Here is a 57,671-nt window from a genome sequence, read left to right as displayed (position 1 = left end):
GTTCCCGATTTTTTTGTCGAAAAATAGGGCTCAAAGAGCCGGGCTTTGACGGGATCGGGGATGCCGGTTCCAGAGTCGGCCACCTCCAGGGTGACCACCTGTTTGAGGCTGTTGTACGAAAGGGACAGGGCGATTCGCCCTCGGCCCCGAACAGCCGCAACGGCGTTTTCGATCAGGTTGATGAGGGCCTGCTTGATCAACTGACGGTCGAGATTCAAAAGGGGAATATCATTTACAAACTGAACTGTAAACTCAATATCCGGAAGGCCTTCCCGGTAGAGGACCAGGCAGTCCTCCACGATGGGAGGAAGCTCGCAGGGCTCCGGATTGGCGGTGGGAAACCGGGCAAAGGAGGCAAAGGAGTTCACCAGGTTACGGATGAGGTCCACGTGTTCGATGATGGTTCGGGTGCACTCGTCGAAGACCGGCTCGGCCACCACCTTGGAGTACCGGCGCTTGAGGCGCTCGGCGGACAGGGCAATGGGGGTCAGGGGGTTTTTGACCTCGTGGGCGATGCGTCGTGCCACCTCCCGCCAGGCGGCGAGGCGCTGAATTTTCTCAAGTTCCGTCATGTCGTCAAAGACGATGACCAGGCCCATGGGGTTGCCGTTGTCGTCCCTTAAGGTGGTGGAGTGGACATTGAAACTGCGGGGCTTTCCATTGACCGCAAGGGAGACGGGGAAGTTGATGCCGTTTCCGGAGTTTTCGAGTTTTTCCGAGATCTCTTTGGCCGTCTGGTTTTCCTGGCCCCCCAGGAGCTCGGTGTAGTGATGGCGGATCACATGCTTGCTCTTGACCTGGAGCATGCGCTCGGCAGACTTGTTGATGGTGGCCACATGGCCCGAGGGGTCCAGGGAGATGACCCCGGCGGAAACGCTCTGCAGGACAATTTCCATGTACTGCCGCTGCTCTTCGATCTCCAGGTTCTGTTCCTTGAGCATGCGGGCGGAGAGGGCCAGCTGTTCCCGGCTGATCCCAAGGTCCCGGGTCATCTTGTTGAAGTCCACCACCAGGCTGCCGATTTCGTCGTTTGAGACCACGTCGATGTGAAAGGAGAGGTCCCCTTCGGCCACGCGCCGCGTGCCCTTGGCAAGCTCCATGATGGGGATGGTGATGGACCGGGCCAGGTAAAAGGCGAACCAGATGGCGCAGAAGAGAACCAGCAGGGCCACGATGGACAGGGCGATAAAGTAGGTGGTGCGGATGGGTTTTTTCATCAGCTTGATCTGCTGATACTCTTCAAAGCCCCGGGTGACCGAGGAGATGTTTTCCACCAGCTCCCTGGAGACCCGGATGGTGATGACCACGTAGGCCCGGGCGTCCTGGCGCTCGGCCCCGAAGGGCACTGTGGCGATGCTTCGGATCAGCTCGCGGCCCCCGCTCTCTTCGATGACGGTGTGGACGCCCTTGGACTGGGCCGATTTCTGAAGCTCGCCTGCGGCGATGGGGTTCAAGGTGGCCGGGGCGGTGTCCGAGGAGATGGAGAAGGTGAGGCGCTCGGTGTTTTTTCCGTACACCTCGATGGCGTCTATGTTGAAGGCGCGCTGGCTCACCACGATGTAATTGGACAGGGAGCCTTTTTTGGTTGCGGCCAGGTACTTTTTGTCCAGCTGGTAAGTGATGCGTTCAAGAAAGAAGGTGTTGTTTTTTTCGATGTGGTTGTACAGCTCCCGTCCGATGGACAGGGAGTTCTCAAGGGCCTGCTCCACAGGGGCGTTGAACCAGTAGGCGATGCTGGTGGAGATGAACTGCATGGAAAAATAGAAAAGCACCACCGACGGCACCAGGGTCAGGGTGATGAAGGCGATGACGAGCTTGACCCGGAGCTTGGAGCCCATGGCCTTTTTCCGGCGGTCAAAGTAGAGCTTGGTCAGGTTGCGGAAGACAAGGATGATAAGGGTCAGGAGCAACATCATGTTGATGTTGATCAGAATGAACATCATCAGGGTGTTGGAGATGGGGAAGTTCGCGCCGTAGTTAGAGGTCTTGCTGATGGCGTAGGAGATGAGGCCCACTGTGACGATGAGCAGGGCAATGAAGAGAAATTCCCGCTTCTGGCGCTTCTTTTCCGCCTCGGCCGAGGGCCGTTCCATGTCCAGGTCCATGGTCATGCGGCCCGCGCCATAGCGACGGCGGGCCTTTTTGGGGGATTCGGTGGGGGGCGTGTCGGCAGGAGGGGTCATGGCACCTCCTAATACACGAATGCGGCGCGTCGCCAGTCGGTTTCAAAGGCGTCCAAGTCGGCAAAGAGCCCTATGAATTTCAGGTAGACGGGCAGGGTAAACTCCTCCAGTCGGGCCCTGGCCCTGATCTGGTAGGCCTCCCCGCGGGTCAGGTCGGTGAGGGCCGCTGCGCGTAGCCCCTCCAGGCGGCTCATGACCTGCTTGGCCTCCTCGTAACTTTCGGTGGTGAGGCTCTCGGGCTCAGCCCAGGACCGGGTGATGGTATACACCTTTTTCATGGCATCGAATTTTACCCGGTGTTCGGCCCGGATGGAGGCGATGCGCTTGTCAAACCAGAACCTTTTTTGTTCAAAGATGTCGATGTAGTAGGAGACCGTGGTCTCCACCCCGCTCTGAACGGCGGTTTCCACCTTTTCCACAAAGGCGCCCTCCAGCTCGGTGTAGAGAAGGAGGTGGTCCCGGGTGTTGGTGATGGTCAGGCTGGCAAGCCGGGGATCCTGTGACGCGGCCCCGGCAGCGGTGGAGAGAAGAAGGAGCAGGGTCACCACGAGGACAGCAAGAGTCGTGCGGCGGCTTCTCATAGGGCGTCGGCTTCCACCGTGCGGGTTTCCCAGGAGTCCTTGTGTTCGAACAGGGTTTCCAGGAAGGCGTGGTTAAAGGCATGGCCGGATTTGCTGGTGGTAATCTCCGCAAGGATGGGCATGCCGAGGAGGGAAAAGTCCCCCAGGCAGTCCAGGAGCTTGTGGCGTGCGAACTCATCGGGAAACCGGAGCCCCCCTTCGTTCATGATGCCGTCGTCGGTGAGGGCGATGCCCGTGTCCAGCTCCGCACCCCGGCCCAGGCCGTAGAGCTTGAGCATCTTGATGTCCCGGTAGAACCCGAAGGTGCGGGCCGGGCTGATCTCTGTGAGAAAGGTGTTGTCCCGGGAGTCCAGGGTAACGCTCTGCTCGTTGATCATGGGGTGATTGAAGGCGATGCCGCAGGTGATGGCGAAGTGATCGCTCGGCACGGCGGTGACCCGCTTGTCCCCGTCGCACAGCTCGATTTTTTTCGTGATGGCAAGGACACTCCGGGGTTTGTCAAGCTCCACGATGCCCGTCTCCGTGATTCCCTGGGCAAACACCCGGGCGCTGCCGTCCATGATGGGCATCTCGTACCCGTCGATGGTCACCAGGGCGTTGTCGATGGCAAGGCCTGCAAAGGTTGCCATGAGGTGCTCGATGGTGGAGACGATGGCACCCTCCTGACCGATGACCGTGGCAAGGCTGGTGTCCACGACGTTGCGGAACAGGGCCCGGATGGTGGGGCTGTCCGGCAGGTCGCTTCGCTGGAATCGGATGCCGTGGTTGGCGGGGGCCGGATGGACGGTCAGGTTAACCTGAACACCGGAGTGGACGCCGGTTCCCGAGCATGAAAAAGGTTTTGCTAAGGTGCGTTGATTCATGTAAATTGTCATCACCGTATCGTCTGCGGGGAGCCCGTAAGGCCCGCCCGGTATCGTCGTTTTGATCGTGTCTGATCGTTTCTTAATCCCTTGAGAGTCTTTCCCGACGTATCCATATCGTTTGTGCATGGTGGTGTGATGGGTTTGTCTGATAAACGCATCAGGCGTGTCGACATCCTAAACCCTTGCCGGGCCGTCTGTCTGTGCGTGGTATCACTGTTTTGACTTGTTAAGGTCGACACACGCGGGTGGATGTGGGTGCCATGGAAGATGGCCCCTGATTATTCGGAAAAATCTCAACTTAGTGGGTTTATATCTTAAATACCATGAAATATCAAAGTCATTGTCACCCCGGAGCCTTCCAGGGGCCCATGGGGTGAAAAGGAGGGGGCGTGCTGGCCAGGGTTTTCTGCAGTGCACTGGTGGGGGTGGAGGCCAGGGTGGTGGACGTGGAAGTGGATATCGCCAGGGGACTTCCCGCCTTTACCACCGTTGGGCTTGCCGAGGCCGCCGTTCGGGAGAGCCGGGAGCGGGTGAAGGCGGCGGTGACCAACTCGGGCTTTCAGTTTCCCAAGGATCGCATCACCGTGAACCTGGCCCCGGCCGATATGCGCAAGGAGGGCACCGGGTTTGACCTGCCCGTGGCCTTGGGGGTCCTCACGGCCACGGGCATGGTGCCGGAAGGGGCGGTTTCGGGGTTTCTCATCTGCGGAGAGCTGGCCCTGGACGGACGGGTCAAGCCGGTGCGGGGCGTCCTGGCCATGGCCATGGAGGCCAGGCGCTGCGGGATGAACGCCGTCATGGTCCCCCATGCAAACCGTACCGAAGCCTCTGTGGTTCGGGGCATCCGGGTCTATGCCGTGGGCAGCCTCTCGGAAGCCGTCGGTTTTTTTAAGGGCATCCGGCCCCTGGCGCCTGAGCCGCCCTTTGCAGGGCTTGAATCCGAGGCCAAAGGCTGCCCCGTGGATTTTTCCGATATCGTGGGGCAGAACCACGCCAAGCGGGCCCTGGAGATCGCCGCCGCAGGTCGCCATAACCTCTTGATGAACGGACCGCCGGGCTCAGGCAAGACCATGCTGGCCCGGGCCCTGCCCTCTATTTTGCCTCCCCTCTCCTTTGAAGAGGCCTTAGAGACCACGCGGGTTCACTCCGCAGCCGGCCTGCTGGGCAGTGAGACCCCCCTGATCACCTCCCGCCCTGTGCGATCACCCCACCACACCATCTCCGATGCCGGTCTCATCGGCGGAGGCCAGAACCCCATGCCCGGGGAGGTGAGCCTATCCCACAACGGGGTGCTCTTTTTAGATGAACTGCCTGAATTCAAAAAACGGGTCCTGGATGTCCTGAGACAACCCCTGGAAGATGGGCTCGTCCACATCGCCCGGGCCCGCACCAAGATTACCTACCCCAGCGACACCCTCCTCGTCTGTGCCATGAACCCCTGCCCCTGCGGGTACGCCACCCACCCCGGCCGGGAGTGCCGCTGCTCTTCCGTGCAGGTGGAGCGCTACCAGGGACGGGTCTCGGGGCCCCTTCTGGATCGCATCGACCTCCATGTGGAGGTCCCGGCCGTCTCCTTCGACGATCTTTCCGGACGGAAAAAGACCACGGAAGAGCCCTCGGCAGATGTCCGGGCAAGGGTGGTTGCCGCCGTGGCCCGGCAGGCAACACGGTTTGAGGCCCTTCCCATCCGGTTCAACGGCCAGATGGGAAGCCGTGAGGTGCGGTCTTTCTGCGCCGTGGGACAAGACTCCCGGGACCTGCTGGAAGCCGCTGTCAAGCGCCTGGGCCTTTCGGCCCGCGCCTGGATGCGCTGCCTTAAAATGGCCCGCACCATCGCCGACCTTGAAGGCTGCGAAGCCATCGACACCCCCCACGTCGCCGAAGCCATTCAGTACCGGGAGATCTTCTCCCAGGCCGAAGAACGGGAACCCTGGGAAACCATCTGCCCCAGTTAAAAGCGTGCCTCCGGCGGCGAGGTGAGCCACCTCGAAAGCATATTGTCATTGCGATTTGCCCTTCGTCCCTCAGGGCAAATCGCAATGGCCTTCGGCTCGGGCGTCGCCCGACATGAACGTTGATGGTTTATGCGAGCGGCTTCACAAGCTTCGAAGCCACAGGATACGCTGCCTAATTTTATTCTTCTGGAAACACGATGAAGGGCATATGGGATTCGCTTGACCGTAACCGGAATAACTCCGGCAACGAGGGGGGGGGGGGAGCCACCCAGGCAAAACACCTTGGAAAGCAGCTTACGGATGCGCTTCGCCTCCATGCAACGGCGTAGCTGCAGTCAAAGAGAGTGCGCTTGTCGTACCGTAGCTCATTTACATGGACTTAAGCAGGGCCCTGGGATTAAATCCCACCCGCATTCAAAACGGCATTCATTCAAGGAGGTTTTTTTTAACCTGTTTATCAAACTTTTCAAAAGTTTGGCCCCCGGCAGGGCCGCCGGAGGCATCATTGAAACAATGACGATTTGTCGAATAGTGGGCTTAACATCCGTTCCTCCGGCACCTAAGGGCCTTAGCCCTTAAACGCCGGAGGCGTTTTTTTAAGATGCCGCCACAAGGTCGCGGTGCCGATGCCGAGGATGTGGGCGGTCTCTTTTTTGTTGCCTCCGGTGTGGGTCAGGACCTTGTCGATGTAGCGGTGGGTGAGGGCTTCCAGGCTGGGAAGGTCCCCGTCGATGCTGTCTGCGGGCGTTGTGGTCTGGTGGGTTTCGGGGAGATGGGGGGCGTCAATAAGGCCGTCTCCGGCGAGGATCAGGCCGTGCTCCACCCAGTTTTCAAGCTCGCGGACGTTTCCGGGCCAGGGGTGGTTTAAAAGGGCGTTTTCTGCAGTGGCTGAAAACCCCGGGTGGTCGGGGGCGCGTTTTTTTAAGGCGGCGTGGGCCAGGGGGAGGATGTCTTCTTTGCGCTCTGCAAGGGAGGGCAGGGAGATGGGGAAGACCGACAGCCGGTAGTAGAGGTCCTGGCGAAAGGAACCCTCCCGGGCCATGGCGGCAAGGTCGCGGTTGGTGGCTGCGACAATCCTGGCCTTGACTGGGATGTCCTCCAGGCCGCCCACCGGGCGCACTTCTCTTTCCTGAAGGGCCCTGAGGAGCTTGCCCTGGACGGGCAGGGGCATGTCGCCGATCTCGTCCAAAAAGATCGTGCCCTCCCCGGCGGAGACAAAAAGCCCCTTTTTGGTCTTCTCCGCACCGGTAAAGGCCCCGCGCACGTGGCCGAAGAGCTCGGATTCCAGAAGTTCCGGGGGAAGGGCCGCGCAGTTGATGGCGAGGAAAGGGGCCCTGTTTCGCCGGGACCCGGCGTGGATGCGTCGGGCCACCACCTCTTTGCCCGAACCGCTCTCTCCCAGGATCAGGACCGTGGCGTCCGTGGGGGCGACCTTGTCCGTGCGGTCCAGGACGGCTCGAAAGTTGGGGGCCTTGCACACCGGCGCGGTGGGGGTGAAAAAGGGAGGAGCCGGGGCGCGGTTTTTTTCAAGGCCCAGGATCTCTCTGAGTTTGGTGATATTGCTCTCTAAGGCGTGATCGCTTTCATCGTCCATGTACGGCGGGGCCTCCCCGTGGGCCCATGCCGTTGCCGGTTTCCCTTCAAAATGACAGTTCGTCGTTCCCATGGCCTGGCAGGCCGTTTCCCTCACGACAATTTTTTCACCAAACACCGCCGAGGCATAGCCGCTCAGGATGGCGCACAGGGAGAGGCACACCGGTCGTTTGGCGTAGCCCTTGTTCTTGCGGCTGTTGGCCTTCAGGTAGACGGCGGTTTCAAAGGACTCTGTCCAGAGGCCGGTGAACCGCACCAACTTCCCCTCGGGCGTGATGTCCAGGGAGGTGATGTGTTCGTGGCAATAGCCGGTGAAGCTTCGAAGCCTGCTCCCGGCGTGGAGGTGCTCCGAGGGCGATGAAAAAGCATAGAGCCCGGAAAGGGTGGTGGCCTGGCCCAGGCCAACCTCGTAGCCCAGGTTTTTGGCAATGCGGTTGCGGGTTTTTTTGTCCACCATCTCCGTAAAGTCCCTGTAAAACCGCTCGAGGGTGGCGATGCTGACGCCCAGGATGCGGCTGGGGCCGAAGAGGGGGAACCCGTAACGGGGGTCCTTGGTGATGAGTTCCGATGGAGAGAATGGTTTTGATGGCATGCCGGTCACCTTCGATGAAAATGAATTGTAGGCCAAGATTTGTATCATTGTGAAATGCGGATTTCAATATGAAATGAATTCGGCGGCAATGTATATATTCCATGATTCTGTGAATGTGGTGGAATGATTACTCAATGACCATTGTTTACATAATGGCACGATGGTTGCACAATTGACTTCCGATAGAAGGGTTGTACGGTGCTATGCGCGGCTTGTGTGAACGATGGTCGCACTTGCGGGGCGCGTCCTTGCTTTTTGAACTCCGCTCTAGTATGCACCTGCTGTCTATTGTTCCGTACGGTCGGTTTTTGGCCCTGAGATCGGTGTACGGGGTTTTGAATTACCTGAAGATTCGCCGGGAAATGTCTGGGAAGGCTTTTTATGTTTTTCGGCGGGACGATGTTTATTGATGAGGCATCGGTATGTACAGGCGATTCGGGCTCCGAGTTTCGGGCGTCGCTGCTATGTTGACATGCTATGTGTAAGGAGGAAACAATGGTGAAACGTTTTGCTTGTGCGGCGGTCTGTGTGCTTGCCGCCACCACGATGGCTTATGGGGGTTCTGTGGATACGTATGGTATCGGGGCAAGGGCCACCGCCCTTGGCGGGGCCTATGCCGCCACCGCCGATGATCCCTTTGCCGCGTACTATAACCCGGCGGGTCTCTCCCAGATTGAAGGCAAGGTGTTCTCTGTGGGCGCCCTCGCGGTGGATCCCACCATTGAGATGTCGCAGTTTACGGTAACCAATCGTTCCAATATGTCGGAAAATCTTATTGAACCAACCGATTTCAGTGATGACTCCGATCTTCTCGTGGCGCCCCACATGGGTTACGCTCAGAAGATCAGCGAGCATTTTGCCTTGGGCGTTGCCGCTTACGCGCCTTGGGGCATGGAATTGGACTGGGAGAAGGACCCCAATAAAAATCCTGGCTCCTATAGCGCGTACCATTCGTATTACAAGCGCTACGGTGTGACCCCTTCCCTTTCGTACAAGGTGAACGACAAGCTCTCCTTTGGCGTGGGGGTTACCATCGGTAAGTCCGAGGCTGGTGCGGATACGAGTAAGTACCTGATTCCCAATACCACGGAGTTTGTGGGGAAACTGATCGACAACGCCGATACGATCAGCAAAAAAATGGGGGGGGGCGCGATATCAAATGTGGCGGGTGCTGCTGTGGTGTACGCAGGTGCAGCGGCTTCAGATCCTGAAAAGTATGGGGAAGCGGCAGCCTACACTGCCCAGCTGAATGCTGCAGGAATTGTCGATGGAAGCGAGTTTGGTAATCTCCCTTCTCCCGATCATCAAGCTGCAATTGGCATGGAGTTGGAAGATGATGTGAACTACTCGTACAATATCGGTGTGATGTATAAGCCCAAAGAAACGATTACCCTTGGCTTGACTTATCGAAGCGAGTGCGATGCTGATTTTGAGGGCGATGTCTTCAAGGATGGGGTTAAAGTCGCAACAGCGACCATGGATTACAATCATCCCCAACAAGTTCAAGCTGGGGTGCGCTATCAGCCCCATGACAAGTTTTCTATTGAGTGCGACCTCGTCTGGACTGACTGGAGCGTTAATAAAGACCAAGTGTCAAAGTTGTCCAACCAGATTGGTATCGGCGTTTTTCCGGGTGCTCCAGAAACGCTGAGTGGTTGGGAAGAGTCTTATGAGAGAGATTGGGAGGACACCAAGCAGCTTCGTTTCGGCATGGAGTACATCGTCAACGACCTTCTCACCGTGCGCGGCGGGTATTTCTACGACCCCACGCCCATTCCCGATAACACCCTGGATATGCAGTGGCCCGATGCGGACAAGAAGACCTACTCTTTAGGTGCCGGACTTAACTTCGGCCGTTACACCATTGACGCGGTGTTCCAGTATACCGACATCGAGCAGGCGCGCGTTGTCGGTGGCGAGAGCAATAACCTGAACGAAAGTTTTCAGGGGAATGTGGTCTCGGCCAGCGCAGACGGCTACATCGTGGGCGGGGGCGTGACCCTGACTGCCCGCTTCTAATCGTATGATCTCCCGGGTCCAGGCGACCGCCTGGGCCCTCGGGTGAAGGGGCACCCCGCCATTGGTCCTTTCCCCGGCATTGCAGCGATGGGCCCGGGCCCTTCCGGGTTCGGGTCGTCACTGCAGGATGGTTGCTTCATGTGTTTGGCCCCGGAGGTAACGATGGACAGACTCGTTACAAAAAAAGGCCACCTTGGGATCCAAGGTGGCCTTTTTTTATTGTTTTAAGCGGAGGTGGCAGGCCCGTGGGGCCTTAGGGCATCAGTGTTTGCCGCCGGGCGCGATGTGCAGGTTCACGTCGCCGCGTTTGATGATCTCTAAAAAGGAGGCCGGTGGGGTGCGGTCGGTAAACAGGGCGTCCACCTCTTCCAGGTTGCCGATGCGCACCATGGCGCTTCGGTTGAACTTGGAGTGGTCGGCCACCAGGAAGACCTGGCGGGAGTTGCTGATGATGGCTCGGGCGATGCGCACTTCGTTGTAATCGAAGTCGATGAGGGTGCCGTCGGGGTCGATGCCTGCAACGGAGATGATGCCGAAGTCCACCTTGAACTGGCTGATAAAATCGATGGCTGCTTCCCCGGTGATGCCGAGGTCGTGGTTACGGACCACCCCGCCTGACACCAGGATCTCAAAGCCCCGGTTCTGACCCAGGATGGAGGCCACGTTCAGGTTGTTGGTGATGACGCGAAGGCCGGTTTTGTCCACCAGGGCCCGGGCCACCTCTTCGGTGGAGGTTCCGATGTCGAGAAACAGGGAGGCGTTGTTGGGGATGAACTGGGCCACGTGCTGGGCCACACGGATTTTCTCTTCCGAACACAGCGACTTTCGGGTGGAGTAGGTGAAGTTCTCCACGCTGTTCAGGAGCCCGGCCCCACCGTGGTATCTCTGGAGCAGCTTGGCGCTGCACAGGTTGTTGATATCCCGCCGGATGGTCTGGGGCGTCACGGAGAAGTGCTGGGAGAGCCCTTCGATGGAGACAAAGCCCTTTTCAAGGACCATGTCATAGATCGCCTTCTGACGTCTCGGCAGGGTTCGGATGACATCCGCTGCATTGTATTCCCGATCCCCTGTGTTCACCTCTACTCTCCTTATTTTCGTTTTTGATGAGAACGAACGTATAAAGTTTAGTGTGTGATAGCATCGTAATTCCTTTTTCTCAAGAGATATTATCCCGATTTGGCAGGGTTGAAACAGCAGTTTTGGGTTTTCAAATCCGAAAATTTATGTTGTATTGTGAACAATCTGCTGGGTGTGAAAGGTCAAAGGGTCGATTCCGAACCTTGGGCGGGAACCGGGCATGTTGGGCGTGCTGTGATTTTTTTATTTGAAAACCAAGGGGTTTAACCCTGTGTGCCCGCCGGATATCCTGAGTGCGTGTCGGTTTTGGAAAACGAACATCCTGAGCTAAGGGGGATCTTTTGACCTGCGGTCTCGGTCCATTTGTGGGACGCGGGGGCGTTGGGAACTCTTGAGCAGGTCCTTATCGGATTCTTAAGACGGAGCATCATGGGATGATGAAGCGAATAAAAGCGGATGTAACGGTGATCGGAGCCGGAGCGACCGGGTGCGGTGTGGCACGGGACCTGGCGTTGCGGGGATTGAAGGTTTTGCTTGTGGAGCGCGGGGACATCAACTCCGGGGCCTCTGGGGGCAACCACGGCCTTCTCCACAGCGGGGCGAGGTATCTCTATTCCGACCGGCACTCTGCCGAAGAGTGCCGCGATGAGAATGCCCTTCTGCGCGCCATGGCCCCCCAGTGCATTGAAGCCACCGGCGGTCTGTTTGTGGGGGTGGAAGGGGACGATGAAAATTACATGGCGGACTTCGAAGGGCTTCTGAGCCAGAGCGACATGCCCCATCGGCAGATCGATGCGGATGAGGCGCGCGCCCTTGAGCCGAACCTGACCGGTCCCATTGTCGCGGCCTACGAGGTCAATGACGCCACGGTGGATCCCTTTCGTCTCTCCTTGGACAACGTCTCCGATGCCCTGAGTCATGGAGCGGAATTGCTTTGCGGCACCGAGCTGGCGGGCGTGACTCGCAAAGGTTCTCAGGTGACCCATGCCCTCTTGAAGCGTCGGGCAACGGGAGAGACCGTGGAGGTGGAGACCTCCTGCGTGGTCAACGCCGCCGGGGCCTGGGCAGGGCAGGTGGCGGCCATCGCCGGGGCCACTACCCATGTGCGGTGTTCTAAAGGGAGCCTTCTGGTCACTGACCATCGTCTCACCACCCGGGTGGTGAACCGGCTGCGCCGCCCGTCGGATGCAGATATTGTGGTACCCGGAGGCACCGTCTCCATTGTGGGGACCACCTCCTCCCATGTGGACAACCCGGATGCGGCCTGGCCAACCACCGACGAAGTGGACCGCATGGTGGACGAAGCCACAGCCCTGCTGCCCATCCTTGCCACGACCCGAATGATTCGCGCCTACAGCGGGGTCCGCCCCCTGTTCGGAGACCCTTCCGGGGGCGACGATCGAAACGTCAGCCGTGGCTTTGTGCTCATGGACCACCGGGACGAAGGGGTGGAAAACCTGTTTACCATCACCGGCGGGAAGCTGACCACATACCGGCTTATGGCGGAACGGGCGGCCGACGCGGTCTGCCACTACCTCGGCATGGGCGGGCCCTGCGTCACCCGGACTCAGCCCCTTCCGGCAAGCGGGGACGCCATGTGGACCGAACCCGGTGCGGCCCCGAAAAAATGGATGGCCGGCCACCAGAAAGGGGACGGTATGATCTGCGAATGCGAAATGGTGTCTGAATCAGTCATCGGTTCCCTTGTGGCCTCCCTGGAAAGCCAGGGCCTTGCACGGGGCCTTGTGGAAGTGGGCTTGCGAAGCCGCGTGGGCAAGGGTCCCTGTCAGGGGAGCTTCTGCGGACTGAGGCTGGCCGCCTGGATGTACGGCCAGGGACACGTGACCGGTGACGAGGGACTCTCCGGGCTGGCCCAATTTTATAAGGAGCGCTGGAAGGGGATGCGATCCGTCTCCTGGGGAGAGAACCTCGCCCGGGCGGAGCTTCATGAGGCCCTGCAGTGCGGACTCTTTGGAATGGAGGTGGGGCATGAATAATCTAGTAGACACAGCCCGGAATCCCTGGGACGGCAGCTGGGATGTGGTGGTGGTTGGCAATGGTCTTGCCGGAAGCGCGGCCGCCCTTTTTGCGGCGAAGCGAGGACTTAAAGTCGCTGTGGTGGGCACGGGCAGCCAGCTGCCCCTGTCAAGCGGCCTGTTTGACCTGGCGGGCATGGTACCCGGAGACAAGGCCTACTCCACGGATCCCTGGCAGACGGTTGAGACCCTGGTCGCTTCCGAGCCGGATCACCCCTACGGTAAGATTGGGCGTGAAGCCATCGGGCAGTCGTTCCAAGAGTTTCTGGGATTGCTCGAAGCCGAAGGGCTGGGCTATCAGCTCTGCGAGTCCAACGCCCGGGTGGTGACCAGCGTGGGCACCATCAAGGCAAGCTATGCCCTCCCCGAAACCATGGCGGCAGGGGCAACGGCCTTTGAAAAGAGAGACAAAACCCTCATCGTAGGCATCCGGGGGCTCAAAGGGTTTCAGGCAAATCAGGTGGCCCAGTCGGCCGCCCCGGCCTGGCCCGGGATCTCTTCCGTTGAGATTGCCCCCGAAGGCCTGGGACGTCCCGGAGACATCTATCCCGAGGCCCTGGCGCGGGAGCTTGATCTCCCCGCGGGACGTGATCGCCTGGTCCAGGCCATCCGTCCCCACCTGGACGGCCACAAGGCCGTGGGCCTGCCCCCCATCTTCGGGATGGAGAGGAGCCGTGAGACCCTGGTCCACCTTGAAGACGCCCTTGGCGTTCCCTGTTTTGAAATCCCGGGCATGCCCCCCACGGCAGCCGGCGTCCGGCTGCGAGAAGCCTTGGACCGAGCCTTCTCAAGGTATGGTGTTGCCACCTTCGTGGGCGGGCGGGTCACCACGGTCTCCGAAGGGGAGGACGGTTTTTCCGTCACCGCCACCCTGAGGGGCGAGGCACGCACCGTGTTTGCCCGCAGGATGATCCTGGCCACCGGTCGTTTCATGGGTGGAGGCCTGGCCGGAGACCGGCACCGCGTGACCGAACCCCTCCTGGATCTCTACGTGACCCAGCCCGCGAGCCGGGACCTGTGGCATCGGTGCGACCTTTTCCATTCCGATGGACATGCCGTCAACCGGGCCGGAGTGACCGCTGATTCGGCCATGCGCCCCCTGGACAAAGAGGGCAACCCCGTCAGCCAGAATCTCTTCGTTGCCGGCAGCATCCTGGCCCACCAGGACTGGAAACGGGAAAAAAGCGGAGCCGGGATCTCCATCGCCACCGCCTTCAGGGCCGCAGAATCGTGCGGTGTGTGACAACATGCAAAAGCATGCCTCCGACGGCCCTGCCGGGGGCTAAACGTTTAAAAAGTTTAATAAACAGGTCTTGAAAAAATGAATGAATTTTCATTTAAAGGCGGATGTTCTTTTCCCCGAGGAACGAGGGGGAAAGCGCATTCGCAACCTGCTTTCAAGGTGGCACACCTTGCCGCCGGAGGCATGTTTTTGGCTTTTTGTTGATCCCTCTGTGATTAACCATAGAAGGCAGCTTTTCGGAGCTGAATAGTCACATATGTTGTCATTGATCAGCGCCTAAGAACAAAAAAAGCCCCCTTGCATTGCAAGGGGGCTTTTTGCGTATGGTGCCAGGCGCTTTATAAGGGCCTAGAAGGGGATGTCGTCGTCGGGCGGGTTGGTGAAACCGGGATCGCCGCCGCCGAAGCTTCCGCCCTGGTCAAAGCCGTTGCTCTGGGGCTGTGCCGCAGGCTGCTGGGGGGGCTGCTGCTGTGCAGGCTGCTGGGGAGTGCTGTTGTAGCTTCCGGGGTACCCGCCAGCGCTGCCGTAGCCACCGCCCTGGCTTTGATTCTGGTTCTGGTTGTATCCGCCACCCTGGTAGTTGTTGTTCTGGCCACCGCCGCCGAAGCCGCCGCCCTGCTGGCCACCGCCTCCGCCTTCAGCGTTGCGGCCGCCCAGGAAGGTGACCTGGTTGGCGATGATGTCGGTGGAGTACCGGGTGATGCCGTCCTTTTCGTAGGAGCTGGTCTGGAGGCGTCCTTCGACATAAACCTGCCTGCCCTTGGCGAGGAATCGGCCGCAGTTTTCTGCGGTTTTTCCGAACACGGTGATGCGGTGCCACTCTGTTCGCTCCGTGCGCTCTCCGCTGTTTCGATCCACACGAACGTCGGTGGTGGCGATACTGAATTTACAAATGGCAAGACCGCTGGGGGTGTAGCTCACCTCAGGGTCCCTGCCCAGGTTTCCGATAATCATCACCTTGTTTAAACTGGCCATGGATGCCTCCTTGGAAGGTCAAATCGAATGGGCCGAAGCCCTTTATTTACAGATCAAATGGTTAATGACAGCTTCGCAAAAAGTCGAACAAGCCATTATGATGGATTAGATACAAGATATGGAAAGGGTTGTCAATCTGCTCTCCACCCCATGCCGGTGCGGATTCCGGGTGGGCAGGCGGGGTTAACGCCCTTGGCGGGGCGCCTGGGGCGGGCTTAAATCCTGTTGACGGCTGCCAAGTGCCTTCACTAAGATGATGGGCATCCCCTGGCCGAACCGGAGGCAGGCGCCCATGGCGGCTTTTTTGAAAAATCAGCAACGACGAGGTCACCGGTGCTCCGGAAGATTCGCACCGGTTGCATGGCGGTTTTTTTGAGCGGGGTATGACCTGTAGGGCGTGGACGACGGGTGCCGGGAGCAATGGCGGAGCCCTCGCCGGGCGATGTAATGACTACTCTTGAGATGGGCAGGTGTTGGATGAGGTCGAAACAGAGCGGATGGGCCTGGCTTGTGGGCGCAGGCATCACCTTTTGCGCAGCGGATGCCTGGGCTGACGGTCTTTCGGAGATTCACTGGGGATTTCAGCTCATGGGGCTGATGGGGGGGCTCGCTTTTTTCCTCTTCGGCATGGAGCTCATGAGCGACGGCATGCAGCGGGCCGCAGGGGACCGGCTCCGGACCATCCTGGCCAATCTGACCAAGAACAAATACCGGGGGATGCTGCTGGGCATCGTGGTCACCATGCTGGTGCAGTCGGGCAGCGCCACCTCGGTGATGCTGGTGGGCTTTGTCCAGGCAGGGCTCATGCAGTTCATGCAGACCATCGGGGTGCTCATCGGCTCGGGCATCGGCATGACCATCACGGCCCAGCTCATTGCCTTCAAGGTGACCGACTATGCCCTGTTGATGATTGTGGCCGGTTTTCTTATCCGGCTCCTTGCCAAGCGTGATACCGTAAAATCCTTTGGGGATGTGCTCCTGGGCTTCGGTGTCCTGTTTTACGGCCTCAAGCTCATGGGGGACTCCATGCGGCCCCTGCGCAGCAGCCAGGAGGTGATCACCCTGCTCTCGGGCCTTGAGAACCGATTCCTCGGCCTTCTCATCGGGGTGGTGCTGACCACGCTTATCCAGAGCTCCACCGCTTTTATCGGTATCTTGATTGTCCTGGGCCTTGAGGGGCTCATCTCCCTGGAGGCGTCCATCCCCATGGTCTTGGGGGCCAACATCGGCACCTGTGTCACTGCGGGCTTTGCCAGCATCGGTGCCAACCGGGATGCCAAGCGGGTGGCCCTGGCCAACGTGATGATTCGTGTCATCGGGGTGATGCTTTTTATCGGGTTTATCCCGGAGTTCACCTGGTGTATTTCCTGGCTCGGGGACGAGTTCAATTCGGACATCGCCCGCCAGATTGCCAACGCCCACTCCGTGTTTAATATTGCCATCGGGATCATCGTGCTGCCCTTCAGCGACGCCTTTGCCCGGCTCATCGTGCGGATGCTGCCGGAGACCGCCTGCCCCATTCCCCGGTACACCACCACCTTTCTGGATGAGAGCAAGATCTTTTCTCCGGCCCTGGCCGTGGATCTTGCCCGATCCGAGATTTCACGCATGGCCTCGGCGCTGGAGTATCTGCTCAAGGCCGTGGCCGTCCCCTTTGTGACCCAGAGCCCCAAGCGGGACAAGGTCTACCCGGAGCTGACCCTCATGGAGGGGATCGACATGCGCGAAGAGGAGATCGATTTCCTGGAGGAGAAGATCACCGATTACCTGCTCAAGGTGGCCCGCAGCGGGGCGTCGGATGCCCAGTTGCGCGTGGTCTACGCCATGGTCTCCATTGTCCGGGACATGGAGAGCATAGGGGATATCATCCACCGCAACGTGCTGCCCCTGATCCGCAAAAAGCATGAACTGGCCCATGATTTCTCAGAAGAGGGCAGGGAAGAGCTCACCATCTACCACCAGAAGGTGTGCAAGCAGATCCGGCTCTTGAAAGAGGCCTTCGCCGAGCAGGATCTGGAAAAGGCCCAGCGCATCATGGTGAAAGAGCGAAAGTACCTCGACCTGGAGCTTCAGTACCGGGTGCACCACCTCGATCGCCTGGTGGGAAAACAGGCGGCGTCCGTGGAGACCCACGAGGTCCACACCGAGCTGATGAACCTCATGGTTCAAATCATTGTTTATTCATCCAACATCGCAAAAACCTTCCTGGAGACCGAAACCCGGGAGAAGGCGCTGCTTATTTGATGGGCTCTTGCTGTTGGGAAGAAAGCCTCCGGCGGCCAGGTGGGGGCACCTGGAAACCCTGTGGCGAATGCATGAAGGTAGACATCATGCACATGTTTACGGGGCATTTGCTTGGGGTGTGACATGTGGCAACCGGTTTTGCAGGAGAGGCCCATTTTATCCTTTTTGGGTAACTATTCAGCTTATATCTCCGGTGGCTAAACTTTTGCCTGATATCATTAAGATGGGTTTAACAAACAGGCCTTAATCGTTCTTTTTGGATAAAGTTTGGGCCCTGGTTTTCGTTTGTCCGCGACCTTTGAAAAACTGAGAAAAATCGACCGAAACGGAGTGCGGCGCTCCAGGGGACAAGGGGGTTCGGGGGGAGGGGATGCAAACAGGCCAATGGTCAAAACGATGATCAAGGCCGACGTTTGTTTGAAAGGCGGATGTGATGTGACCCGAGGAACGAGGGGCAAAGCACATTCGCATTCTGCTTTCAAGGTGGCACACCTTGCCGCCGGAGGCAGCCAGGTTAAAGATGCCTCCGGCGGCCCTGCCGGGAGCTAAACTTTTAAAAAGTTTAATAAACAGGTTTTAAAAACAGATTCGGCTTAATCTGAATCAATAGCGAATGTGATTTTCCCTGAGGAACGAAGGGGAAAGCGCATTCGTAACTGCTTTCGAGGTGGCACACCTCGCCGCCGGAGGCATTGGTTTTGTTTTTTTCTGAGCCCTCTTGACCCTGTGATTCATCCGAACTTTAACCATAGAAGGCATTTTGAGCTGAGTATTTACGTTTTTTATTTATGCTTTTGAGATCTGGAGGACCGAAGACTGGAAACACCGCAGGAGAATAAAAAAGGCGACGCCGCCTTTGAGAAGAGGGTGCGCCGCCGCGTGGCGGGCCGTGATCACACCTTTTATGTGAGCGCCACCCCGGGCCTTGGCGGGCTGCTGGCCCAGGAGGCCGAGGCCTGTCTGGGCCTTGAGGTCACGCGGGTCACCGGCGGGGTGGAGTTCACCGCCCGCCTGGAGTCCCTGTGGCAGGCGGCCCTCTCCTTGCGTCTTGCCAACCGCATCCTGGTGCGCCTGGCAAGCTTCAAGGCGGAAAACTTTGATAAGCTGGAGCGGCGTATCGCTGAGATTCCCTGGGAGCTCTGGTTGCCGACCGATGCCGACCCCGAGGTGGTGGTGACAACCCACCACTGTCGTCTTTACCACACCGACGCCGTGGCCCAGCGGGTCAAGGGGGTGGTGGATCAGGCCCTGCCCGGGGGGGAAGGGCGGGTGCCCCAGAAGATTTACCTTCGGGGGGAAGACGATCGTTTTACCCTCTCCCTGGATGCCGCGGGCGAGCCCCTGTACAAGCGCGGGGTCAAGACCCACGGCGGCAGGGCGCCCATCCGCGAGACCCTGGCCTCTGCCATCCTGACCATGGCCGGGTACACCGGGGATGCGCCCCTGGCAGACCCCATGTGCGGGGCCGGGACCTTCAGCCTGGAGGCGGCCATGCGGGCAACCCGCACGCCCCCGGGGCTGTTTCGGCGCTTTGCCTTTGAGCAGTGGCCCTCGTTCCGGGAAAAGGGCTTTGCCCACATGAAGCGGGAAGCGGAAAAGGCGATCAGCGACGTGTCAGCCCCCGTGATTTTTGCCTCGGACCTGGACCAGGGGGCCGTGGATCGTCTCGGGGCGACCCTGGCTGAGCTGCCCTTCGGAAAGGCCGTGGGTCTCCGCGCGAGTGACTTTTTCTCCCTGGACCCGGCCTCCGTTTCCTCTGTTCCCGGCGTGGTTGTCTTCAATCCCCCGTACGGCAAGCGGATCAAGGGGGGCAACGACGCCTTTGTCCAGCGCCTGCTGGATCATCTTGCCGCCCACTGGGGCGGCTGGACGGCGGCCCTGGCCGTTCCGAAACAGCAGGTTCCCCGCCCCATGCCCCGTGGGTTCCACGGGCACCCCATGTCCCATGGGGGCCTGGATCTTACCGTGATCATCGGCCGGCTTCCCTGATCCCCTTTCTACCTCCCCCTCCTGTCTTCCAGGGCAAGGGCGCATTACCTTGCCGCCGGAGGCAGCCATGTTAAAGATGCCTCCGGCGGCCCTGCCGGGGGCTAAACTTTTAAAAAGTTTAACAAACAGATCATAAAAAACCGCTTGCATGAATGGCGTTTTAAAGGCGGATGTGATGTGACCCGAGGTACGAGGGGCAAAACGCATTCGCAGCCTGCTTTCAAGGTGGCGCACCTTGCCGCCGGAGGCGCGCTTTTCCCCTCATTTTTTTGCACCCGCCTTGTTTTTATGGCCGTAGAATCGCCATATTTTTCATGCGTTGGTGCCCATTATTAGAGGCGGTTCAGGGGCGGAGGGGACCCTATCTCGGGTGAACGCTGTTTTGGGTTTGGGACTCTATTTTTCTTGCCGGTGTCCGATTTTTCGGATGGGAGGGGGGAAGGGGGATGCGCCGCGTAAGGGATTGTTAAAAAATCAATGGGATTATTGACCGGACCTATTCTCCGGCCTGTGGCTGGTTTGGGGGTTCCCTGGGAAATCCTGAATGAAAAAGATGAAGGGAATCATCCCGTTAGCGGCTTTCCGATTGACAAAACTTTCGTCGTCATATATCTGCATTCTAATTGCTCGAAAAGAACTTTTTATTTGGTTTGGGAAGGCCAGTAAGTGATTTTTGGCAAGTAATTGCAAGTGGAACAAACGCCCTGCTGGAGCAAAAGGGACGAAACCATGCTTCAAGTGAAGGCGTTTGTTGTTTTATGAACAACCGGCAGGGTTTGTGCAACATCCCCTCGCGGTTCAGCTACCGGATATAAAAGGACAGGGAAGTTCCTTTTACGAATAGGAAGAAGAGGTTTATGTACTTAATTTTTTGATTTTCAGGGGGAAGTATCGTTATGTTGACCAAAGTGTTTCCATTTCTGCTCTGGTTCAAGGACTACGACACAGGAAAGTTCAGAACCGACGTGGTGGCCGGGATTACCGTGGCCATGGTTCTGATTCCACAATCGATGGCGTACGCCCAGCTGGCCGGGTTACCGGCTTACTACGGCTTGTACGCTGCCTTTCTGCCGCCCATGGTGGCGGCTCTCTTCGGATCCAGTCGCCAACTGGCCACCGGACCGGTGGCGGTGGTGTCGCTGATGTCGGCGGCGTCGCTGGAACCGCTGGCAACCGCAGGGAGTACGGAATTTATCGCCTACTCGGTGCTGCTGGCCCTTACCGTGGGGACCTTTCAGTTCCTGCTCGGGGTTCTGCGCCTCGGCCTGGTGGTGAACCTTCTCTCCCACCCGGTGGTGAACGGGTTTACCAACGCGGCGGCCATCATCATCGCCTCAAGCCAGTTCTCAAAACTCTTCGGGGTTTACGTAGACAAGGCGCCCCATCACTACGAGACGATATTGCACGTCTGCCGCTCGGCCCTTCATTACACCCACCTCCCGACCCTTGCCATGGGGACGTTTTCCATCGCCATCATGGTGTTTTTGAAACGGGTCAACCCCAAGATCCCCAACGTGCTGGTGGCCGTTGCCGTCACCACGGTGATCTCCTTTGCCTTTAAGTTCAATCATGACGTATCGGTGCCCGCGACCAGCATCAAGGCCCCGTCCGTCACCGCCATGATCGATGCGTTTAACCGCGACGTGGCCGAGATTGCAACGCTGGGGGCAGAGCGTGCATCCCTTAATACCCGGCTCAAGGCCGCTCAGGAGCATACCAAGGGTTCCATTCCCTCCTCGCAGGAGATGGAGCTTGAGTACGATCTGGCCCGTATCAACGCCCGGATCAACAGCCTGAAGGCCTCCTCCGGGGAGACCCGGGAGACCCTGCGTCTGGTTCATTTTGCCGCCACCGAAGACACCGGGGAGAGCCCTGTCTTTTATGTGCGCGGCAAAGAGCCTGAAGGCATGCAGACCGACGGGCGCAAGTGGCGTATCAAGGTGGGGAACAAACCCCTGGCCCTGGACGGCTTGAGAATGATCGGCGCCGGTGCTGTGGTGGGAGACATTCCCAAGGGCCTCAAGGTGGGGATCCCCACCCTGCCCGACAACACCACCTTTCTGGGGGCCTTTCTTCAGCTGCTCCCCTTTGCCGTGATCATCTCCCTGCTGGGTTTCATGGAGGCCATCGCCATCGCCAAGGCCATGGCGGCCAAGACCGGTCAGAAGCTGGACCCCAACCAGGAACTCATCGGCCAGGGTTTGGCCAACATCATCGGTTCCTTCGGTCAGAGTTACGCGGTGTCGGGCTCCTTTTCACGGTCCGCGGTGAACCTGCAGGCCAACGCTGTCAGCGGGATCTCTTCGGTGGTGACCAGCCTCATGGTGGCCCTGACCCTGCTCTTTTTCACCCCCCTTCTCTACCACCTGCCCCAGGCGGTCCTGGCATCGGTCATCATGATGGCCGTGATCGGGCTGGTGAACGTGAAAGGGTTTGTGCACGCCTGGAAAGCCAAGCGTGCCGACGGTGCCATCAGCGTCATCACCTTCATCTGCACCCTCTACTTTGCACCGCATCTGGAAGAGGGGATCATGGTGGGTGTGGCCCTGACCTTTATCGTCTTCATCTACAAGAACCTCCGGCCCCGTGTGGCCCTGCTTTCAAGGTCCGAAGACCAGACCTTCCGAAGCTCTGTGAAGTTCGGGCTGCGGGAGTGCCAGCACATTGCCGTTGTTCGGTTTGACGGGCCCCTGATCTTCACCAACGCCTCCTACCTCGAAGACAAGGTGCTTGAGTTCATCACCGAAAAGCCCGATCTTCGCCATATCCTCATCGAATCCAGCGGCATCAACGACGTGGATGCTTCCGGTGAAGAGGCCCTGGCGATTCTCATCGAGACGGTGCGCGAAAGCGGTCGAGGCATCTCCTTCAGCTCCATGAAGGAAGAGGTGGTCGCCGTTCTGGAACGCACCCACCTTCTGGAGACCATCGGGAAAGAGAACATCTATCCCAACGGGGAGAAGGCCCTGACCGTTATTTATCAGCAGATCCATGAAGAGGGCGCCTGTGGCGGGTGTCCCCTGTCCAAGTACCTGCCTGCGGAAGAGGCAGTCAGCGCCTGATCCAAGGGGCGTACAGGAGAAGACGAGGGGGGAGCGGGCCGGTTTGTTTCGGGTCTGCTCCCCTGCACCGAAGATGTCATTGCCGAACAGGACGGTCCATGGACCGTTTGAAGCCCGGACGACCATGCCGCTGCTTTTTAAGCGCGGCATGGGGGCAAAACCCCCCTTCCCTGTGGCGGCAATAGAAAAAGGAGGTACCAGACATGAAACAGTTGGAAAAACTCATTGACCGGGTGGTTGCCCGGGTCAACGTGAACCTTAGAAACTTCTCTTTTGATGCGGAGCCCTTTGCCAAGGATGTGGTTCCCTTTAAGCAGATGCTTCGCTTCAACGCCTTTTATGGCGTCACCAGCCATCATCCTCTCCACGTAAATTTCAAAAACTCCAGCCTGGCGGGCAGCTATTTTCTCGGCAAGTGTTTCACCGACAACGCCGTGCTCTACAAGACCGATGTGCGCGGGGACGAGCTCAAGCGCAAAGGGGACACCATGCATTTCCAAGGCATGGAGGTACCCGTGGAAAAAGATGAGGAGATCCATATCAAGGACAGCTACCTCATAAAAACCCTGATTCACAACTACTCCCACGACCCGGAAGCACCGGAAGAGTTCCTGATTCGAAACACCCTTGCGAGTTTCTATTCCAACATCCACGGGGCCCTGGTGGAGGGCTGCTACATCGCTCCTTTTGCCACCGTGGACTTAACCTCTCTGCACGGCTGCAAGGTGGGGACCTTCGCCTTTGTCCAGAGCGCCTCGGACCTGTACCATGAGGAGATTCCCGACGGCACCATCTGGATGAACGGGGAGACCTTCGAGTTCAAGTACACTTACGACCCCGAGGTGCTGGCGCGCTATATCAAGAATGTCCCCGGGGGGAAACCCGAAGGGGTGCTCTGGGACTTCATGGAAGACCGCAAGGATGACTATAGCGATATCTACAGCTCTGCCGTCAGCACCACCCCGGTGACCGTCTCCAGCAAGTCCGCCCTCAACCGCTATGCCTATGTGGCCGGAGACACCCATATCCATGAGAACGTCCTGGTCTCTCAGCGGGCCTATCTGGACAATGCCTGGATGGGACCGGGCACCAACGCCCAGGAGCACTCCTACGTCATCAACTCCATGCTGGAGAAAAACGACATCACCGCCCACGGCGCCAAGATCATCAACGCCAACCTGGGCGAGCGCGTGTTTGTCGGGTTCAACTCCTTTATCAACGGCAAGCCCGGCATGCCCGTTTCCATCGGTGCCGGTTCCATGGTGATGCCCCATACCATCATCGACGTGGAAGAGCCCCTGACCATTCCGGAGCGCCATGCGGTCTGGGGATATGTTCGTAACGAGGAGGACCTGAAAAACCACAGCATCTCCCTGGACGATCTCTCCAAGGTCACCGGTGAGGTGACCCTGGGGAACCTGACGTTTTCCGGGAGCGGCTATGACCTGGTGCACGGCTTCGAGCACCGCATCGATCACATCCTGGAGGCCAACGGCGCCTATTTCGGGGATGTCAGCAAGGTGAGGGGGCACGCCCAGGCCGGGCACATGATCTCCTACAACACCCTGCAACCCTACCTGACCGGCAAGAACAAGGGGATCTTCCCCACCATCGATATACAACCCTAATGCGTTCGGGCCATGGACCCGAGGTGAAGGCCCCCCGTTTCGGGGGGCCTGTTCCATGGGGCTGGTGTGGCCCATTCCCCTTGAAATGAGCCCTCGCCTTGGGTATCCTTTAGCCATGCATCTCCCACCACAATTTAGGGGAAAGGGGCAGCCATGAAGATACGAGAGTGCCTTGACGTAAACCATATCTACGTGGGGATTCACCTGCCCGGCAAGGACGACGTACTGGCGTTCCTGGCTGAGAAAGCCGCGGCTTCGGGGCTTGCCATGGATTCAGGGGCCCTTCTTTCCGGTTTTCGGGAGCGGGAAGACAGCTTCACCACCGGCATCGGCCTGGGCATTGCCCTGCCCCACACCACCTCCGCCCAATGCACCAAAACCACCTTATTTCTCCTGCGCCTCTCCCGTCCCGTTGACTTTGAGTCCATCGACGACCAGCCCGTGGACGTGGTCCTGGCTCTGATTATTCCCACCACCAACCCGTCGGAGCACCTTCAGATCCTGGCCCGCACGGCACGCCTGTGCAAGCAGCAGGCCTTTCCCGAGGCCCTGCGTCAATCCCCGGATGCCGGAACCCTCTGGGAGACCATCCGGCGATTTGAAAAGGATGCGGAGATCGCCTGGTACGGCGGGGAGGTGTAGCCATGTACCTGATGATGGTTGTGGTGCAGAGTGAAGAGACCGCTGATGAGCTCATCACCGGTTTCATGGACCTGGGCGTCACCATGAGCACGGTGGTGGATGCCACCGATGCCCTGGAGATTATCAGCCACCATGTCCCCCTGTTTGCAGGCTTCCGCCTCATGGCGGGCGGTGGGATCACCCGCAGCCGTGCCATCTTCTCCATCGTGGAATCCGATGCCCTTCTTACCCGCCTGAAAAAATTCATCGGCCGCACCATCTCCGGAGGACGGGAAGAGCGCGGTTTTTATACCGTCACCCCCATGACCGAAGGCGGTCCCCTCTCCAGCCTGATTTAATCCCCTCTTAAAAAAGATGCCTCCGGCGGCCCTGCCGGGGGTTAAACTTTTGCTCGATTTTATGAGTTGGGTTTAACAAACAGATCTTAATAGCTCATTCTTGAATGACGTTTTGGCCTTGGTTTTCGTTTGGGCCGCGACCGTCAAAAAAACGAGGAAAATCGACCGAAATGGAGCGCCGCACTCCGGTGCGGCTTTTTTGTCCGTCGTTACCCGTGCCGCACAGGAGTGCGGCGCTCCAGGGGACAAGGGGGTTCGGGGGAGTGATGCAAATAGGCAGATGACCCAAACGATGATCAAGGCCGACGTTTGTTTGAAAGGCGAATGTGATTTCCCCTGAGGAACGAAGGGGAAAGCGCATTCGCAACCCGCTTTCAAGGTGGCACACCTTGCCGCCGGAGGCATTTTTTTGGTTTATTGATCCCTCTTGCCCCTGTGATTCATCCGACTTTAACCATAGAAGACATGTTGTTGGGCAGACATGCTTTACCGCCGGTCCTTTCCCTCTTCTCCGGTCAACACCAGGGCGCGTTTAAAGGCCACGGGTCCGATGAACTGGTTGATGGTGATGACGGCCAGGGTGAGGGTGGTGAGGTAGCCGGCGGTGACCGGGTCTTTGCGTGCAATGATCTGGGTGAGCCCGATGGCCACCCCGGCCTGGGTGAGGTGGGCCATCCAGGCGAGGCGTCGTTCCGGTGCGGGGAGGTTTGCCATGCGCCCTGCAAGGCGGGTGGAAAGGGCAAGGCCTGCGGCACGGGAGACGGCAAGGACCAGGGCCAGGGGCCAGCAGACGGCCAGGGCGGAGAGGTCCAGGGAGGCGCCGGCAACAGAGAAGAAGAGCACGTAGATGGGCAGGGAGAGACGCATGAGGTCCCCTTCGAGTTCTTCACCGAAGGGGGTGGCATTGCGCACCACAAATCCTGCGGCGATGCAGATGAGAAGGGGCTCCAGGCTGACGTGAAGGGCGGTGAAGGCGCTGAGCTGGTGGCCCGTCAACTCGGAGAGGCGGGTCACGGTAAAGGCGATGAACAGCAGAAACAGGGCGTGGTCCTTGCCCACCCGTTTGTAAAAAGCGTGGATGCCCAACCCCAGCAGGCCCCCGATGGCAAGGGATCCGGTGAGCTCAAGGCCGAGGACTCCGGCCTGGTGCCACCCCTTGGCGTGGCTTCCGTCCAAAAGGGGAGACAAGACGGCCAGGGCGGCGGTGAAGACAATGATCACAAGCACGTCCATGGCCACGGTGATGCCCAGGGCGGTCTCGGTAAAGGGGCCCCTGGCACGGCATTCGGTGATGATGGCCATGGCCGACGAAGGGGACCTTGCAATGGCGATGATCCCCGACAAAAGGGCCAGGGCCAGGAGCTGGGTCTGGGTGACCTGGGCGGTGAAGGCAAAAAGAGGGGCGGTGGCCATGATGGCACCGAAGACGATGAGGGGCACCAGCAGGCATTGAAGGGCCAGGTTGAGGCCCAGGGCCAGGCTGCGCCCGGAGAGCAGGGCCCGGTCCAGGGCGGCCCCGGCGTGCAGGGCGATGAAGCTCAGGGCGATTTCGTTGATGAGCTGGAGTTTTTCCACGGTGTCCACATCGAGAAACCCGGTGACGTGGGGGCCTGCCACCACGCCTGCCAGGATGTAGCCGGTGATCTTCGGGATGCCGATGTGTGCCAGGAGTTCGGCCGTGAGAAAGCCGCAGAGCAGGGTGGCTGCCAGGGTGATGTTGATGCTTCCGCCCACCTGCCAGCTGCTTTCGATGGGGATCTCCATGGACCAGGCGCACAGGGCCACGGCCATGGCAAGGGTGGCGGCGTTGCGGACGACGCGGTGCAGGGGATGAGGGGTCATGGCATGTTTTCCCTTTTGGGGATCAGCTCGCCCCAGGTAAGCCGCCCGGTGAGATCGCTGGCCAGGGTGGCCAGGAGAATGGCGGTGACGAGGTTGTGGGTGATGGGGTCGGCAAAGGCGTGCTGGGCGTCAAAACAGAGGGCCAGGGCCAGGCCGCCCTGTTCCATGAGGCCGGTTCCCGCATTCCTCGGCATGGTGACATCGGTGTGGAACAGGGAGATAAGGCAGCCTCCGCCGAGCTTTGCCATGGTTCGGAGGAGAAGGTAAAGGGCCGCCGTCAACAGAAGCCCCTGGGAAAAGGGAATGGCCCGCGCCCCCAGCAAAATGAGCAGGAGCAGGTAAAGGGGCTTTTCAAGGATGATCACCATGGATAGAATACGGTCCCTGTAGCGGGTGGTGTTGCCCAGGAAAAATCCGGTGATGCCGTTGGCCAGCAGGGGGGAAAAGTGATGGGTGGCCGCCAGGCCGCTGGTGAGGACCACCATGCCGGTGACGATGAGGATCAGCTCTTCCCTGGAGCGGCGCTCCGAGAAGAAAAGGGTGTAAAGCACCACCAAGACCGCGGTGCTCATAAGAACCATGGGCAGATCGGTCTGGATCGTCATGGAGAGCCGGTCCGAGGAGGGGTTCGGGGCACTGAAGAAAAAGGCCGCGGCAAACACGCCCAGGCTTAAAAGGCTTCCCGCCGTTGCGATGCGCATCAGGGCCGTGACGGCCCGGGTGGGTTTGAGCCCCGGGCTGGCCATGACAAGGGCGGCCTGGGAGCTGCAGGCTGCCGTGGCCGCCGTGACCAGGGCCAACGAGAGGCTGTAGCCCGACCCCAGGAGGGGGAAAAGGGCCAGGGACATGGCAAAAAAGAGGAGAAGGGTCATGCCGGTGTCCAGGAAGACCGCAAGCATAAAGGGCGGGGTCAGCCGCTTCATAAAGGGCAGGTCGAGCTGCAGGCCGTACATCAGCCCCACCCAGCCGGTGACCAGGCCGCTCAGCGGGTAGAGTTCCGTGGCGGTTTTTTCATCGAGGATCCCAAGCAGGTCCGGGCCCAGCAGGTACCCCACCAGGAGAAAGGCCGCCCCGGAGAGATGGAAGCGTCCGCCCGGGCTGCCGTAGACCAGGTGGTACCCGATGAGGGCGAGAAAAAGGACGGTGGAAAGGGTAATAAATAGTGACATGTCTCATCCTGTGCAGGGTGAATGGCATGGTCCTGTTTCGGCAATTATATAGAAGGATGGAAGGAAAAGTAAACATGAGTCGCGTGATGATCAGTGCCTGCCTGGCGGGAGAGAACGTACGGTACAACGGGAAACCCCTGGATGCCGTGGACGAAAGGATCAAAAAGTGGCTTGGGGATGGCCGGGCCCTCCTCTTCTGCTCCGAGGTGGAGGGCGGACTGCCCACACCCCGGGACCCGGCGGAGATCGTCGGACAGGGAGGCGGCAAGGCCGTGCTGGAAGGGACGGCCCGGGTGGCGACGGAACAGGGCGAAGACCTCACCGATGTCTTTCTGGACGGGGCCCGAAAGGCCCTGGCCTTCTGCCGGGAAAAGGGCATCTGCCTTGCCCTGCTCCAGGAACGCAGCCCCTCCTGCGGGAGCCACCTTATCTACGACGGCCGCTTTCAAGGCACCCGCATCCCGGGCCGCGGCGTCACCGCAGCCCTTCTTGAGCAGCACGGCATCCGGGTGTTCAGCGAGGCGGAGATCGATACCCTGGAAGAGGTGATGGGCTGAGAAAAAAGCCTCCGGCGGCCCTGCCGGGGGCCAAACTTTTAAAAAGTTTAACAAACAGGTTTAGAACAGCCGGTATTCAAGGTGTGTCAGGGCCTGCTGAGCTTTTTCTGCGAAAGATGCCGCGGTGATTTGACCCGAGGAACGAGGGTTAAAGCGCTGCGGCCGGAGGCTTCGTTTTTTGTCTGTGTTGTTGCCCTTACAGGTTTTCCTTGAAAATCTCGTCGCGGTCCGCCTCCCGGGTCAGGGTCTGTGACTGTTCGGTGGGGACGGTGCCCTCTTTGAAGCATTCAAAGAGGGTTTTTTTGGTGTCCGGTCCCGGGAGGAGCCCTGTTTCGGTGTCGATTTTGGCAAAGACCACGCCTTCGGGTACTTCAAAGACCTTCACCGGCCTGTTGGCCAGGATCCCTTTCATGAAGTTCAGCCAGATGGGGCTGGCGGCCCGGGAGCCGGTTTCGCTTTTGCCCAAGGGGGCCTTTTTGTCGTTGCCCACCCAGACCCCGGTGACGTAGGTGGGGGTGTAACCCATGAACCAGGCGTCGTAGAGGTTGTTGGTGGTGCCGGTTTTTCCGGCGGCGGGGCGGCCCAGTTTGCGCACCCGACGGCCCGTGCCTTCTTCCACCACGCTTTTAAGCAGGCTCGTCATGAGGTAGGCGGTGGAGGGTTCGATGGCCTGGTTTTTGATGGGAATGGCCTCTTCGAGGACGTTTCCGTCCCGGTCCTCGATGCGGGTGATAAAGGTGGGTTCTACCAGGTAGCCCAGGTTGGTGAAGACCGAGTAGGCCCGTACCAGCTCCAGCAGGGAGACACCCGATGAGCCCAGGGCGATGGAGAGGTCCTTGTTGATGGGGGAGGTGATGCCCAGGCGGTTGGCGTAATCGATGGCGTAGTTCACCCCGATCTCTTTCAAGATCTTGATGGTGATGATGTTCATGGACTTGGTCAGGGCTTCCCGGAGCAGGGTGGCCCCGTGGAAGGTGCGCTCGTAGTTGTTGGGTTTCCAGGTGAAGTCGCGGTCTTCGTCCAGATAGACCACCGGGGAGTCGATGATCACCGTGGCCGGGGTGTACCCCTTGTCGATGGCGGCGGCGTAGACAATGGGCTTGAAGGCGGAGCCGGGCTGACGCCGGGATTGGATGGCCCGGTTGAACTGGCTGTTCTGAAAATCGCGTCCGCCGATCATGGCCTTCACATAGCCGGTGTCCGCCTCGATGGAGAGAAGGGCCGCTTCCGATGCCGGGTCCTGGTGCAGGGCCAGGGACCAGAGTTCGGACTTGCTGAGGAGTTCCTGGGTGTCGGCACCTGGGCCTGCCGCACCCCACTCTCCTTTGCCTTCGTACGTGCCGGTGATCTTCACAAGGATGAGGTCGCCCTGGGTGAGGGCCTCGCTGGGTTTTTTGATGCGGACTTCCCAGTAGCCTTTATGGATGTCGGGCTTTCTCGCCCAGGTCATCTTGGACAAGGGCAGCACCCCGCGGCGGTTGCCGCACCGCACCAGCACCTCTCCGCTCTTGTCGTCCACCTTCTCCACCACCCCTTTAAGGATCGTGCCCTCGGTGATGTTTTTCCCCTCCATGTCCAGGGCGAGGTCGGCGGCGGTCTGTTCCGCCTCGGCAGGTGACAGGTGCCCCAGGGGCCCCCGGTAGCCCTGGCGTCGGTCCAGGGCTTCAAGGCCCTGGGTGACGGCTTTTCGGGCTATTTTCTGCATTTCGATGTTGACGGCGGTCTGGATTTTAAGCCCCCCTTCGTAGAGGGCGTCCGCACCGTATTTTTTTTCAACATAGCGGCGGACGTATTCGGTGTAGCAGGGCACCTTTTCGATGTACCAGTTGCGCCTGGGCTTGATGTCCAGGGGGGTGGCCATGGCTTCGGTGGCCTCGATGTTGGTGATGTAGCCCTCCTCCACCATGCGGTTGAGGACGTAGATCTGTCGCTGCTTCGCCCTTTCCTTGTACCGGAACGGGGAGTAGCGGCTGGGGGCCTGGGGCAGCCCGGCCAGGATGGCGCACTCGGCCAGGTTCAGCTCTTTGGCGGGTTTCCCAAAGTAGTTTTCGGCGGCGGCCTCTACCCCGTAGGCGCCGTGGCCCAGGTAGATCTGGTTCAGGTAGAGGTAGAGCACTTCGTTTTTGGAGAAGCTCCTGTCCAGGCGATAGGCAAGGATCGCCTCTTTGATTTTTCGCCTGTAGTTCCGTTCGGGGGTGAGAAAAAAGGATTTGGTGACCTGCTGGGTGATGGTGCTCCCCCCCTGGACGATGGCACCGGCCTTCAAGTTTTTGGTGAAGGCCCGGACGATGCTGAACAGGTCGATGCCCCGGTGTTTGTAAAAGCGCGCGTCTTCGGCGGAGACAAAGGCCTGGAGGAGCTGGGGCGGCATGTCGGAAAGGGGGATGACGATGCGGCGTTCCCTGAAGAACTCCCCGATTTTGCGGCCGTCGTCGGAGGTGACCACGGTGACTGTGGGGGGGCGGTAGTCCTTCAACTGGGTGATTTTGGGGAGATCGGCGCTGAAGTAAAGGTAGACGGAGATACCGCCAGCCAGGGCGACGAAGAATCCCAGGAGCACCACTCTGGCAAAAAGGCGCCTGAGGCGCCGTCCTTTTTTGACGGGTGCGGGTGTGTTTTCGGTGGTGTCGTTCGGGTCGCTGTGATTGGGGGTATCGGTCATGAGAATCTCTTCGTTAGCTATATATAAGGGGCCTTGGCATCATGAGATCGTGGCTGCACCGTGGTGCGATGAGTTCATGACATGCCCCCAGCCGGATACAGCCCCTCGACTCTACGGGAGAGGAGGGCATGGGATCGTTGTCGGATGTCTTAGTACAATCGAAAAAAACTATCAAGGATTGGACCCCGATGCAAGGGGCGGGAATGAAAAAGCAATTGACAAGGGCGAAGGCAGCGTTTAGGCAAGGTAGCATGCCTGCCCGGCCGTGGGGGAGCCCATAAAAAACGAGCCCGTGGGTGCCCGGGGCGGGGCCCGGTCGGTGACGGCGCGTGCCAGCGGGTCGTTGTCCGGCCCTTTAATGCGCGTAACAGCCATGAATCATGGATGTATGCGCTGTTTTTACGGCCCATGCGTGCAAACGATACCTGTGAAGGAGATGTGATGGTAGAACTGGATTACACAAAATTTGACGGACTTCTCCCGGCCGTGGTGCAGGACTGGGAGAGCGGGGACGTGCTCATGGTGGCCTTTATGAACGAAGAGGCCTTTAAACTGACGGTGGAGACGAAAAAGGCCACCTATTTCAGCCGGTCCAGGGGCAAGCTCTGGGTCAAGGGCGAGAGCTCGGGAAACGAGCAGCTGGTCAAGGAGATCCGCATTGACTGCGACGCCGACACCGTCCTGCTCAAGGTGGTCCAGAAAGGCGGCGCCGCCTGTCACCTGGGCTACAAGAGCTGCTTTTTCAGGAAGGTGGACGGAGAGGACCTCGTGGTGACCGGGGAGCCCCTCTTTGACCCGGATGAGGTGTACAAAAAGTAATATCTCCGGCAGGAGCGCCGGAGGCTTTTTTTGTTCTGATGCACTGAATAACGACGATGAAACCGTACGGAAAAGCAGGGTCGCTTGTTTGTACTCTATGGGGATAGAAAGGGGCGGCCTGACATGGTGATAAACGCCCGGACGAACCGGGGCTCTCTGGGTTTCAGGGGGTTCGGGGCAACGTGCCGGGCACAGACCGAAGTCTTCGGTGGTTTGACGAAGCCTTCATGCATGGAGTGTGTATGAACGAGCAGTTGAAACTTGGACTTCCCAAAGGCAGCCTCCAGGAGGCCACCCTTGCCCTCTTCAAAAAAGCGGGTTGGAACGTGTCGGTGAGCGGGCGAAGCTATTTCCCCGGCATCGACGACGACACCATCACCTGCGCCCTCTGCCGGGCCCAGGAGATGGCCATCAACGTGGAAAACGGCACCCTGGACGTGGGCCTTACCGGACGGGACTGGATCGGTGAGTACCAGTCCGACGTTCATGTGGTGACGGACCTGGTTTACTCCAAGGTGAGCGCCAAGCCGGCCAGGTGGGTGGTGGCCGTGGCCTACGACTCCCCGGTGAAGACCCTTGAGGACCTCCAGGGCAAGACCGTCTCCACGGAGCTGGTGGGGGTGACCAAACGTTTTTTTGCCGAGCGGGGCATCGACGTCAAGGTAAAATTTTCCTGGGGGGCCACCGAAGCCAAGGTGGTCTCGGGACTGGCCGATGCCATCGTCGAGATCACGGAGACGGAGAGCACCATCAAGGCCCACGGCCTTCGCGTCATCCATGAGCTTATGCAGACCAACACCCAGCTCATTGCCAACAGAGACGCCTGGGCGGATCCTGCCAAGCGGGAAAAGATCGAAGAGATGGCCATGCTCCTGAAAGGGGCCCTGGTGGCAGGGCAACTGGTGGGGCTCAAGCTGAACGTCTCCAAGGCCAACGTGGAGAAGGTGGTGGGCTTGCTGCCCAGCCTCCATGCGCCCACCGTGGCCCACCTGTACCAGTCGGACTGGTTGTCCGTGGAAACGGTGGTGGATTCGGGCGCCGTGCGGGACCTGATTCCCTGTCTCCTCAAGGAGGGGGCCGAAGGGATTATCGAGTACCCCTTGAACAAGGTGATCAACAAATAATCATCTTCCCGGTGAGGGAGGCGTCTTTTTTGTGGCAGGAGCCCTTCGGGTTGTGGTAAGGGTATGAAACCATTCGGAAGAAAGAGACGTTTCCCGTCCTCCGAACCTGATTGACATATACGCCCGGAGCCGTATGGCCCGGGCTTTTCGTTGTATACCACAAACTGTGGCGCCTTGACGCTCTGCGGTTTATGACGCCGCGGCATGATGCATCTTCGCAGGGGCCGCCGGGAAAGAAACAGACCATGAAAATCCTTTCAGCCGAGTTTGTCACCAGTGCGGTGAAGGTGGACCAGTACCCCGAGCTCCGGCTTCCGGAGATCGCCTTTGCCGGGCGCTCCAATGTGGGGAAATCCTCCCTGATCAACGTGCTGGTGAACCGCAAGCGCCTGGTGAAGACCAGTTCCACCCCCGGGCGGACCCAGCTGGTGAACTTTTTTGACATCAACGATGAGATCACCTTTGTGGACCTGCCCGGCTACGGGTACGCCAAGGCGCCCAAGCGCGTGGTGCGGGAGTGGGGCCCCATGGTGGAACGCTATCTGGCCGAGCGTCGCTCCCTTAAAGGGGCGCTGCTTCTCATCGATATCCGGCGGTCCCCCCGGGAGGATGAGTTCAACCTTATCGAGTGGTTCCGGGCCCACGGCATCCCCTTTCGGGTGGTGCTGACCAAGGCGGATAAATTCTCCAACAACAAGCGGCAGAGCAATGTGTCGCGCATCGCCAAAGAACTGGGGCTGAAGAGCAGCGAGATGATCGTTTTTTCCGCCCTTTCGCGGAGCGGCCGCGAAGAGGTCTGGCAGGCCATTACAGAGTTAATCGGATCGCCGGCCGTCCCTTCGGCCCAGGAGTAAGGTACTATGGAAAACACACACGACTTTAACGGATTTAAAAGCGGCTTCGTGGCCCTGGTGGGTGCGCCCAACGCAGGCAAATCGACGCTGATGAACAAGCTGCTGGGGGAAAAACTCTCCATCACTTCGCGAAAACCCCAGACCACCCGGCACCGCATCCTCGGCGTGGTGCACCGGGAGGATATGCAGCTGGTGTTTGTGGACACCCCCGGGGTGCACAAGTCCAACCGCGCCCTGAACGTGCGTATGGTGGACGTGGCCCTCACCGCCCTGGGCGATGTGGACGTGGTGGTCTTCATGACCGATGTCCATGAGTCCGACGACGAGTCCGACGCCTACCTGATGGGGCAGCTTAAAAAGGTGAACCGACCGGTGATCCTGGCCCTTAACAAGGTGGATCGCATCAAGAAACCCGAGGTGCTGGCCCATATCGAAAAGTGGCGGGGCATCCATGATTTTCACTCCATCATTCCCCTCTCCGCCAAGCACGGGGACCAGGTGGACTCCCTGCTTTCGGAGATTTCAAAGATCATGCCCGAGGGCCCTCCCTTCTACCCCGAGGACGTCATCACCGACCTGCCCGAGCGTTTCTTTGTGGCGGAGATGGTCCGTGAGAAGATCTTTCGTCTCACCGGCCAGGAGATCCCCTACTCCACCGCGGTCACCGTGGACACCTTTACCCGCGAGAAAAAGCTGGTGCACGTGGAGGCCACCATTCATGTGGAACGGGATTCCCAGAAGGGGATCATCATCGGCAAGAAGGGCACCAAGCTCAAGGCCATCGGCGAAGAGGCGAGAAAAGCCATGGAAGAGATGGTGGGAAAAAAGGTCTTTCTCAAGCTCTTTGTCCGCGTGGAGAAGAACTGGAGCACAGACACCAAAGCCATCCGTCGCCTGGGAATTTAGAGATGGACTGGTATTTTGGCGCCGACGAAGAGGCGATTAAAAAGGAGCGGCGAAAGGCGCGGGAGATGCGCCAGAGCCAGTGGTGGAAGCGTCGCTGTGCCAAGGGGGTGTGCCACTGGTGCGGGGAGCCGGTGAAACCGGCCGAACTCACCATGGACCATGTGGTGCCCCTGGCCCGGGGCGGCAAAAGCACCAAGGGCAATGTGGTGCCCTGCTGCAAGGCGTGCAACACCAAGAAGAAGCAGCTTTTGCCCATGGAGTGGGACGCCTGGGTGGAGGGCGTTAAAAAAGGCGGCGTATAGCTTCGAAAGGGGGCTGCTGTTCGCCCGGCGTCAGCCCCATTTACAGTGCGCGAAATAAAAAAAAGGCCGACTCCCTGAAGCGTCAGGGGGTCGGCCTTTGTGTTTGGGGGCGGAGGCCTTTAGGCGTCCTGCTGGCAGAGCCGGTGAATGGTCTGGGCGTGCCATTTGCCGCGGCCTGAGAAGGTGGGGAGGCCCAGCTCGGTCAGGTGGGCGGCCACTTCGTTGTAAGTGGATCCCTGGGCGCGCATTTTGTGGATCATGCCGACGATCTCGTCTTTGGACAGCTCCGCTGCGGGGGGCTCCTCCTGGTCGAGTCCTTCTGCCATGACCTCGTCGTCGTCCAGGTCCATCTCGTCTTCAAACTCACGGGCCACGGCGTCAATGCCGGAGACCACCTTGTCAATGGCGGGGAATTCGGCGCCGGCAAGGGAGCTGATGATGCTTGCAATTTCTTCGATGGCTCTGCGCTCGTGGATTTCCATGGCCTGGCCCTGCTGGGTCACCATGGTCTCCAGGAGCTCTTTGATGAGGCCGAGGTTTTCATCCTTCTGTGCAAAGTCGTTGCGGGGGCGCTGGTGGTAACGGCGGTTGTCGTTGTTGTTGCGGTGGTAATTGTTGTTCTGGTTGTCGTTGTTGCGGTGGTGATGGTAGTTGTTCTGGCTGTTCTGGTACTGCTGCTGCTGCTGGTTGCTGTGGTGATTCTGCTGGTTGTTATGGTGGTTGGAATGGCCGCCGTTGCCGCTGTTGTCATAGGGACGGCGTGACTGGTTGTTGTGCTGGTATCGCTTGTCCTTGGACTGGTTGCGAATGGATTGGAGAAAATCGCTCATGAAAAATACTCCTGTGCCTGGTGATGGTTCGCAACTCTTATGGCAAAAGATGTTGCTCGGCGTCATCTGCTCCGGCGAAATGTGTGTTTCCGCTTTGGGGGCGTCCGGCTCACAACCTGTGTAGGAATCCGGATGACCTCGGGGTGGCGCCATCATAAAAATTGCTGTGATAAATCATTCCTTTATCGGCAAACTCACCATGGGATGGGCATGTCGTCCGGGAACGTTTGTCGTCCCTGTGGGGGCGACAGTTCTCTTTTTATGCGGATTTTTTTTGGTAACAGATATTTCTCATGGTGTCAAATGGAATCGTTTTTTAGGCGATTATTAGGAAGTGATGAGTATTCGCCGAGGTGTTCTGCGGCATAAGGCATATTAGAAAAAACAGAGGGGAGACGAGCTGGTTTTATTGCGGGCAGCCCCGTTAAACGGGGCTGTTGCTATTCAAAGAGGCCGGAGGCCATCACTTTATCATGCATCTCGCCGTGGCAGAGTTTCTCTTTATAGGAACGGATGAGAAAGAGCCCTTCCTCACGGGTTGACAGGGTTACGGCCCTTTGCCTGAATTCGCTGCAGCCCGGAAGGCCCTTGACGAACCACCCCAGGCGGCTTCTCATGGTCTTGCAGGCGATGAATTCATCGGTAAAGTAGTCGAGGCTGTCGGTGAAGTAGCGCTCCATCATGGCAAAGTGGTCAACCAGCGACGGCTTTACGATTTCTCCTGATAACAGGGCGTTGATGCGTTTGAACAGGGCCGGGTCGCCGATGGCCGCCCGCCCGATCATCACCGCGTCGCAGTCGGTTGTCTCAAACATGCGAAGGGCGTCTTCCGGGGTGAGGATGTCGCCGTTGCCGATGACGGGGATGGACAGGGCGTCTTTGACTCGCTTGATGACGGACCAGTCCGAGTGTCCGCGAAACGCCTGCTTTGCCGTGCGCGGGTGAACCGCCACCGCGTCGACCCCCACCTCTTCGGCATACCGGGCCAGGAGCAGGGCGTCATCCCCCGAGGCGTCCCAGCCGGACCGCATCTTCACTGTCAGGGGAATGGAGATCGCTCCTTTGACGGCCCTGAAGATCTCCCGTGCCAGGGTCGGGTCCCCCATGAGGGCCGAGCCCGAGCCGGTTTTCAGGACTTTTTTCACGGAACAGCCGCAGTTGATGTCGATCATCTCCGCCCCGGTGGCCTCCACCTGTCTGGCCGCCTCGGCCATGGTGGCCGGATCCGACCCGAAGAGCTGGATGGACAGGGGTTTTTCCTCCGGGCGGCTCTCCATCAGGCGACAGGTTTTGTCCGAGTCGTACTTGAGGCCGTTGGCGCTCACCATCTCCGAGACCACGAGGCCTGCCCCCATCTCCTTTGCCATGAGGCGGAAGGGCAGGTTGGTGACCCCTGCAAGGGGAGCCATCACCGTGGGGCTGTCCATCTCGATGTCTGCAATACTAAAACGTTTCATCTCTCGTCTCTGTGGCTCGGGCGCGCGGCGTCCGGGCGTTTATTCTATGGTGGAATTGGCGTAGCAGTACAGGCAGCCCGTGGGGCAGGGGTGCCTGGTGTAGGAGCCGATGTCCCTGCTTTTGGTGCACCCGCACCCGGCCTCTTTTCTCTGGCCCTGGTCCCGTGCAAGGGAGAGGTCGCCTCCGTAGAGTCCGGCCAGGAGCGGTCCGGGGATGCATGCCGACGGGGTGATCCCGCTGCCGAAGGGCAGGGCCGCCTGCAGCGCGTTTTCGCAGCAGGTAAACAGATCGATGTCGAGGGCTTGCAGCTCCCGGTTCAGGCGCAGAGCGACGGCTACTTTCTCATGGATGGGCGGATCCGTCAACTCGATTCCCGCAGCCCGGCAACGGCGCATCACCTTGGGGTAGAGGTCTGCGAAGCTGGTGATGCAGCGGCGGATTCCGGCGTCGCGGGCCGCTTCGGCGATGCGGGAAAAATCGTGGAGGTTGTCGCGGGGGTGGCCGTCGTGGTCCAGGTAGTGGCAGATGGGGTCAAAACGCCAGGCTACGGCCCGGGGACCCACGCGGCGGCAGAGCTCAGCCATGGCCTCTAAACGGTCGCCCAGGGGCGGCACGCGGGGCTCTAATACGGGGGACGCGCTGTTGACGGTGAGGTTGAAATAGAGGTGGAATCCCATGTCCCGGAGGATGCGGTCGCATCCCCGTTTCAGGAACGGGGCGATGTCTTTGGTCCAGAAAACGAGGGTATGCACGGTTTCCGGGGTGAGGGGGACGCTCCGGGTGTCACGGGTATAGGGGTGGTCGACGAGGGCCTCTCCCGTTGCCACGGAGGCCATAAACCAGTCCAGGTAGTGGGCCGGGATATCGCTGCGCCGGGAAACGGAGAGGACGTGTCGTTTGGGACTTCCTGCTGCCATGCACCTTTCCGAAGGGCTACTTGTTCCCGAAGGGGAACTGGATCACCTTGGCATCGGGTTGCTGCGGGGAGGGTTCGGCGTCGTTGACGGCGAGGTGTTCCTCCATCGCGGGCATTTCAGGCATGTCGCCGAGGGGCTCTTCGTCCCAGTCCTCCCCCTGGTCTTCTTCGGGGCAGACAACTTTTTCGAGGCGCATGCGCTTGCCGCCCATGGTGAACTCATCCCCATCGATGTACGCCCCTTTCAGGATCCATGTCGCCGAGTGAACCGGCAGCTGCAGAAAGAGCAGCTTGACGTGGAACCAGTCGGGTTTGTCATCTTCCCAGATCTCCTCGATGCGAGCGAACGCCAGGGGGGTGTCTTCGTAATAGATCAGTACGATGTCCTTTTCGAACGTCATGCTACCGGACATGTCACGCTCCTTGCTTCCAACCGGGTGTTTTACAATGAAAAAAAGGCACGAGCCCCTTTTTTGCGAAATTGCATTATGCACCTTTTTCGTCAAATTGGAAATCGAAAAGATGCCCTTTGGTATTCATGGGATACCGAGCCGGTAACAACGCCCTTCGCGGGGGCGAAGCCATGGGCCCGGGATCCCTTTGCAGCCGTCCTTTTCAGTCTCCCTGGCGGGGAAAAAAAAGAGATCGTACCCATCCGAGCACGGAGTTCCCCCGAAGCTGATCCCGGTCGATGATCTCAAATTCCCGGGCCAGTTTACCGGGGTTTGAGAGCCACTCTCCCCGGGTGCGGAACTTGGTGTCCGCATCAAGGTATTTGATGACACGGGCCGGGTTACCCACGGCGATGGCGTTTTCCGGGATGTCCGAAGCCACCACGGCCCCGGCGCCGATGATGCTGTTTTTGCCGATACGCACCCCTTTGCAGATGATGGCGCTGTCCCCCACCCAGACGTTCTCCTCCAGGATCACGGGGCAGGTCTTGCCGATGGGCAGGCTGCGGTCGTAGATGCCGTGCCAGTCCGAGTCGGTGATGTAGGCGCCGCTGGCGATCATGCAGCTTTCGCCGATGGTGATCTCCGAGGCGGCCAGGATGCGGACCCCCGGGCAGACGAGGCAGTAGTCGCCGATGGTGATGCCCTTGACGTCGGGATCGGCCGACCAGACGGTGAGGCGCACCTTGCGGTCCGGCGCGGCGATGACCGTGGGGTAGGAGCCGATGCGGATGGGGCCGCCGAAGAGCTCCAGGTGCCAGGGCTTCATGTAAGCCCCGCCGCGTCCCATGGCGTCGAACTGGGGGCGGACATAGCGGTTTGTGTAGTACTTCTGGAACAGGATGTAGAGGCGTTTCAGCCAATAGGGTCTGTGGTCTTTTTTCACGTCAAACGTCCCGGCGCATTGGGGTTGATTCTACGGCTACAAACATGCGGACAGGCTCTCTGCTTCAAAGGCTTCGTGGGTGGCCCAGAAGTCGTGGCGGAACAGCCGCCCGGCCGGGGTCAGGTCAAAAAGGGCATCGGCTGCCATGAGCATCACGCCGTTTGTCCACGACAGCTTCTCTTCGGGCCAGATCACCATGTCCGGGAAGGTGTAGCCGCACCAGTAGGACCCGTCGTCAAAGCGGGAGTCCTTGATCCAGTCAAAGATGATTTCAGCCTTTTCCGTGTGCCCCATGGCGGACAGGGCAAGGATGAACTCGGCGGTTTCCGCAACGGTGACCCAGGGCTCGTCGGAGACGCACCGGACCCCCTGGCCCTCCACAACGAATTTCTTCCAGTACTTGTCCAGCCGTTTCTGGGCCTCGGCCCCGGTGAGGGCGCCGGAGAGGATGGGGTAAAACCAGTCCATGGAGAAGCGGGATTTGGTGACGTTGAATGAGTGGGGCCGGGTGCGGATGGCCTCCCGGACCCGGTAGAGCCCCTCCACCCAGTGTGGCATGGTGTGCCCCAGCTCATGGGCAATGGCCAGGCCGCACTTGAGGCTCATGAAGATGGAGCTGGAACCGGTGAGCAGGGCCATGGGGTCCACGACGCCGTCAGGGCTTGTGGCCCAGTGGATTTCACCCCCCGGGGCCTGCAGGGAGAGGGCAAAGTCGAGCCCCTTTTTTAAGGTGGGCCAGTAGGTGGCAAGGAATTCTCGGTCCCCGGTGATGAGGAAATGGTGGTAGACGCCCACGGCCACATAGCTGCTCATGTTGCTGTCGTGGGTCCGGTCTTCGGGGACACCATTTTTATAGGAGGCGTGCCAGCTTCCGTCGTCCAGCTGCATGGCGGCGAGCCAGGCAAAGGCGCGCCGGGCCTCGGTGATGCGCCCTCCCACGGAAAGGCCCATGGCCGACTCCACATGGTCCCAGGGATCGGTCTTGTCGCCGTCGCTCCAGGGAATTTCTCCTGAAGGGTGTTGGGTCCGGACGATGGAGCTCACCACCGATTCCAGATCCAGGGTTGCCACCCTGTCCTTGTCCAATCTTTTAAACTCCATGAACGACACCTCACTTTCCCAGCTCATCTGTCCTGCAAGGCGTTGCCGATGGGGCCCGGTCACTCGCAGGTCAGGGTGTTATACCGATTGGTAAAATATACCGATGATGTTTAGCAGAAGGGGGGTGGGGAATCAAGGGGGAACTTGGATATTCGGATTGAAGTGAGTGGGTTACCCGGGGTCTCCGCGCTCGGGAGGACGCCGTTGAATGATGTTTCATTCAATTGGTATCATTGACTTAAATTGTATGTATACAAAGTATGTGCCGAAGCGTTTAAAAGCGAGAAAAAAACTTGTAAAGCACCATATATTAAGGCCAATGCATGCCTTGAAATGAGGCAATAGAAAGAGACTTGTTTTCTCTTGACATACAAATAATCGGTCTGGTACAACATTCACTGTCAATATATAAATTGAACGATCATTCATTTCATGGCGTGATTGTAATTTATTATGCACAGGAGGGAATTATGAGTAGAAAAATCAGAAAAGCTGCAGTGATCGGGTCCGGGATCATGGGCGGCGGCATCGCGGCTCTCTTGGCCGCTGCAGGCGTGAAGGTGCTCCTTTTGGACATCGTCCCCTTTGACCTCACTGACGAGGAAAAGAACGATCCTGCGGCACGTAACCGCATGGTAGACAACGGCATGAAAGCCACTCTGGCTGCCAAGCCTTCGTTGTTCATGACCAAGAAGGATGCTGCTCTCATCGAGACCGGCAACCTGACCGACGATTTCGACAAGCTGGCCGATTGCGACTGGATCTGCGAAGTGGTTGTAGAGAACCTGAAGATCAAGCAGGAACTCTTCGCCCGCATCGACAAGGTGAGAAAAGCAGATGCCATCATCAGCTCCAACACCTCCGGTATTCCCCTTGCCAAGATCTCCGACGGCCTCTCCGCAGGTTTCAAAGAGCACTTCCTCGGCACCCACTTCTTCAACCCCGTCCGCTACATGCACCTTCTGGAGCTCATTCCCGGAGCGGAGACCAAGCAGGAAGTCCTCGACTTCATCGCCAACTTCGGCGAAGTCTACCTTGGTAAAGGGATTGTCTGGGCGAAAGACACCCCCAACTTCATCGGTAACCGTATCGGTATCCAGGGGATCGGTCGCGTACTCCAGGCCGTTGTTGAAGACGACATCACCATGGCCGAAGCGGATGCCCTTCTCGGTCCCGCCATGGGTCGTCCCCGTACCGCCATCTTCGGCACCGCCGACATGGTAGGTCTCGACACCATGGTTCACGTTGCAGACAACTCCTATGAGCTCTGCCCCGAAGACGAAATGCGCGACACCGTAGTGGTTCCCGACTTCGTCAAGAAGATGCTCGCAGACAACAAGCTGGGCAACAAGACCAAGGAAGGCTTCTACAAGAAGGGCAAAGACGCCAACGGCAAGCGCTTCAAGAAGCAGCTCGATCCCGCCACCGGCGAGTACATCGACATCGAGAAGCCCTCTTTCCCCTGCCTGGACGCTGCCAAGAAAGCTGCCACTCCTGCTGAGAAGATGCAGGCCATCGTCTACGGCGATGACAAAGGCGCCAAGTTTGTCTGGAAGTGTACCGCCAACGCCATGACTTACTGTGGCAACCGCATTCCTGAAATTGCCGACTCCCTGGTTGAGATCGACAACGCCATGAAGTGGGGCTACGGCTGGGATGTAGGTCCCTTCGAAGCCTGGGATGCCATCGGCGTTCGCAAGTCCGTTGAGAAGATGGAAGCCGAAGGGCTCCCCGTCTCCGCCAAAGTAAAAGCCATGCTCGACGCCGGCGTTGAGAGCTTCTACCGCGTAGAAAAAGGTGTTCCCCAGTTCTACGATTTCGACAAGACTGCTTACGTTGACGTACCCCTGTCAGCTTCCGCCCTGTCCCTGGCAGCTGCCAAGGCCGACGGCAAAGTGGCTCTCTCTTGCCCCTCTGCTTCCCTCGTTGACATCGGTGACGGTGTTTACTGCCTCGAGTTCACCACCAAGATGAACGCCCTGAACGGCGAAATCATCGACTTCATGGGCGGCGCCCTTGATTATGTGGATGAGCACGGTGTGGGTCTTGTCATCGGCAACCAGGCCGGTGGTATGCCCGGTGCGTTCTCTGCCGGTGCTGACCTTGCCTTCGTACTGAAAAAGGCTGAGGACAAGGCTTACGACGAGCTTGACGCTTTCCTTGAAAAAGGTCAGATGGGCATGCTCCGCGGCCTGTACTCTTCCTTCCCCGTTGTGGCTGCCCCCTACGGCATGACCCTCGGCGGCGGTTGCGAAGTGTGCCTCTCCGCTGACAAGATTGTTGCTCACTCCGAGCTCTACATGGGTCTCGTTGAGATCGGTGTTGGCCTCCTGCCCGCAGGCGGCGGTTGCCTCAACCTCTGGAAGAAGTACATCACGTCTCTTCCCGCAGGCACCGACAAAGACACCGACCTTGCCAAGCTCTTTATCCCCACCTTCATGAAGATCGCCATGGCTGCTGTCTCCATGAGTGCTGCAGGCGCCGTTGCAAACGGTCACCTCTCCCCCACCAAGGACCGCATCGTCATGAACCGCGATCTCCTCATCGGCGAAGCCAAGAAAGAGGTCCTGCGCATGGTGGAAGACGGATACGCACCCCCCATGAAGAAGAAAGTCCGCGTCATCGGCCGCGAAGGTTACGGCATGGTAAACGCAGAGATCTTCAACATGCTCAACGGTGGGTTCCTGTCAGAGCATGACGCTATGCTGGCCAAGCGTATCGCCTACGTTATCGCAGGCGGCGACGTGAAGTCCGGTACCGAAGTGAGCGAAGAAGCCATTCTCAAGCTCGAGCGTGAAGCCTTCATTGACTTCCTCAAGGAAGAGAAGAGCGTTGCCCGTATCGCGCACATGCTGAAAACCGGCAAACCTCTCCGTAACTAATTGCCGGGTTGGCCAAAAGCCTTACGTTCAATTTCGATGCCTGTGAAGAATACATGCATCACGCCGTGACGCACAGGGTGGTCAAACACCCTGTGCATCACTCCGGCGGGTGCAGGAAAAGAGGCATCAGGAAAATGGAGGAATAGAACATGAGAGATGCATACATCGTCCAGTCAGTGAGAACGCCTGGTTGTAAGAATAAGAGGGGTCAGTTCAAGGAGACCCGTCCTGAGGACCTCCTCTCCTTTATCATGAAGTCTTGTGTCGAAAAAGCAGGGGTTGATCCCCTCGAGATCGACGACGTCATGTGCGGTTGCGCCTTCCCCGAAGGTGAGCAGGGCCTCAACGTTGCCCGTGTTGCCGCTCAGATGGCCGGCTTCCCCGACGAAGTGTCCGGTGCCACCGTGAACCGCTTCTGTGCCTCCGGCATCGAAGCCATCGCCCTGGCTTCCCTTCGTATTCAGGCCGGTTGGTCTGACGTGACCATGGGTGCAGGTCTTGAGTCCATGACCTACGTTCCCATGGGCGGTCACACTCCCCGTCCTCACCCTGAATTCTCCGCCGTAAAGCCCGAAGCTTACATCTCCATGGGTGTTACCGCTGAGAACGTGGCCGATCGTTACGGCATCACCCGTCAGGAGTGCGATGAGTTCGCAGTTCGCTCCGTAAACAAGGCGGTTGAAGCTCAGGAGAAAGGGTACTTCACCGAGATCGTTCCCATGCCCGCTTACAAATTCGTTGAGCAGGCCGACGGAACCTTCAAGAAAGAGACCTTCATGGTCGAGAAAGACGACGGCGTTCGTCCCGGCACCACCGTTGAAGGGATTGCTCGACTGAACTCCCCCTTCAAGGCCGGTGGTGTGGCTACCGCTGCCAACTCTTCCCAGACCACTGACGGCGCTGCCGCTACCCTCCTTGCCAGCAAGGAAGCATGCGAGCGCATGGGCCTCAAGCCCCTGGCCAAGATCGTGACTTACGCCGTAGCCGGTTGCAAGTCCGACGAAATGGGTGTTGGTCCCAAGTATGCCATTCCCAAGGCTCTGAAAAAAGCTGGCCTCAAGGTCGAAGACATTGACGTCATCGAGCTCAACGAAGCCTTCGCTACTCAGTCCCTGCATTGTATCAAGGAGCTGGGTCTCGACGAGTCCAAGATCAACCTGAACGGCGGCGCCATTGCCCTGGGTCACCCCCTGGGTTGTACCGGTGCCAAGCTCACCGCTACCCTCATTGCCAACCTGCAGCGTACCGGTGGCAAGTACGGTATCGTCTCCATGTGTATCGGCGGCGGTATGGGCGCATGCGCCATTTTCGAAAGGGTTGAAGACTTCTAAGTGAAGTTTTTTCCTTCGGGAATCCGTTCTTCGTAAGATATAAGGGCCGCTTCACCCAGGTGAAGCGGCCCTTTTGCGTTGTATCGGCGGGCATCGCCGGCAAGGGCCCCCGCAACCATGCCGCTGAGACCTAAATCCCAGCGGCAAACTGCTTTCGAGGTGGCACACCTCGCAGCCGGAGGCATGTTTTTGGTTTTTGCCAGTCCTTACAGGTCGGCGTGGGGGCAGTGGGACTTTTTCGATTTCTCTTCGATGATGTTGGCCAGCATCTTGATGATATCGCGCCAGCTGATGATGCCCACGGGGCGGTTCTCGTTGTCCACCACGGGGATGCAGGTGATGGTCTCGGTGTTGAAAAGATCAATGGCATCCCGGACCCCGGCCTCTTCGGTGAGGGTGATGGGCTCCCGGCTCATGATCTGGTGCACCTTCTTGTTGAGGGTGGCCCGGTCTTCCCGGGTCTCGGCCGCGGTGCCCAGGTTGGGGCTCAGGGCTTTGAGAAGGTCCCGGTCGGAGAGGATCCCGTAGAGCCGTTTGTTGTCCACCACCAGCAGGTTGTGAAAGGCCACGTTGGTAAAAATGTCCCTGACAACCCGCAGAGTGTCGTCCAGCTCCACGGTGACGATTCGTTTGGACATGATCTTTGTAATGTTCATGGGGCGCCCTTTTTCGGAAATCAACTTTTGCTTGCTTGTTTTTTACTTATTTTAGGCTTGGGATCCGGCATCTGTCAATGACCTGTAAGGGCGCCTGTGTATAGGTTTACCGGGTTGTGGTGCAGAAGGTTACATCCCGGGAGCGATTGGCGTCGCTGTCCGGCAAGAGACCGTCATGGCAGCTGATGTTCCGAAACCCCTGTGCCGACAGCAGGCGGCGCATCCCTTCGTGGGAGAAGGTATGGGCCCAGAAACGGTAGGACTCCACCGTGTCGGCTTCATCTAACACGAGGTGCTGGTTGAGCAAGACCCCCTGGGCTTCGTAGCAAAAGGCCTGGGACAGGGCGAGGTAAGGACTGTCCCTCCAGAATCCCTTGTCCGCCACCTCCCATTGTGGGCCGGGAAGGGTGGTGAGATATCCTTTGTTCATCACGTCGAAGACAAAGCGTCCGCCCGGCACCAGGGCCCGATGGACGTTTTTAAGCAGGCGGTTTTGCTGAGGAGGCGTCAGGACGCCGAAATCGCAGAAGATCATGACGATCAGGTCGTATCTGTTTTCGTGGTCCAGCTCCAGGTAGTTCCGGTTCAGGTAGGTGATGTCCAGCCCGTTGTTCCGGGCGGTTTTTTTAGCATACCGGATGGAGGTGGCGGAGATGTCCATGCCGGTGAGCCTGTGGCCGAGCCGGGCCAGTTTGTCGCAGTAGAGGCCGGGGCCGCACCCCAGGTCCAGAATTCGCAAGGTCTTGCCGGGGACCTGGCCCAGGATCCACTCCACCGTGGCCGCGATGGTGCCCTCTTTTCGGCTGGCAAGATCTGTGGCCTGGTTCAGGTGGGTTTCAAGGAGCCGGGTTCCGATGTACGGGTCGTCCCACATGGTCGCTGTTGCCGGGGCGTAGAGTTCGGGTTTTTTGGACGCGTCGATGAGTTGCTTGATGTTCATGAAAACCTCATGGTCCGGATCGGGTCTCACCGGTGGGCGCTCTGGCCGTCCTTGTATGAGATGGTGCCGGATTTGTCTGGTGTTGAAGGTGACATACGGTGCAGGAGGGCGGCGCGTAAAAAAAAAAGGGTGGGGGTGCTGTGTCGCAAGGGCGCACCTCACCGGTCCGGGGCCTTGGCCGCCGCGCTCCTGAAAATGGAGAAAAGGGGATATGTCTTAAGAGGTTTTCATGATCCACCGACCATAAATGTATTGGATCGCCCTGTCAATCTCTTGTATGTTTGGTGCGGTTATCTGCCCCATATTCTGTTTTATCCAGATCAAAGACAGGGCGCGGCTTTGCGTAAGCAGGCAGCCCCGCAAGGAGAGAGCGTTGATGAAGGCGAACATGGACGTGAACCGGCAGCCGGAAGCGGCTATGGACAACGAAGAGATGAGTTCCTGCTGCCTGGGGAACCTGGTGGTGATCACCAACACCAGGGGGGCGGTTCCAACGGCCAAGGGGGCCTACCCGGCGCGGTTCGGCCTCTACGGAGAGATCCGGACCAGAGAGTTTACCTTTCACTTCAACCCCACCGGAGAGATCCGCTACATGCGCGGGCTCACCCAGGCCTGGCCCCATCCCTGGGAATGGCTGAAGCGCAGCTGGGGAAACGACTGGATCTATTACTCCGTGGGTCTCGACAGGGGGCAGGGCCGGGTGAAGGACTGGGTGGGGGAGGATTACCTGCCCTGCCTCTCCTATGAGAGCAACGCCATCCGGGAGGTGACCCCCTACACGGAGCCCGGCATCGCCAGGGCCTTTTCCGCCTGGTCCCAGGTGTACGGGACCCTCTGCACCACCTCCCTTGAGGGCCTGAAGCCAGACATGAGAGCCTTTGTGGAGTGTGTCATCAAAGCCAACGACGACACGGCGCTCATGGCGCGTGCCGAGGAGCTGCACCGCATCATCGGCGGGCGTGTGAGCGTTTTACCCCCGGACACCCGCCATGTGGACTACGAGGTGATTCCGCTGAACATCGCCGACGGTTGCCTCTACAAGTGCCGGTTCTGCACGGTGAAATCCAGGGCGGCCTTTGCCCCCAAGAGCAAAGCGGAGATTGCCGCCCAGATCGACGCCTTGAAGGCGTATTACGGGGCGAGCCTTGGGAACCTCAACGCCCTGTTTGTGGGGGACCATGACGCCCTTGCCGCCGGGGGCGAACTGGTTGCCCATGCCGCAGAGACCGCCTATGGGGCCTTTGGCTTCGGCGCGCCCAAAGGCGGGACCCCCTCCTTGTTTCTCTTCGGGAGCTGCGCCTCGTTTTCCAAAGCCGATGACGAGACCTTCAAGGCCCTTGAGGCCCTCCCCTACACCGTGTACATCAACCTGGGCCTGGAATCCGCGGACGACGACACCTTGAAGATGCTCGGCAAGCCCATCACCTCCGCCATGGTCACCGACACCCTTCACAAGATGATCGCGGTGAACGCCCGGTACCCGTCGGTGACCGTCACCGCCAACTTTCTTCTGGGCACCACTTTTTCCGCAGCCCACCACACAGCCATCATGGAGCTCCTTGGGTCTGTTTCCCGGGAAGACGGAGCCAAGGGCTGCATCTACCTCTCTCCTTTGGTGGAGACCCAGCGCCGCGAAGAGGTGCTGCCCATGTTCCACGAGATCAAAGAGGCAAGCGGCCTTTCCGCCTATGTCTACCTGATCCAGCGGCTCTAAATAAGGCATCGCATCTTTTCATGTTTCTTCAGGAATGCTATATAATGCGCCATCGCAGACAATGATTTCAGCCACACAACCCGTGATTCATCACACCTTTCGGAGTCCAGCATGCACGAATTGATCATGATTCATATCTACGGCCAGGATAAGCCCGGCCTTGCCGCACAAATGACAGGGATTTTGGCCGAATACGACGTGGAGATCCTGGACATGGGCCAGACCGTGATCCACGACAACCTCTCCCTGGGAATCCTGATCCGCATCCCCCTTGAGCATGAAGCGGCCCCCATCGTCAAGGAGGTGCTTTTTGCGGCCCATGATCTGGAGATCAACGTAAAGTTTCGTCCCATCACCGACGCCCGCTACCGGGACTGGGTGGCGGCCTCCGGGAAGAAGCGGTACATCGTGACCTTGCTGGGCCGCAAGGTCACCGCCATGCACATGGCCGAGGTGACCCGGGTCCTGGCCGAGAGCGGGCTCAACATCAACGGAGTGACCCGTCTGTCCGGCCGCATGCCCTTAACCGACGTGGAGAAGACCGAAAAGCCCGTCTGCATCGAGCTCTCCCTGCGCGGTACCCCCGACGAGCTGGAGGGCATCCGCAAAAAATTTCTGGAGATCACCGCTCGCCTGGGCATCGACATCGCCCTGCAGGAGGAGACCCCCTACAGACGAAACCGCCGCATGGTAGCCTTCGACATGGATTCCACTCTTATCCAGGCCGAGGTCATTGACGAACTGGCCGCCGAAGCCGGGGTCGGGGAGAAGGTGGCCGCCATCACCGAATCGGCCATGCGCGGCGAGATCGATTTCAAAGAGAGCTTACGGCGCAGGCTCGGGCTCCTTGAAGGGCTCTCCGAGGCCAGCATGCAGAAGGTGGCCGAGCGAATCCCCATGACCGACGGGGCCGAGCGCCTCATCGCCAACCTGCGGCAGTTCGGCTACAAGACCGCCATCCTCTCCGGGGGATTTACCTACTTCGGCCGGATTCTCCAGAAAAAACTCGGAGTGGACTACGTCTACGCCAACGAACTGGAGATCAAGGACGGCAAACTCACCGGCAAGGTGGTGGGAGACATCGTGGACGCCGCCAAAAAAGCCGAACTCCTCCAGATGCTCGCCAAAAAAGAGGAGATCAACCTCCAGCAGGTCATCGCCGTGGGTGACGGGGCCAACGACCTGCCCATGCTGAACCTGGCAGGACTCGGCATCGCCTTCCACGCCAAACCCGTGGTGAAAGAGGGCGCCCGCCAGTCCATCTCCACCCTTGGCCTCGACAGTATTTTGTACCTTGTGGGCGTTAGAGATCGGGATACCCTGATTTAAAAAAGGCAAAAGCCTGCCTCCGGCGACGAGGTGAGCCACCTCGAAAGCAGGTTACATTGCATGGTTATTTGTCTTTCTCCCCCGATAAATAGAGGCCCCGTTGCGTTGATCTGTTTGAAGAGCGCCGGGGCTTTTTTTTGCCCATGACGGATAGTTTTGTTGATAATTGCCTGGATGGAGGGGGGCTGAGGACTCTTGTGGTACAGGGCATAAACCACCGGCCCGAAGGGTGCATTTTGGGCACCATGAGGGGGGCATGGAGACCTTGATCTCTCCGGTCACCTTCTTTGTTTGGCGACGCCGTTGCCGCGGGTATGCGTTGACTGCCGGAACGTTTCACGGGATACTTTTTTTCGAAACCGCAAATCAGATCACATCCCCCCCACACCATACCGACGAGAAAGGAGATAAACCATGCAGTACAGGCATGTTCCGCAAACGGGCGACAGGCTGTCCGCCCTTGGGTTCGGGGCCATGCGCCTGCCCATGACCGAAGAGGGCCAGGTGGATGAGGACCGGGCCATCCGGCAGATTCGGTCCGCCGTGGACAGCGGCGTCAACTATCTGGATACGGCCTGGCCTTACCACGGCGGCCAGAGCGAGACCATCCTGGGCCGGGCCCTGAAAGACGGCTATCGGGACAAGGTGAAGGTCGCCACTAAACTTCCCTCCTGGCTGGTCAACACCCGCGGGGAGATGGACATCTACCTCAATACCCAGTTGGACAAACTCGGGGTGGACTGCATCGACTATTATCTGCTCCATGCCCTGGACGGCAAAAGCTGGGACAAGCTGGAGAGCCTGGGTGTCAAAGGGTTTCTGGACGCGGCCCTTGCCGACGGCAGGATCAAGAACGCGGGGTTCTCCTTCCACGGGAGCGTGGAGGATTTCAAACGTATCGTGGACGCCCACCCCTGGACCTTTTGCCAGATCCAGTACAATTTTCTGGACCAGGAGAACCAGGCAGGCACCGAAGGCCTGGAATACGCGGCGGCAAAGAATCTGGGCGTGATCATCATGGAGCCCTTACGGGGCGGGAACCTGGGAGCGCCCGAGTCCCCTCCGGCAATCAAAAAGATCTGGGATGAGGCGCCAGTCAAGCGTACCCCCGTGGCCTGGGCCCTGCAGTGGGTCTGGAACCGCCCCGAGGTGACGGTGGTCCTTTCCGGCATGAACGACGAAGCCCACATCGAAGAGAACCTTGCCATGGCAGAGATTGCCCTGCCCGGTTCCCTGACCCCCGAAGAGTGCGAGCTGGTGGACCGGGTGGCCGACACCTACCATGAACTCATGCGCGTTGGATGCACCGGTTGCGGGTATTGCATGCCCTGTCCGGTGGGGGTCATGATTCCGGCGGCCTTTGAAGTGTTCAACAAGGTGCACCTGTTCGGAAAGAAAGAGGAAGGAAAGTTTCTCTACGCCCTTCGCCTGGGCGGGGTCTTAAGGCCCGGCGGCACGGGCTACGCCTCCCAGTGCGTCCAGTGCGGGGAGTGCCTGGAAAAATGCCCCCAGCATATCAACATCCCCGAGGTGCTCTCCGAGGTGGTGGATGAGCTGGAAGACGAGCACCTGCCAAAGCGCCTGGCCCAGGCCAGGAAGATGATGGGGTTGGAGTCGGCTGAATGAAAAATAGCCTCCGGCGGCCCTGCCGGGGGCCAAACTTTTGAAAAGTTTGATAAACAGGTCTTAAAAAAATCTGCTTGAATGAATTTCGTTTTAAAGGCGGATGTGCTTTGACCCGAGGGCCGAGGGGGCACAGCGCATCCGCAACCTGCTTTCAAGGTGTTTTGCCTAAGTGGCTTGCCACCCTTGCCGCCGGAGGCTTTTTTTCTTGCCTACGCAGCCTTGGCTTCGCGGTCGTGGGATGGCCTGAGACGGTGCCACAGGTTCAGGAGCTGGACGGCGGTGATGGCGGCGATGAGCCTGGGAACCCAGAGCCAGAACGCGCCGATGCCCAAGGGGAGAAAGAGGGCGGGGTCTTCGATCATGGCGTGGTTGATACCGATGGAGACATGGAGCTGGGTCAGCTCGTGGTCGGTGAAGGTGTTCTCCTTGGTCTCTTCCACGATAACTGCGGCTCCGTAGGAGAGGCCGAAGAGGGTGGCGGTGAGCCAGAGCAACCCCATTTTTCTGTCCACGCCCATGACGGTCATGAAGGGGCCAAGGGGCCTTAGGATGACGGGGATGGCTCCTCCGGCCTTCATCACCTGAAGGGCCACCATGATGGTCATGATAATGGCCAGGATCTTGGCGGCCAGTCCCGCTGTGGCCAGGGCCCATGCGTTGACAAGGGGGAGAAAGGCACCTTTGGAGGCTGCGGCAAGGCCTGCGCCTGCGGGGACGGCGTCCGGCGGGTTGAGCACCATGGCGCAGAGGGCCACGGTGATAACCGAGGTGGTGAGGCGCAGTAGGGTGGCTTTCACCGGGTTGAGACCGGCCTGGCCCTGGATGGTGCTCTCCTGGATCAGGTTGTGGCTGACGAGAAGAAAAATGGCCACCAGGGTCATGTGTTCCGGGGCCATGGGCAGCACGAGCATGGCGGCAACCGCCCCGTAGATGCCGGTGAGCAGGCCGATGATCAGGGGCAGGGCCGCCACCGGGGGCAACGAGAGAACCCCCATGATGGGGGCGAGGATGAAATCCAGCTTTGAGATGATGCCGGTGTAGTCCAGCACCAGGGTGAAAAAGGAGATGGGGATGAGGATCTTCATCATCCAGAGAAAACCGGACCACCCCTTGCCGACGCCCTCCCGGGCTGCCTGCGTATACTTATCCCTGCTTAACATACCATCCATCCGCGTGTTGCCAAATCTTAACTATTCAGCTCAAAAAAAAGCCTCCGGCGGCAAGGTGAGCCACCTTGAAGGCTGGTTTTCGCTGTGTGGTTTGTCGCTTTATTTTTTGTTCGGACTTCCCCGGGGCTTATTCTTCCGGGTTTTCCCCTAGAACCACCTTCACGGACATCTCCTGGAAGGTGACCACGTCTCCGTTGTAGACTTTTTTGGCTTTGCGGGTCTCCACCTCACCGTTTAACTCCACCAGTCCTTCAGAAACAACGAACTTGGCCTCGCCCCCTCCGCTGACCCAGTTGGCGATCTTGATGACTTTAAACAGTTCGATGGGCTCTTGTTTGATGGTGATGATTTCAGTCATGGCTCTTTGTTTCCTTATGGGTATGTGCCTGAAGGCATCAGGCACCTTTTTGTGTGGATTCAATTTATATGGAGTCTCTCTCCATAGAGCTGACGAAATACACGAAATGTCGACAAAAGAACAGGGAAAAGGGGGGCGCTTCGAGATCGGATGTTGTCCCCGGCTCTTTCTCGCTCGTTTCCAGGCTTTGTCTGGGGACGAGAAAAGTTGAGCAGGTTCTTGACGGCGGATCCCCGACCTTTCGTTTCATCACCGATGTCGGCGAATAGACCCTCAAGGGCAATATGCTTTCGATGCAGCCAGGATAAAAATGATTCCGGCGGTCCTTCCGGGGGGGGGTAAGTATTCGAAACGTTTAATAAACAGATCTTGATGGCTCTTCTTGGATGACGTTTGGACCTTGGTTCTCGTTTGGCCGAGACCTTCAAAAAAATTGAGAAAAATCGACCGAAACGGAGCGCCGCACTCCGGTGCGGCTTTTTAGATCGTCGTTACCCGTGCCGCACAGGAGTGCGGCGCTCCAGGGGACAAGGGGAAATCGCAATTCGCAACCTGCTTTCAAGGTGGCTCGCCTTGCCGCCGGAGGCATTTTTTTTACCACCCGTTGACACGGTGCCAGGTGTCGACAACCTCTCCTGAGGCGTCCACCACATGGTAGCGATCGTACATGGCGGACGTGGCGCAGGCGTGGTTGGGCAGGATGCGGACCATGGACCCGATGCCGCAGGATGCCCAGGGGATTTTTTTGCCGTTCCTGTCGGAGATGATGCCGTGCTCCTGGTTGGCCCCGGAGACGATCAAGTCGTCCAGGGGTTCTCCGTCCGCGCCGCAGACCCTTCCGTATCCCTGGTCCAGGGCTTGGGCTGACGTGCCCCTGTCCCGGGACATGGCCATCCAGCCCGCGTCGGTGATGACCCAGCCCTTTCGCTTTTGGTGACCGATGACCGAGGCCAGGACCGAGACGGCGATGTCCCCTTCATCGCACACCCCGAGGCCCGCCATGACCAGATCGTAGAACATGTAGACCCCGGCCCTCATCTCGGTGACCCCGGTGAGGTCTTGGGCAAAGTTGGACGTGGGGGTGGAGCCCACGCTTACCACGGGGCAGGGGAGGCCGGATGCTCGCAGGGCCTCGGCGCAGGCCACGGCCATGGAGCGTTCCTGCTCGGCCATGGCGCGGATCGCCTCGGTGGAGCGGCACTGGTAGGATTCCCCCGCGTGGGTGAGCACGCCCTTGAGGGAGACTCCGTGCTCGTTATGGAGCAGGGTGCCGATGGCAATGAGGTCGTCCCCTTCCAGTGTGATTCCGGACCGGTGTCCGTCGCAGTCCAGCTCGATGAGGGCCGGAACGGTCACCCCGTGCTCCGCGGCCGCCTCGGCCACGAACCGCACCTGCTCAACAGAATCCAGGAGCACGGTGATGTCCGCCCCTTTGTCCATGAGCCGTAAGGTCCGGGGCAGCTTCACCGGGGCAATGCCCACGGCGTAGACGATGTCCGTGATGCCCTTTTCGAAATAGTACTCCGCCTCCTTGAGGGTGGAGACCGTGATGCCGCCCTCCTGCCCTTCCAACGCCATGGTCATGACATCGATGTTCTTGGCGGTCTTTCCGTGGGGCCTCAGGTTCACCCCCAGCGCCTTCATGCGCGCGTTGAGATTCCGGATGTTCTTCTGCAGCTTGGCCTTGTCCAGAACCAGGCAAGGGGTTTCCAGTGTCGTCAGATGCATTGGTTTTGTCTCCATGTGACCCGATGTTTGTAACTGTTTTTACGGGCGTAGCCCGTCAGCAAATGTGGAGGGGCTTTAGCCCCGGAGCATTTGCAAACCTGGGGTCCAGGGGATCATCCCCTGGCCGCCGGAGGCGCTTTTTTTATTCCGAAGCCAGCTGCGCCTCGTAAAACGGCGTGGTCTTGATGCCCGTGCCCGTCAAGATCACCACGGTTTGTTCGTCTGCCTTGATGGCTCCTACTTCCAGGAGCCGGGTAAAGGCGGCTGCCGCGTGGGCGCTGGTGGGCTCGGTGTAGAGGCCGGTGCGGGCAAGGGCGAGGCTTGTTTTGATGATCTCCTCTTCGGGGATGGCCACGGTGCCGCCGCCGCTTTCGCGCAGGGCGGCCAGGATTTGCTTCATGCGGATGGGGCGCTTGATGGCCGTGCCTTCGGCCACGGTGGGGGCAAAGTCGGTCTCCACGCACTCCTCGGCACCGGCCTGGAAGCTGGCGTGTACCGGGGCGCAGTGGGCGGGCTGGGAGAGAAAAATGCGCGGCATCTTTTCGATTTCCCCTGCGGCCATGAGCTCTTTAAAGGCGATATAGCACCCCAGGACGTTGCTTCCGGCCCCGCCGGGGATGACGATGTTGTCCGGCAGCGAAAAGTTAAAATCTTCCCAGATCTCGTAGCCCAGGGTTTTGGTGCCCTGGAGGAAGAAGGGGTGCCAGTTGTGGCTGGCGTAGAAGATCTCGGCGGATTTTTCGATGGCCGCTGCCTCGGTGGCCTCCCTGGGGCCGGGGACCAGCACCACCTCGGCGCCGTAGGCCCGCACCTGGGCTATCTTGGAGGGGGAGGTGGACTCGGGCACGCAGATGCAGGTAGACAGTCCGCCCGCGGCCCCGTACCCGGCAACGGAGCAGCCCCCGTTGCCGGAGCTGTCCTCCAGCACCGAGGTGATGCCCTGGGCCTTGAGCATGGAGAGCATCACCGAGGTGCCGCGATCCTTGAAGGAGCCCGTGGGCGCAAACCACTCCAGCTTGAATGAGCATGTCGCCCCGCCGAATGTTTTGGTTACGAGGGGGGTGCACCCTTCGCCCATGGTGATGGGCTCTTTGACATCCAAGGGAAAGGCCGCCCGGTATCGCCAGATGGAGCGAACCGATGTGTCGATCTCCCCTTTTGTGATGCCGGGAAGCTCGGTGAGCATCAGGGGGCCGCCCGAAGGGGCTCTCCAGATGGGCTTGTCTATGGGAAAGGTCTCGTTGGTCTGGGGATCGATGTATCGTGCCATGCTGTGTCCTCGATGGGGTTTATCTTATTTTCATGTAGCTATTCAGCCCTTAAAAAGCAGCTTGCGGATGCGCCTTTCAAACAAACGTCTGGGCCATGGGCGTATTTACATCCCCCCCCCCCCAAGCACCCTTGTCCCCTGGAGCGCCGCACTCCTGTGCGGCACCGGTAATGACGGACTAAAAAGACGCACCGGAGTGCGGCGCTCCGGTTCGGTCGATTTTTCCCGGTTTTTTAAAGGGTGCGGTCCAAACGATAGCCAGGAAGAACCAGAACGACCTGTTTGTTAAACCCGTCTTTAAGAGATCCGGCAAACGTTTAGCCCCCGGCCGTGCCGCCGGAGGCAACAGGCCCATGTGCGGTTTTTGCTAAACAGCTGCCACCGCTTCCAGCTCCACATGGAACCCGAAGTGCAGCTCACCATGGGTGGGCACCACGGAGCGCGCGGGCTTGTGGTCGCCGAAGAACTCGGCGTAGACGCGGTTCACCTGGTCCCAGAGGGCGATGTCCGAGATGTAGAGGGTGGTTTTGAGAACCTTGTCCTTGCTGCTGCCCGCTTCTTTGAGAACCAGCTCCAGGTTGGTGAGGACCTGGCGGGTCTCCTCTTCAATGGTTGCTTTTCTCTTCTCGCCGGTCTCGGCATCAAAGGCCAGCTGGCCGGAGGTGTAGATCATGCCGTTGTGGACGATGGCCTGGCTGTAGTGACCGGCCGGTTTCAGGGCGTTGTCTGTTGTGATGGTGTCCATGGTGTTACCTTGCCTTGTTTTTTTTGATTTCATCTAAGTAGCTGTAGACGGTGACCTTGGAGATGCCCAGCCGGGCTGCCACTTTGTCCATGGCCCCTTTTATGAGGAAGATGCCTTTGCTCTCCATGAAGGCGATGAGCCGGATTTTTTCTCTCTTTTTCATGGCGGCGGTGTCTGCCTGGGCGATGATTTTTTCGATGAGGTCGTCCACGATCTCCACCACGTTCTCCACGGGTGCCGACGCCGGGGCGGTGGGCTCTGCTTCCACGGGCAGGAAGTCGTCGAGAAAGGCCTTGATGGGTCCCATGGCCGAGAGGTCGTAGTTGATGCAGAGGGCGCCGATGACCTCACCTGTGGGGTCCCGGATCAGGGCCGTGGAGGATTTCACCTCTCGTCCGTCCTCGGTGACGGTTTTGTAGTTGGCGGTCATGTCCCCTTTGAACTGCTTGGAAAGGAGCACCTGCTTAATAAGGTGGTCAAAGGACTGGCCCACCTGTCGTCCGGTGACGTGGTTGTTGACGGCATAGATCACGGAGTTCTGGGGCATGGAGAGGTCGTGGATGACCACCTCGCAGTGCTTCCCGAAGGTGGCGGCGATCATGTCGGCGACGGGGATGTACGATGTCAGTCGGGTGTCCGGGCTCTGCATGGGACTCCTGGGTTTTTATTTTGGTTTGAAATATAAAAAAATCTATAAATTGGATTTTTGACATGATTTATGGGTTTATTGTATAAAAATTTATACAAAAGGCAATAAAAAAATATATGGGGGATGGGGTAGAGTGAGGAGCGCCGCACTCTTGTGAGGCTTTTTGGGTGGCGTGGCGCATGCCGCACGGAGTGCGGCGCTCCACAGGGTGGGGCAAAGGCTTGGAATGGAGGATGCCACGCCTTATGTGTTTGGGCATCGCGTGGGGCGGCATGAGTGATGGAGCGCCGCACTTCGTGCGGCTTTTTTGGGGGACTTGGCGTATGCCGCACGGAGTGCGGCGCTCCAAAAGATGGGTAATGGCCTGGAGCGG

The 57,671-nt window shown here is 59.1% G+C and carries 45 protein-coding genes (1 of these 45 only partly in view); 21 read left to right on the top strand and 24 right to left on the bottom strand.

What is annotated here, in order from left to right:
* The 3 genes in view from BLQ12_RS19525 to lpxC are tightly spaced (at most 8 nt apart) and all read right to left on the bottom strand, a layout consistent with a single transcriptional unit that may run on beyond the window.
* Window positions 1–2,183, bottom strand: partial view of an ATP-binding protein gene (locus BLQ12_RS19525; protein ID WP_226860062.1) — the 5' portion only. 124 nt of this gene lie to the left of the window's left edge; 2,183 of the gene's 2,307 nt are visible here — the first part of the coding sequence; it begins with the start codon at window positions 2,181–2,183; the stop codon falls past the left edge of the window.
* A gap of 8 nt (window positions 2,184–2,191) precedes the next feature.
* Window positions 2,192–2,764, bottom strand: coding sequence for a DUF4390 domain-containing protein (locus tag BLQ12_RS19520; protein WP_092213222.1), 573 nt, complete (start codon window positions 2,762–2,764; stop codon window positions 2,192–2,194).
* The gene (gene lpxC, locus BLQ12_RS19515; RefSeq protein ID WP_226860061.1) at window positions 2,761–3,627 is read right to left on the bottom strand and encodes a UDP-3-O-acyl-N-acetylglucosamine deacetylase; all 867 of its coding nucleotides are present in this window, start codon (window positions 3,625–3,627) and stop codon (window positions 2,761–2,763) included. Before lpxC ends, BLQ12_RS19520 begins: the two co-directional genes overlap by 4 nt.
* 392 nt (window positions 3,628–4,019) lie before the next feature.
* Between lpxC and BLQ12_RS19510 the strand changes: the two genes are divergently transcribed.
* On the top strand, window positions 4,020–5,585 hold the full coding sequence (locus BLQ12_RS19510) for a YifB family Mg chelatase-like AAA ATPase (protein ID WP_092213218.1): 1,566 nt from the start codon (window positions 4,020–4,022) through the stop codon (window positions 5,583–5,585).
* Between the two features lie 568 nt (window positions 5,586–6,153).
* On the opposite strand, the gene BLQ12_RS19505 is transcribed toward BLQ12_RS19510, so the two are convergent.
* Entirely contained in the window at window positions 6,154–7,770 is a 1,617-nt protein-coding gene (locus tag BLQ12_RS19505) for a sigma 54-interacting transcriptional regulator (RefSeq protein ID WP_175469949.1), read from the bottom strand.
* A 495-nt stretch (window positions 7,771–8,265) separates the two neighbouring features.
* Between BLQ12_RS19505 and BLQ12_RS19500 the strand changes: the two genes are divergently transcribed.
* A complete protein-coding gene (locus BLQ12_RS19500) occupies window positions 8,266–9,789 on the top strand; it encodes an OmpP1/FadL family transporter (RefSeq protein WP_175469948.1) in 1,524 nt (507 codons plus the stop codon).
* Window positions 9,790–10,050: 261 nt separating this feature from the next.
* Here the strand turns inward: BLQ12_RS19500 and BLQ12_RS19495 are convergent, their stop codons facing one another.
* Window positions 10,051–10,866 (bottom strand): DeoR/GlpR family DNA-binding transcription regulator, encoded by an 816-nt coding sequence (locus tag BLQ12_RS19495; RefSeq protein WP_226860060.1) that lies wholly within the window; start codon window positions 10,864–10,866, stop codon window positions 10,051–10,053.
* Between the two features lie 434 nt (window positions 10,867–11,300).
* Here BLQ12_RS19495 and glpA point away from each other — a divergent pair, with 434 nt between their 5' ends.
* Together glpA and glpB are read left to right on the top strand one after the other, a co-directional pair.
* On the top strand, window positions 11,301–12,863 hold the full coding sequence (glpA, locus tag BLQ12_RS19490; RefSeq protein WP_217640357.1) for an anaerobic glycerol-3-phosphate dehydrogenase subunit GlpA: 1,563 nt from the start codon (window positions 11,301–11,303) through the stop codon (window positions 12,861–12,863).
* On the top strand, window positions 12,856–14,145 hold the full coding sequence (gene glpB / locus BLQ12_RS19485; protein WP_175469947.1) for a glycerol-3-phosphate dehydrogenase subunit GlpB: 1,290 nt from the start codon (window positions 12,856–12,858) through the stop codon (window positions 14,143–14,145). Before glpA ends, glpB begins: the two co-directional genes overlap by 8 nt.
* 348 nt (window positions 14,146–14,493) lie before the next feature.
* Here the strand turns inward: glpB and BLQ12_RS19480 are convergent, their stop codons facing one another.
* A complete protein-coding gene (locus BLQ12_RS19480; protein WP_092213211.1) occupies window positions 14,494–15,120 on the bottom strand; it encodes a single-stranded DNA-binding protein in 627 nt (208 codons plus the stop codon).
* A gap of 477 nt (window positions 15,121–15,597) precedes the next feature.
* Between BLQ12_RS19480 and BLQ12_RS19475 the strand changes: the two genes are divergently transcribed.
* The 6 genes from BLQ12_RS19475 to BLQ12_RS19450 all read left to right on the top strand — a co-directional run bounded on the left by BLQ12_RS19475 (window position 15,598) and on the right by BLQ12_RS19450 (window position 25,023).
* Window positions 15,598–17,364, top strand: coding sequence for a Na/Pi cotransporter family protein (locus BLQ12_RS19475; RefSeq protein ID WP_175469946.1), 1,767 nt, complete (start codon window positions 15,598–15,600; stop codon window positions 17,362–17,364).
* A gap of 879 nt (window positions 17,365–18,243) precedes the next feature.
* A complete protein-coding gene (locus BLQ12_RS19470) occupies window positions 18,244–19,353 on the top strand; it encodes a THUMP domain-containing class I SAM-dependent RNA methyltransferase (RefSeq protein WP_175469945.1) in 1,110 nt (369 codons plus the stop codon).
* 896 nt (window positions 19,354–20,249) lie between these two features.
* On the top strand, window positions 20,250–22,415 hold the full coding sequence (locus BLQ12_RS19465) for a SulP family inorganic anion transporter (protein WP_092213205.1): 2,166 nt from the start codon (window positions 20,250–20,252) through the stop codon (window positions 22,413–22,415).
* Window positions 22,416–22,618: 203 nt separating this feature from the next.
* Window positions 22,619–24,043, top strand: coding sequence for a transferase (locus tag BLQ12_RS19460; protein WP_092213203.1), 1,425 nt, complete (start codon window positions 22,619–22,621; stop codon window positions 24,041–24,043).
* Between the two features lie 153 nt (window positions 24,044–24,196).
* Window positions 24,197–24,685 (top strand): PTS sugar transporter subunit IIA, encoded by a 489-nt coding sequence (locus BLQ12_RS19455; RefSeq protein WP_092213201.1) that lies wholly within the window; start codon window positions 24,197–24,199, stop codon window positions 24,683–24,685.
* A gap of 2 nt (window positions 24,686–24,687) precedes the next feature.
* On the top strand, window positions 24,688–25,023 hold the full coding sequence (locus tag BLQ12_RS19450) for a hypothetical protein (protein ID WP_092213199.1): 336 nt from the start codon (window positions 24,688–24,690) through the stop codon (window positions 25,021–25,023).
* Window positions 25,024–25,509: 486 nt separating this feature from the next.
* Here the strand turns inward: BLQ12_RS19450 and BLQ12_RS19445 are convergent, their stop codons facing one another.
* Window positions 25,510–26,865 (bottom strand): cation:proton antiporter, encoded by a 1,356-nt coding sequence (locus BLQ12_RS19445; protein ID WP_092213197.1) that lies wholly within the window; start codon window positions 26,863–26,865, stop codon window positions 25,510–25,512.
* Entirely contained in the window at window positions 26,862–28,034 is a 1,173-nt protein-coding gene (locus BLQ12_RS19440) for a cation:proton antiporter (protein WP_092213195.1), read from the bottom strand. Before BLQ12_RS19440 ends, BLQ12_RS19445 begins: the two co-directional genes overlap by 4 nt.
* A gap of 74 nt (window positions 28,035–28,108) precedes the next feature.
* Between BLQ12_RS19440 and BLQ12_RS19435 the strand changes: the two genes are divergently transcribed.
* Entirely contained in the window at window positions 28,109–28,591 is a 483-nt protein-coding gene (locus BLQ12_RS19435) for a 2-thiouracil desulfurase family protein (RefSeq protein ID WP_092213193.1), read from the top strand.
* Between the two features lie 196 nt (window positions 28,592–28,787).
* Here the strand turns inward: BLQ12_RS19435 and BLQ12_RS19430 are convergent, their stop codons facing one another.
* Both BLQ12_RS19430 and BLQ12_RS27535 read right to left on the bottom strand, forming a co-directional pair.
* Window positions 28,788–31,253, bottom strand: a complete 2,466-nt coding sequence (locus BLQ12_RS19430; protein ID WP_092213191.1) for a penicillin-binding protein 1A — start codon at window positions 31,251–31,253, stop codon at window positions 28,788–28,790.
* Window positions 31,254–31,490: 237 nt separating this feature from the next.
* Window positions 31,491–31,628: a hypothetical protein gene (locus tag BLQ12_RS27535; RefSeq protein ID WP_175469944.1), complete on the bottom strand. Its 138-nt coding sequence runs from the start codon at window positions 31,626–31,628 to the stop codon at window positions 31,491–31,493.
* A gap of 9 nt (window positions 31,629–31,637) precedes the next feature.
* Between BLQ12_RS27535 and hisI the strand changes: the two genes are divergently transcribed.
* From hisI to BLQ12_RS19405, 5 genes are all read left to right on the top strand, one after another.
* Window positions 31,638–32,072: a phosphoribosyl-AMP cyclohydrolase gene (gene hisI / locus BLQ12_RS19425; protein WP_319016588.1), complete on the top strand. Its 435-nt coding sequence runs from the start codon at window positions 31,638–31,640 to the stop codon at window positions 32,070–32,072.
* A 242-nt stretch (window positions 32,073–32,314) separates the two neighbouring features.
* Window positions 32,315–33,196 (top strand): ATP phosphoribosyltransferase, encoded by an 882-nt coding sequence (gene hisG, locus BLQ12_RS19420; protein WP_092213187.1) that lies wholly within the window; start codon window positions 32,315–32,317, stop codon window positions 33,194–33,196.
* Window positions 33,197–33,441: 245 nt separating this feature from the next.
* Window positions 33,442–34,050, top strand: coding sequence for a ribosome biogenesis GTP-binding protein YihA/YsxC (gene yihA, locus BLQ12_RS19415; RefSeq protein ID WP_092213185.1), 609 nt, complete (start codon window positions 33,442–33,444; stop codon window positions 34,048–34,050).
* A gap of 6 nt (window positions 34,051–34,056) precedes the next feature.
* Window positions 34,057–34,956, top strand: coding sequence for a GTPase Era (gene era, locus BLQ12_RS19410; protein ID WP_092213183.1), 900 nt, complete (start codon window positions 34,057–34,059; stop codon window positions 34,954–34,956).
* A 2-nt stretch (window positions 34,957–34,958) separates the two neighbouring features.
* Window positions 34,959–35,258 (top strand): HNH endonuclease, encoded by a 300-nt coding sequence (locus BLQ12_RS19405; RefSeq protein ID WP_092213181.1) that lies wholly within the window; start codon window positions 34,959–34,961, stop codon window positions 35,256–35,258.
* A 119-nt stretch (window positions 35,259–35,377) separates the two neighbouring features.
* On the opposite strand, the gene BLQ12_RS19400 is transcribed toward BLQ12_RS19405, so the two are convergent.
* The 6 genes from BLQ12_RS19400 to BLQ12_RS19375 all read right to left on the bottom strand — a co-directional run bounded on the left by BLQ12_RS19400 (window position 35,378) and on the right by BLQ12_RS19375 (window position 40,901).
* Entirely contained in the window at window positions 35,378–36,088 is a 711-nt protein-coding gene (locus BLQ12_RS19400; RefSeq protein WP_092213179.1) for a recombinase family protein, read from the bottom strand.
* Window positions 36,089–36,528: 440 nt separating this feature from the next.
* A complete protein-coding gene (gene dusB / locus BLQ12_RS19395) occupies window positions 36,529–37,545 on the bottom strand; it encodes a tRNA dihydrouridine synthase DusB (protein ID WP_092213178.1) in 1,017 nt (338 codons plus the stop codon).
* A gap of 39 nt (window positions 37,546–37,584) precedes the next feature.
* Window positions 37,585–38,463, bottom strand: a complete 879-nt coding sequence (locus tag BLQ12_RS19390; RefSeq protein WP_092213176.1) for a DUF1848 family protein — start codon at window positions 38,461–38,463, stop codon at window positions 37,585–37,587.
* A 16-nt stretch (window positions 38,464–38,479) separates the two neighbouring features.
* Window positions 38,480–38,875 (bottom strand): hypothetical protein, encoded by a 396-nt coding sequence (locus tag BLQ12_RS19385; protein ID WP_226860059.1) that lies wholly within the window; start codon window positions 38,873–38,875, stop codon window positions 38,480–38,482.
* Between the two features lie 202 nt (window positions 38,876–39,077).
* A complete protein-coding gene (locus BLQ12_RS19380; RefSeq protein ID WP_092213174.1) occupies window positions 39,078–39,800 on the bottom strand; it encodes an acyltransferase in 723 nt (240 codons plus the stop codon).
* A 36-nt stretch (window positions 39,801–39,836) separates the two neighbouring features.
* Window positions 39,837–40,901 (bottom strand): prenyltransferase/squalene oxidase repeat-containing protein, encoded by a 1,065-nt coding sequence (locus tag BLQ12_RS19375; protein WP_092213343.1) that lies wholly within the window; start codon window positions 40,899–40,901, stop codon window positions 39,837–39,839.
* A 470-nt stretch (window positions 40,902–41,371) separates the two neighbouring features.
* Between BLQ12_RS19375 and BLQ12_RS19370 the strand changes: the two genes are divergently transcribed.
* On the top strand, window positions 41,372–43,783 hold the full coding sequence (locus tag BLQ12_RS19370; protein WP_092213172.1) for a 3-hydroxyacyl-CoA dehydrogenase/enoyl-CoA hydratase family protein: 2,412 nt from the start codon (window positions 41,372–41,374) through the stop codon (window positions 43,781–43,783).
* Window positions 43,784–43,932: 149 nt separating this feature from the next.
* Window positions 43,933–45,114 carry a thiolase family protein gene (locus BLQ12_RS19365; protein WP_092213170.1) on the top strand — a complete coding sequence of 394 codons (1,182 nt, stop codon included), beginning with the start codon at window positions 43,933–43,935 and terminating at the stop codon, window positions 45,112–45,114.
* A 206-nt stretch (window positions 45,115–45,320) separates the two neighbouring features.
* Here BLQ12_RS19365 and BLQ12_RS19360 read toward each other — a convergent pair whose 3' ends face one another.
* Complete coding sequence (locus BLQ12_RS19360) at window positions 45,321–45,770, bottom strand: CBS domain-containing protein (protein WP_092213168.1); 450 nt, start codon at window positions 45,768–45,770, stop codon at window positions 45,321–45,323.
* A gap of 106 nt (window positions 45,771–45,876) precedes the next feature.
* On the bottom strand, window positions 45,877–46,710 hold the full coding sequence (locus tag BLQ12_RS19355; protein ID WP_092213166.1) for a class I SAM-dependent methyltransferase: 834 nt from the start codon (window positions 46,708–46,710) through the stop codon (window positions 45,877–45,879).
* Between the two features lie 376 nt (window positions 46,711–47,086).
* On the opposite strand from BLQ12_RS19355, the gene BLQ12_RS19350 reads away from it, so the two are divergent.
* From BLQ12_RS19350 to BLQ12_RS19340, 3 genes are all read left to right on the top strand, one after another.
* Window positions 47,087–48,424, top strand: coding sequence for a radical SAM protein (locus tag BLQ12_RS19350; protein WP_254782088.1), 1,338 nt, complete (start codon window positions 47,087–47,089; stop codon window positions 48,422–48,424).
* Window positions 48,425–48,535: 111 nt separating this feature from the next.
* Entirely contained in the window at window positions 48,536–49,753 is a 1,218-nt protein-coding gene (serB, locus tag BLQ12_RS19345; RefSeq protein ID WP_092213162.1) for a phosphoserine phosphatase SerB, read from the top strand.
* Between the two features lie 414 nt (window positions 49,754–50,167).
* On the top strand, window positions 50,168–51,379 hold the full coding sequence (locus BLQ12_RS19340; protein ID WP_092213160.1) for an aldo/keto reductase: 1,212 nt from the start codon (window positions 50,168–50,170) through the stop codon (window positions 51,377–51,379).
* Window positions 51,380–51,588: 209 nt separating this feature from the next.
* On the opposite strand, the gene BLQ12_RS19335 is transcribed toward BLQ12_RS19340, so the two are convergent.
* From BLQ12_RS19335 to BLQ12_RS19310, 6 genes are all read right to left on the bottom strand, one after another.
* A complete protein-coding gene (locus BLQ12_RS19335) occupies window positions 51,589–52,539 on the bottom strand; it encodes an iron transporter (RefSeq protein WP_226860058.1) in 951 nt (316 codons plus the stop codon).
* A gap of 136 nt (window positions 52,540–52,675) precedes the next feature.
* Window positions 52,676–52,906 carry an RNA-binding S4 domain-containing protein gene (locus BLQ12_RS19330; RefSeq protein WP_092213156.1) on the bottom strand — a complete coding sequence of 77 codons (231 nt, stop codon included), beginning with the start codon at window positions 52,904–52,906 and terminating at the stop codon, window positions 52,676–52,678.
* A gap of 594 nt (window positions 52,907–53,500) precedes the next feature.
* On the bottom strand, window positions 53,501–54,634 hold the full coding sequence (locus BLQ12_RS19325) for a DSD1 family PLP-dependent enzyme (protein WP_217640356.1): 1,134 nt from the start codon (window positions 54,632–54,634) through the stop codon (window positions 53,501–53,503).
* A gap of 142 nt (window positions 54,635–54,776) precedes the next feature.
* Window positions 54,777–55,904: a threonine synthase gene (locus tag BLQ12_RS19320; RefSeq protein ID WP_092213152.1), complete on the bottom strand. Its 1,128-nt coding sequence runs from the start codon at window positions 55,902–55,904 to the stop codon at window positions 54,777–54,779.
* A 367-nt stretch (window positions 55,905–56,271) separates the two neighbouring features.
* On the bottom strand, window positions 56,272–56,649 hold the full coding sequence (locus tag BLQ12_RS19315) for a RidA family protein (RefSeq protein ID WP_092213150.1): 378 nt from the start codon (window positions 56,647–56,649) through the stop codon (window positions 56,272–56,274).
* A 4-nt stretch (window positions 56,650–56,653) separates the two neighbouring features.
* Window positions 56,654–57,298, bottom strand: a complete 645-nt coding sequence (locus BLQ12_RS19310) for a helix-turn-helix transcriptional regulator (RefSeq protein ID WP_092213148.1) — start codon at window positions 57,296–57,298, stop codon at window positions 56,654–56,656.
* Window positions 57,299–57,671 lie beyond the last annotated feature (373 nt).

The organism is Desulfoluna spongiiphila (assembly GCF_900101345.1).
Classification (GTDB): domain Bacteria; phylum Desulfobacterota; class Desulfobacteria; order Desulfobacterales; family Desulfolunaceae; genus Desulfoluna; species Desulfoluna spongiiphila.
This window is presented reverse-complemented; position numbering and strand designations above follow the sequence as displayed.

Excerpts from the sequence above, each read along its gene's own strand:
- BLQ12_RS19310 (WP_092213148.1), bottom strand. The coding sequence starts at position 57,298 with ATGCAGAGCCCGGACACCCGACTGACATCGTACATCCCCGTCGCCGAC.
- BLQ12_RS19450 (WP_092213199.1), top strand. The coding sequence starts at position 24,688 with ATGTACCTGATGATGGTTGTGGTGCAGAGTGAAGAGACCGCTGATGAG.
- BLQ12_RS19320 (WP_092213152.1), bottom strand. The coding sequence starts at position 55,904 with ATGGCACGATACATCGATCCCCAGACCAACGAGACCTTTCCCATAGAC.
- hisG (WP_092213187.1), top strand. The coding sequence starts at position 32,315 with ATGAACGAGCAGTTGAAACTTGGACTTCCCAAAGGCAGCCTCCAGGAG.
- BLQ12_RS19455 (WP_092213201.1), top strand. The coding sequence starts at position 24,197 with ATGAAGATACGAGAGTGCCTTGACGTAAACCATATCTACGTGGGGATT.
- BLQ12_RS19360 (WP_092213168.1), bottom strand. The coding sequence starts at position 45,770 with ATGAACATTACAAAGATCATGTCCAAACGAATCGTCACCGTGGAGCTG.
- BLQ12_RS19375 (WP_092213343.1), bottom strand. The coding sequence starts at position 40,901 with ATGGAGTTTAAAAGATTGGACAAGGACAGGGTGGCAACCCTGGATCTG.
- BLQ12_RS19365 (WP_092213170.1), top strand. The coding sequence starts at position 43,933 with ATGAGAGATGCATACATCGTCCAGTCAGTGAGAACGCCTGGTTGTAAG.
- BLQ12_RS19405 (WP_092213181.1), top strand. The coding sequence starts at position 34,959 with ATGGACTGGTATTTTGGCGCCGACGAAGAGGCGATTAAAAAGGAGCGG.
- BLQ12_RS19465 (WP_092213205.1), top strand. The coding sequence starts at position 20,250 with ATGTTGACCAAAGTGTTTCCATTTCTGCTCTGGTTCAAGGACTACGAC.
- BLQ12_RS19440 (WP_092213195.1), bottom strand. The coding sequence starts at position 28,034 with ATGTCACTATTTATTACCCTTTCCACCGTCCTTTTTCTCGCCCTCATC.
- BLQ12_RS19350 (WP_254782088.1), top strand. The coding sequence starts at position 47,087 with ATGAAGGCGAACATGGACGTGAACCGGCAGCCGGAAGCGGCTATGGAC.
- BLQ12_RS19400 (WP_092213179.1), bottom strand. The coding sequence starts at position 36,088 with ATGAGCGATTTTCTCCAATCCATTCGCAACCAGTCCAAGGACAAGCGA.
- BLQ12_RS19500 (WP_175469948.1), top strand. The coding sequence starts at position 8,266 with ATGGTGAAACGTTTTGCTTGTGCGGCGGTCTGTGTGCTTGCCGCCACC.
- BLQ12_RS19480 (WP_092213211.1), bottom strand. The coding sequence starts at position 15,120 with ATGGCCAGTTTAAACAAGGTGATGATTATCGGAAACCTGGGCAGGGAC.
- BLQ12_RS19460 (WP_092213203.1), top strand. The coding sequence starts at position 22,619 with ATGAAACAGTTGGAAAAACTCATTGACCGGGTGGTTGCCCGGGTCAAC.
- dusB (WP_092213178.1), bottom strand. The coding sequence starts at position 37,545 with ATGAAACGTTTTAGTATTGCAGACATCGAGATGGACAGCCCCACGGTG.
- BLQ12_RS19520 (WP_092213222.1), bottom strand. The coding sequence starts at position 2,764 with ATGAGAAGCCGCCGCACGACTCTTGCTGTCCTCGTGGTGACCCTGCTC.
- yihA (WP_092213185.1), top strand. The coding sequence starts at position 33,442 with ATGAAAATCCTTTCAGCCGAGTTTGTCACCAGTGCGGTGAAGGTGGAC.
- BLQ12_RS19475 (WP_175469946.1), top strand. The coding sequence starts at position 15,598 with ATGAGGTCGAAACAGAGCGGATGGGCCTGGCTTGTGGGCGCAGGCATC.
- BLQ12_RS19340 (WP_092213160.1), top strand. The coding sequence starts at position 50,168 with ATGCAGTACAGGCATGTTCCGCAAACGGGCGACAGGCTGTCCGCCCTT.
- serB (WP_092213162.1), top strand. The coding sequence starts at position 48,536 with ATGCACGAATTGATCATGATTCATATCTACGGCCAGGATAAGCCCGGC.
- BLQ12_RS19330 (WP_092213156.1), bottom strand. The coding sequence starts at position 52,906 with ATGACTGAAATCATCACCATCAAACAAGAGCCCATCGAACTGTTTAAA.
- BLQ12_RS27535 (WP_175469944.1), bottom strand. The coding sequence starts at position 31,628 with ATGGCTGTTACGCGCATTAAAGGGCCGGACAACGACCCGCTGGCACGC.
- BLQ12_RS19445 (WP_092213197.1), bottom strand. The coding sequence starts at position 26,865 with ATGACCCCTCATCCCCTGCACCGCGTCGTCCGCAACGCCGCCACCCTT.
- BLQ12_RS19355 (WP_092213166.1), bottom strand. The coding sequence starts at position 46,710 with ATGAACATCAAGCAACTCATCGACGCGTCCAAAAAACCCGAACTCTAC.
- BLQ12_RS19435 (WP_092213193.1), top strand. The coding sequence starts at position 28,109 with ATGAGTCGCGTGATGATCAGTGCCTGCCTGGCGGGAGAGAACGTACGG.
- BLQ12_RS19430 (WP_092213191.1), bottom strand. The coding sequence starts at position 31,253 with ATGACCGATACCCCCAATCACAGCGACCCGAACGACACCACCGAAAAC.
- BLQ12_RS19315 (WP_092213150.1), bottom strand. The coding sequence starts at position 56,649 with ATGGACACCATCACAACAGACAACGCCCTGAAACCGGCCGGTCACTAC.
- BLQ12_RS19370 (WP_092213172.1), top strand. The coding sequence starts at position 41,372 with ATGAGTAGAAAAATCAGAAAAGCTGCAGTGATCGGGTCCGGGATCATG.
- glpA (WP_217640357.1), top strand. The coding sequence starts at position 11,301 with ATGATGAAGCGAATAAAAGCGGATGTAACGGTGATCGGAGCCGGAGCG.
- BLQ12_RS19390 (WP_092213176.1), bottom strand. The coding sequence starts at position 38,463 with ATGGCAGCAGGAAGTCCCAAACGACACGTCCTCTCCGTTTCCCGGCGC.
- glpB (WP_175469947.1), top strand. The coding sequence starts at position 12,856 with ATGAATAATCTAGTAGACACAGCCCGGAATCCCTGGGACGGCAGCTGG.
- BLQ12_RS19325 (WP_217640356.1), bottom strand. The coding sequence starts at position 54,634 with ATGCATCTGACGACACTGGAAACCCCTTGCCTGGTTCTGGACAAGGCC.
- BLQ12_RS19335 (WP_226860058.1), bottom strand. The coding sequence starts at position 52,539 with ATGTTAAGCAGGGATAAGTATACGCAGGCAGCCCGGGAGGGCGTCGGC.
- BLQ12_RS19505 (WP_175469949.1), bottom strand. The coding sequence starts at position 7,770 with ATGCCATCAAAACCATTCTCTCCATCGGAACTCATCACCAAGGACCCC.
- lpxC (WP_226860061.1), bottom strand. The coding sequence starts at position 3,627 with ATGAATCAACGCACCTTAGCAAAACCTTTTTCATGCTCGGGAACCGGC.
- era (WP_092213183.1), top strand. The coding sequence starts at position 34,057 with ATGGAAAACACACACGACTTTAACGGATTTAAAAGCGGCTTCGTGGCC.
- BLQ12_RS19385 (WP_226860059.1), bottom strand. The coding sequence starts at position 38,875 with ATGTCCGGTAGCATGACGTTCGAAAAGGACATCGTACTGATCTATTAC.
- hisI (WP_319016588.1), top strand. The coding sequence starts at position 31,638 with ATGTATGCGCTGTTTTTACGGCCCATGCGTGCAAACGATACCTGTGAA.